The following is a 57,671-nucleotide window of genomic DNA, read 5'->3' as shown; positions in this document are numbered from 1 at the left end:
CCTATCGAGCCTGACGCCAGGGTTTGTCATTGTGGTTAGCATAGTGGTTCTCCTTTAACGGTACTAAAGTCCTCCTTTAACGGTACTAAAGTCCTCCTTTAACGATGGCTAATTTAAGCATTAAATGAGAATGATTCTCAATAAAATTTACAATCTTTGAGCAGTTAAACGCCTTTTCATTGCGCTTAATCTCGCCTCAGGTTACAGTTACTGTTAATTTATACAGTGATAAGAATCTGCATCGATGATCTTATATATTGCCGAGAAACCCAGTTTAGGTAGAGCCATTGCCGACGTATTGCCTAAACCACTAAAAAAGGGTGAAGGGTTTATACGCGCAGCTAATGGCGATTGTGTTTCTTGGTGCGTTGGGCATCTGTTGGAGCAAGCTGAGCCCGATGCATACTCGCCTGAGTATAAATCGTGGAAATTTGAACATCTGCCAATCGTGCCTGATGTGTGGAAGATGAAGCCAAAATATAAGATGCGTGGCCAGATCTCGGTGCTTAGAGGGTTAGTTAAAGAAGCGACACAATTGGTTAACGCGGGCGATCCCGATAGAGAGGGGCAGCTGCTAGTCGATGAGATCATTGCTCACCTAGGGGTTAAAGGTAATAAATTAACACAAGCTAAAAGACTGCTGATAAGTGATTTAAACCCGCAAGCAGTAAAGCGCGCCTTGGGGCAGTTACGGCTTAATCGTGAGTTTATTCCGCTATCAACTTCTGCATTAGCACGCTCACGCGCTGACTGGCTTTATGGCATGAATATGACGCGTGCTTATACTATTCAAGGCCGCAAAGTCGGTTATCAAGGTGTCCTTTCCGTTGGTCGAGTTCAAACTCCTATATTGGGTTTAGTGGTGCGCCGAGACGAAGAGATTGCTCATTTTGTCTCTAAGCCATTTTTCGAGGTCATTGCCCATTTAACTGCAGAGCCGCAGCAAACATTTACTGCTAAATGGCAACCTAGTGAGGCTTGCCAGCCCTATATGGATGAAGACGGGCGGGTATTGTCTAAAGGGCTGGCGCAAAATGTAGTCGGCCGTATTACAGGTCAGCCAGCAACAGTTGAAAAAGTGAATGCGCAAGACAAGAAACAAAATGCACCATTACCCTACAATTTATCAAGCTTGCAAATTGATGCCGCTAAACGCTTTGGCATGAGTGCAAAAACAGTATTAGATACTTGTCAGTCTTTATATGAGCGACACAAGCTAATCACTTACCCACGTTCAGATAGCCGTTATTTACCACAAGAGCAACATGGCATGGCGCCGAGTGTGATCAACACTGTTAATAAAGGCGCTCCCGAACTAACACAAGGCATTGACGCACCCAACGCCAAGCTTAAATCAAAAGCCTGGAATGATAAAAAAGTCGATGCTCACCATGCGATTATCCCAACGGAAAAAGTGGCTAACTTAAGCAGTTTGAGCCCAGCAGAGAAGCAAGTTTATCTGCTGGTGGCTCGGCAATATCTGATGCAGTTTTATAGTGCTTACCAATACAAAGAAACGCAGGTTGAAATCATTATTGCTGGCGGCTTATTTAAAACCAAAGCCAAACAGGAAATAGCTAAAGGTTGGAAGCTGCTGCTAAAACAGAGTAAAGCGAGCACCAGTTCAGACTCTAACGGGCAAGATGAGGATGAGTTAGCGACAATTCCGCCTTTAACTATAGGGCAAAAGCTCTTTTGTGATCGCGGCCAGCTGTTAGAGAAGCAAACTCAGCCGCCAAAGCATTTTACTGACGCGACGCTTTTAAGCGCAATGACAGGCATTAGCCGTTTTGTTACTGATGTTGAGATCCGAAAAATACTTAAAGATACCGACGGTCTGGGCACTGAAGCAACCCGTGCAGGCATAATTGAATTATTGTTTAAACGCAGCTTTCTAGTCAGGCAGGGCAAAACAATTGTTGCCACTGATGTAGGCAAGGGATTGATTAACAGCTTACCCCTTAGCGCCACAACCCCTGATATGACCGCACTTTGGGAAAACAACTTGGATTCAATGAGCCGAAAAGAAACTCAATATCAAGCCTTTATGCAGCCACTGATCAGCAAACTTGATGAACTCATCACTCAAGCAGGCTCAGTGCTACCTACCGCATTGCAAGGGGTGAAAAGCCCGACACCGTTTAAGAAAAAAAGCTATGCACGTAAAGGCGGAAAAGGTCAGTCAACGACTAAGAAAAATGTCGGAAAACCCCGCATGGCTAAAAGTTAGTTTAAATTAACCAAGAACTTGAAAAGTACTTTGCTAATCGATCTTGGTCATATTTCTCAAAACATTTTGTATCGAGGGCTATTTCGCTGAGATAAAAGCGGTTATCATCTGCAGTTGTTCGGTAGATGTCTATTTACGCTATTAGGAAGATGATTGTTTAATTCACAGATCTCAATGCAGATGTTCCAATCTAAATTGACACTAGTTTTGTTACTGGTGGTTTTTGTGTCGCAACTTTTTCCGACTTGTGTCGCTGCAGACATCCATAATGTGGAACTGGGCATGAGTGAAACCCATCACTTTGAAAACACTCTACCCCTTGAATTGCAACAAGCTTGTTGTGACAGCGCATTAAATGCATGTAGCCACATGGTTGATGTGAGTGAGCAAGATGAGCATAGCGATGATTTTCATACTGCTTGTCATCCACCCGTCGAATTAGGCACTGTGGCTAAATCGACAGGTGTAGAAGATCGTGCTTTGTTTGCAATTAGCTATCAAAATCGCAGTTACGCACCACCGATTCCCCCTCCTTATTGTTAATTCCTGTTCCATTCCATTTAATTATTTTTGAGTTTTTAGGTTAAGCCGTGCGTCGGAACTTTTGTTCTATTAGATCGGTTGCTGTTTTAGTCGGCACTGATTATCTGAGTAGATTACTGCTCAAAGTCTAATGCCACGCCTGTATAACCTAAGCTCGAGTCAAAGAGTCTAAGCACCGTTTGTGTCGCCTTTTACAGCGCCTTGAACAGGTAAAGACTTTATTAACAGGAGTTTCATCTCGTGATTAGAGATAAAAGTATCTTCTTGGTGGCGTGCCAGCGGGCATTGATCACCGTGGTTATCAGTATTGCTGGCATGTATTGCGCCAAGAGTATAGCCACAGAGCAGGGATCATCAAAACAACAGGCTTTAGCACCTAAAACTGATGCCGGCATCGAGCTGGCATGGGCGTTAGAGCAATCCCTGCTTAACAATATTGCGCTTAAGTCATTCCCCTATTCGCTGCGGGCAAGCGAAGCACTAAGCTTGCAAGCTGGAATAACCCCCAACCCAGAACTATCGGTTAGTGTGGAGAATATTCTGGGCACGGGTGATATGCAGGGCGTTGATAACGCAGAAATAACTTTAGCGCTTAGTCAACTTATAGAACTTGGTGACAAACGACAGCGCCGCATCGATTACGCCCAAGCCAGCCAAAGGCAACAGCTGAGTGATTATGAGTCCACACGGCTGCAAGTGTTGGCTCAAACCACAGAGCGCTACTATCAACTGCTGCGTTTACAGGCTCTGCAAACTTGGATTGAACGACGTATAGAGCTTGAGCAAGCCTCGTTAGCGGCAATTAAGGATCGCGCAAGTGCAGGGGCTGTGATCCAAGCTGATGTTAGTAAAATGCAGCTGCGATTAGTACGATCGAATGCTTTAAAACAGCGCATTGATGGTGACTTCAATGTCGCTAAGAAAAAGTTATCTGCAATGTGGTCAAGCGAGGTTAAATTCGCTCGAGCTAACGATGAACTGCAGCCGCTTAATGTGTTGCCCACGGCGGCAAGTGTGCTAAATGCGATTGAAACTGCGCCGCAATATCTGCAGTTACTGAGTGTTGAACGGCTACTTATCGCCAAGCGTCGTATGGAGGAGTCAAAAGCCACCTCTGATATTACCTTAGGTGTTGGCGTGAAGAGTTATGATGGCTTTGATGATGGGGCATTGATGCTCAATTTCTCAATGCCGCTGCAATTTTCTAATCCAAACGAAGGTAATATTCTCGCGGCCAAGGCCGAAGAGGATAAAGCCCATGAACAGCAAAGGTTTGCTCGTGAGCAGTTGAAGTTGACCTTGTTAGAGCTGCATCAATCAATGCTCAACAACGCTAAACAGGCACAAATGTTGAAAGCGCAGGTGTTACCACTTGCCAAAAAATTACAACAGCATACCCAATCTGCTTACCAAACAGGTCAAGTCAATGTGTTGCAACTTGCCGATGCACAATCAGAACTTTTTAGCGTTGAGCGCGAACTGATTGAAGCGAAAACGGCGGTATATATGGCACTGCTTGCCATCGAGCGCATTACTGGACAGTCAATGACTGTCGCTAACACTAACATGAAGCCTGTTGTGGCAATGGAAAACCGATAATGAAACTAAATTTTGATACTTTACCTGCACAGTTGGCTGCCACTCTTTTGTCTTTCTCTTTATTAACTGCAGGCACATTGGCGCCTATTGCCGTAGCAAATGCCAGTGGCGGTCATGGTCATGAAGAAGAGGAGGAGCACCAAGAGGAGGGACCCCACGGTGGACGACTTCTTGAGCAACAAGATTTTGCAATAGAGGTCACTATGGCCGAAGCGGGGATCCCGCCAGAAATGCGCATTTATGCTTTCTACAAAGGTGAGCCTGTTAACCCAACTGAAGTTGACTTATCCCTGACATTAGCGCGCTTAGGCGGCGTTATCGACAATGTCAGCTTTACTGCTGAAGAGCAGTATCTAGTTAGCGAGCATAGTGTACGCGAACCGCACTCTTTTGACGTTGAAGTACATGCGGGTTTTAAAGGCGTTGATTATGATTGGCACTATGAAAACCACATGGGCAGAGTGACGATTAATGATCGATTATTGGCACTCTCTGGGGTGGAAACTGAGAGTAGCAGCGCACAAACGTTGCACTTTGTGGACAGATTGTTTGGCGTTGTCAGTGCAATAACCGACAAGCAGTTTAGTGTTTCTGCACCCTATACCGGTGTTATTGAGCAGCTAAACGTTACTGTAGGCGACACTGTAGCAAAAGGGCAAGTGATTGCCACTGTTCGTAACTCATCGACTCTACAGCGTTACACAGTTAAAAGCCCGGCAAATGGCCAAGTGACTGAGCAGATGCTGTCTGTGGGCGATAGCACATTCAATAAAGCGTTGCTACGAGTCAGCGATCTCTCAAATGTGTGGATAGATATGTCGGCGTTTCCTAAAAATTTAGCCAGAGTCGCACTTGGTCAAAAGGTGACGATTGGTGATGATGAGCACGGTAATAGCGAAGAAACACACAGTGAAGGTAAAGCGGTGAGTACGATCAGCTATATTGCGCCAGTGATGACCGGTGGTCATATTGCCCGCGTACGTGCTGTTATCGCCAACCCTGATGGCCACTGGCGCCCTGGTATGCATGTACAGGCAAATATCGAAACGCGTTCAAAGGATGTTGCTCTCGCGGTTCGCGCGGATGCCCTGCAAACATTCAACGACAAGCCAGCGGTGTTTGTTAAACATGGCAACACTTTTGAAGTTCGTCCACTGACGCTTGGCGAATCAGATGGTGAGTTTGTTGAAGTGCTAGAAGGGTTAGAACCAAACGCTGAATACGTTACCAAAAACAGCTACTTGCTTAAAGCAGACATCATGAAAAATGCTGCTAAGCACGTACACTAAGGACGAAATAATATGGATACTATTATCTCATTCGCCCTTAAACGGCGATTATTGGTATTGGCGATTACACTGCTAATAGCACTATTAGGGGTTTATAACACCCTAAAACTGCCTATCGATGCTGTCCCCGATATTACCAACGTACAAGTACAGATCAACACCGCGATTGCAGGCTACTCACCGCTTGAGTCAGAGCAAAGGCTGACCTATGTGATTGAAAATGCTATGGCGGGGATCCCAAGTTTAGATTATACCCGCTCTATCTCGCGTTATGGTTTGTCACAAGTGACCGTCATTTTCGAAGAGGGCACCGATATCTACTGGGCTCGCCAGCAGATAAGTGAGCGCTTACAAGGTGTACGTAGCGAGCTGCCTCTGGAAGCAGAGCCGGCCCTTGGACCTGTGAGTAGTGGTTTGGGTGAGGTGTTTACTTACTCAATTCGCGCACTCGAGGGCGCAGTGAAAGAGGATGGCACGCCCTATAACGCAGAAGACTTGCGTACTATTCAAGACTGGATCATTCGTCCGCAGTTAGTAAAAGTTAAAGGTGTCACTGAAATCAATAGCTTGGGCGGCTATGAGCGTGAGTATCAAGTGGCGCCGGTACCAGCAAAGTTGCTGGCATTTAAAGTCACGGTCGATGATGTTATTACTGCGCTTGAGCGTAATAACCGCAATGCAGGTGCTGGTTATATCGAGCGTAGCGGCGAGCAATGGCTAGTTCGTTCGCCTGGGCAGCTAAAAGATCTAGAGTCTATTCGCCAAGTGGTCGTGACCAAACGTGATGACGCACCAGTTCGTATCGGTGATGTCGCCGATGTGTTTTATGGTAAGCAGTTACGTACTGGCGCGGCCAGTCAAAACGGTAAAGAGACAGTACTTGGCACCGCATTTATGTTGCTAGGTGAAAATAGCCGCGTGGTGGCAAAAGAGGTTGGTGAAAAGCTCAAGCTAGTGAATGCAAGCTTGCCAGAAGGTATCGTGGCTGAAGCGGTTTATGATCGCACCACCTTAGTCGATAAAGCGATTGAAACAGTACAGAAAAACCTTTTCGAAGGTGCAGTATTGGTTATCGTGGTGTTATTTGCACTATTGGGTAATTTCCGCGCAGCGCTTATTGCCGCGCTGGTTATTCCGCTGAGTATGCTATTTGCTATTACTGGAATGACGGCTAACCGCGTGTCGGGTAACTTGATGAGTCTCGGCGCAATTGATTTCGGTATTATTGTCGATGGTGCGGTGATCATCGTTGAAAATGCGCTACGTCGCCTAGGCATGGCGCAAAAGCAGTACGGTCGATTATTGGTGCTCGAAGAGCGCATTAAGGTCGTTGCAGAAGCGACTAAAGAGGTATTTCGTCCCGCGGTGTTTGGCGTGTTGATCATTATGTTGGTCTACCTGCCGATTTTTGCACTGAGTGGCGTCGAAGGCAAAATGTTCCACCCTATGGCCTTTACTGTTGTGGCTGCACTTATCGGTGCACTGCTGTTTTCTGTGACGTTTGTTCCAGCAGCCATCGCGCTGTTTGTAAAAGGTAAAGTCAACGAGAAAGAAAATTGGTTGATGGCAAATGCTCGCAAAGCCTATGAACCTGTGTTGTTTTTCTCTCTCAAGCGTCCTTTTATTATTATCGCAGGCGCGATTGTATTGATGGCAGTGACCAGTGTTCAACTAAGCCGCTTAGGTTCTGAATTTTTGCCAAAGCTCGATGAGGGTGATATTGCCATGCATGCCATGCGGATCACTGGCACCGGGCTTGAGCAATCGATAGAGATGCAAAAGAAGCTTGAATTGGTGATTAGTGAGCTTGATGAAGTTGAGCGGGTGTTCTCAAAAGTAGGAACGCCAGAGGTTGCAACCGATCCAATGCCACCAAGTGTTGCCGATACTATTTTGATCATCAAACCACGTTCACAGTGGGCAGATCCAAGTAAGACTAAAGCTGAGTTTATTGAGGAGCTGCGAGAGCATGTTGAACAGGTACCTGGTAACAACTATGAGTTTACCCAGCCTATCGAGATGCGCTTTAACGAGTTAATCGCTGGTGTGCGCGCCGATGTGGCATTAAGGATCTATGGCGATGACCTCGATACATTGAAAGATGCCGGCGATCGCGCCGTTGGGTTGTTCCAAGGGATTGATGGTGCAACCGATGTGCGCGTTGAGCAGATGTCGGGCCTACCCACATTGTCGGTAGAGCCAAACCGTGATCACCTAGCATTACTTGGCCTTACCATTGTCGATGTGCAACAAGCACTGCAAACCGCGGTGTCTGGCGTACCTGTTGGCCTAATCTATGAAGGTGATAGACGCTTTAAGTTAGTGGTGAGAATGGACGATGATATCAGCCAAGATCTCGACAAACTGGCTAATATTCCGATAGCGTTACCAGCGGAGCTTAACCCTGATCTAAGCTATGTACCTTTGGGCGAAGTCGCTGAATTGCACTTTAAAGTGGGGCCAAATCAGATCAATCGTCAAAGCGGTAAGCGCCACGTTGTGGTAACTGCCAATGTTGATGGACGTGATTTAGGCTCGTTTATCCAAGATACCAAACAGGTGATGGCGGATGAACTTGCGCTGCCAAGTGGTTACTGGAGTGAGTATGGCGGCACGTTTGAGCAATTAGAGTCTGCGTCAAATCGCTTAATGATTTTGGTGCCATTAACACTACTATTGATTTTTGGCTTGTTATATAGCGCCTTTGGCTCAGTGCGTGACTCACTCATTATCTTCAGCGGGGTACCGTTAGCACTTACGGGCGGGGTATTGGCCTTGGTGTTACGAGATATGCCACTATCGATATCTGCGGCGATTGGTTTTATCGCGCTATCGGGCATTGCGGTGCTAAATGGCGTGGTGATGCTGAGCTTTATTAAGGAGCTGAAACTGCAAGGGCTTGAGCTCATTGAGGCAATTAAGCAGGGCGCAAGCCAACGTTTGCGCCCGGTGATGATGACCGCACTGGTAGCCAGTTTAGGTTTTGTGCCTATGGCCCTCAATGTGGGCACCGGCGCTGAAGTGCAGCGACCACTGGCAACCGTAGTGATTGGCGGAATTATCTCGTCGACTTTGCTGACGCTAGTGATCTTACCTGTATTGTACTCTTTGGTTTATCGCTATAGTCGTCAGCAGAGTTCAGCAATGAGCTAAGCTATAGCTAGCAGCAACTCTGTTAACGTTAGGAAATATAAGAGACGGTAAAGCCAGTGGTTTTATCGTCTCTTAATTATTTAATGGGGTTATTCATACTCGCGCTGTTGCGGTAAGTCGTCTGCAATCTCGTGCCAAGGTGCTTTACTGCCGACAAAGATATGACGAGAGGGAGTAACTTTGGGATCGGTGTCTAATGTGCCTAAAGGAAAACCGAGGACGTTGGGTTTTGCATCAAACTTTGTATATAGATTGGAGCCACATTCAGAGCAAAAGCCTTTATGCTCACCTGGTGATGATTCATAGAATTTAATGAACTCCTTGCCTTCAATCGTGCGCCAATCAGTGCTATTAATTTGAGCGCGAGTTCTAAATGCTGCGCCATGCAGTTTACGGCACATACTGCAATGGCAATTTAATACATCTTTAAGTTCACCATCGATTTCATATTTAACTTTGTTGCACAAACAACTTCCTTTGTTTATCACAATACCCTCCTTGAAATATATTCATATTGCTGCGGTAACAACTTTTTCGTTTGCACAAATTACATGCTTTTTATAGTTGACTCAATCATAAAAACGATATGCAACAGGAACTATTTTCAACATTGAATTCAATACGCTACGCATAGTGAGCGTCTCTATCGTCTATTTTGGATTTTTGTATTGATTGCTGATTGCATCATAGTGATAACCGATGTCGCCAAGCTTTGACTCTAACAGCTGTTTATCAATATCGAGTTCATAGAAAAGAGCGGCTTGGGAGCTACAGGTTAATCTGAGCTTTTCGTTGACTATCCCAAGCAGTGTCTCCGAACTAAGTTGTTCAAGGTGAGTGATATCCATGAGTAGTAACCATAAGGTATAGGTCTTGTAAATATGGATTTTGAGGTAAAAAAAAGCAAGCCTAAAGTAGGCTTGCCAAAGGTGATACAGGTGAGGAACAGATTACATTATGTCTCGTGTAGCTTAAGTGTTTCTTAATTAACGCAACTTTTCCCCACGGTTAATTGCAATTAATCTATCTAAAATATGCTCGCCATCCATTCGAATACCGTTGTGTTCATATTCAGAGGTTAACCAGTACTTTAAATTGCCCACTTTTTCAGCGGTTTCTAGGCTATAGCGCATCTCAACAAACATATCTTCGCTATATATCGCAGCTGCAACAGGCACCTGGTTGCTAGCGAGTTTCGTTTGGTCATAAAGCATTGGCCAGTTGTCTTTTTCTGCCAACGTACTGGCTGTGCTTTTTAACGGCTTAAGATTATTGAACTGCTCAAACATCCACGGGTAGATCATCTCTCCGGTGAAAAGAAACGGCTTATCGGCACTGTAGTTAAACTGTGGGTACTGCTGCCTTACTCTATGGGCTGCCCAGTTTGACGCACTGTTCTGACAATAGATGGACTCATGCAGCAAGGCAAAAATAGGGTTGGTATTGTAATCAAGTAACTGACAGAAATGAGCTAAAAATAGTGGATTAACTATGGTGCCACTAGGCGTTGATATCAAGGCATGCTCAAGCAGATAGTAGACGCTTTCAGGGCCTTGCTCCATACCTATATTTATTCCCAGTAGTTGTAGCATCTCAACGGTAAGTTGTTCGCCGGTAGCCAGCCTTACCTCATTATCGCTGATATGTTGCGCTAGCGATTTAACTAAACCTTGAGCATCGCTAAAGCGAGTGAAAAAGTCGTTGTTTTTGGCGATAACCCGTTGATATGTCGCTTGATAGACTTCATCGGCACTGCGGCTTAGGGATGGAATACCGCCAGTTATGTAAGCTTCAGCAACGCCATGAGGCGCATCGTTGAGATATTTTAGAACACAAAAGCCACCAAAACTTTGGCCTAAAATCGACCATTTGTCATCAGCCACTAATTGCTGACGAATAGACTCAGCATCGCGAATGATGTTATCTGCGCGAAAGTGACTCAAATATTCACTTTGCTGGGCGGCGCTTAAATGGCTTAGGCTGGCAGAGCTCACAGGAGTCGACAAGCCTGTCCCACGTTGATCAAGTAGTAGCACTCTAAATTCTTGTAAAGCGCGTTTTATCCAGCCACCCGTTGCGGCTGGTCTCACTGCGCCAAAGCCTGGGCCTCCTTGAAAAAAAACAATAAAAGGCAGTTGTTTGTGTTGATTCTCAGGGCTGACTAATTCACGAGCGAAGACTTCAATGGTCTCACCATTAGGTTGCTGATAATCAAGGGGTAGGGTGAAACGATGTTTGTAGGCAAGCATGCCGGCAAAGCTGAGTTCTGGTGTCATGATTTTCGCCTTGTTTGTTGTTCACTATTTTTGGGCAATAAAACTGGAGATTGTATACCGAAATTGGGTCGTTGAGGAGAGTTGACAAATTATCGAGTGATAGAAGTTTTTGGCGCGTTGACAGTTTTTACAATAATAGGGCAGAGCTAAAGAAGAAAGTCTCGTTATCACACGTTTACTTATCAGTGGCTATTTATCAAAATGGCTAATGCTCCCTGGTTGATGGAGGCCTGCTGTGTGAATGTATGTTTGAGTTGTTTTAATCACTCTGAAGTCCAACATTTCTGGTAAAATTCTTATATCTGCACCACCCTTTAGTACGCTAGTCGCAATTGAATGTCTAAACGTATGGGCTGTGACTTCACCTGTACCAAGAATGATAATGCCAAACTCTGAGAGTAAGCGGTGAAGTCGATTAATCATGACCGTGCGGTCTTTGACCTGACCTTGTCTAATGTGGTGCAGGCATAAAACAGCTTGTTGCTCTTCACTTTTGATACTGAGGAAGCGTGTTTTAGCTCTGGTCACAGTTTCACATATTGCTTCGGCATCATTGACATCGTTCTTTTCATTTTGGCGATTGTCTCTAACAGCTTGTTTCTTATAACTGTTTACTTTAGTTTTACCGTATTCGTCGAAACCATGAATACCAACAACTAATTTGGCAGTTTTTGATTTAAAAAAGAGTGCCGCCAATTGGTAAGGGAAGTCCATTTCATTTGTTTGAAGTACTTCGCCCCCTGTAATCAAAGTTGATAAAGGTGTTATATGACAGTAGAGCAAGAGATCAGATCAACTTTAGAGGATTATGCCAAAGCATATTGTGCTAAAGATATTGATTCATTAATGCATATTTTTGAAGACAGCGATGATATTTCTATCATTGGTACTGGTGCTGATGAACTTTGCATAGGAAGAGATTCGGTTAAGGAGTTGTTTCTAAGAAACTTTGCTGAAGCCACCGCAAGTGAATTTGAATGGCAATGGTCGAAGATTAATATTTCAAATGATTATGCTGTAGTTGCCATTTCTTTAATCATTCACCTTGAATATCAAGGGAGTAAAATAGAAATACCAATTCGTTGGAGTGTGGCATTAAGAAAAACAGATAGGTGGGTATGGCTGCATAGACATGCTTCTTCACCAGCTTCAAACCAAGATGATGGGCAAGCATACCCTCAACAAGCATAGGTTTAGTACAGCTACTAATCACAAGCAATTAGAGAGGGAGTTTGCTCTTCCCCCAGTTTAGTAGACACCTCCTCATCACTTTGAGCAGGCTAGAATGCCTAGATATACCAACCAAGAAAGACTGCTCTTCCTCAGTTTAGTGGACACCTCCTCATCACTATGAGGGGGTTAATATGCCTAGATATACCAACCAAGAAAGACTGTTCTTCCTCAGTTTGGTGGCCACCACCTCATCGCTATGAGGGGGTAATATGCCTAGATATTCCCAACCAAGAAAGACGTGATTTTACCCTGTGGTATTCAGAGCTTAAGCTGTAGAGCTAAGCTAAAGAGATGATTTGAGCTTGAGCAAAAATCTCATTCGTTAAACAGTATTACTGACTGTTTTTAAGTTTATTCAACACAGAAGTAGCAAGCAAAAAACACTCCTTACTGGCGAGTTTTAGCGGCTTTGATGCTGGGTTAATGAACTTGCCTCAACACCGCTAAACTCTCACGAAGCGACCAAATATTTATACCGATCGGTATAACATGTATTTGACTACTTAGCTGATTAAACCGTTCTCGGTTTGACTGTGTTTTCGATTAATATCCAGTGTTTACCTATTACCCATTGCTGAATATATCTCAAGTTCTTGCCTTGGTTAGCGCTCGCCGTTGTTAATTAGTATGAGGATCGCTATGCTATTGATTAGGGGCTGTGATCTAATTAATAGATATGGAATTAATAGCCGTTAACAACTAAAGAAAAATCTGTTCCATTATAAGGAAAGTAACGTGCAGACTATCAGTGATTACCGCAGCAACTTTAACATGTTGTTGGCATTTATTTTTTCTCTCATTTTCGTGTCAGCTTGCAATAGCAACGATGATACGGAAATACAATCAGATTTTTTACTCGAAAAGGACTTTGCAGATAATAGTCGCTTGCGTGCCAACCCTGAACAAGGAGTCGTTGCATTATTTCTTGAGCCTGGCTCGGCAACTACAGCGGATGACTCCAATGGCGAATCAGGTACTGATCTTATACCTTACCAATATTCACGTACCCTTAATCATACGTTTTGCTACGAAGATGGTAACAGCGATTCAAATCACTCTATGGTGCTTAACAATAGCGATGGAGAAGAAGTGCTTAGCATGTCAGCCAATGACAAGTGTGTATCGGCAATAATGCCTGCTGGCGAATTTCAGTTGGTACTGACCCACGGTGAACACGTAGAAAGCACAGATCTAACCTTCTTAGTGACACAGCCTAATAGTGGTTCGTTGTCAGCAATAAATAGCACTCACTATTCCATTGTTTCCAGACTTCTCAGTCACATCGGTAATATCCTAATAAGCTCTGCTCATGCTGAGACTACAGATGACAATGTGACCACGCTTATTTCTACTAATGCCTGTAAGAATTGTGATTTGTCAGATGCTGACTTGGATAATGCAACACTCACATTTGCTGATCTTTCTGGCGCTGATTTAACCGATGCCATATTAACCAATGTCGACCTTTTCGAATCAACGCTCACCGGAACCAACTTTAGTGGCGCAGATATGAGCAAGGGTGACTTTCGTGGTTCGGAAATGACTTATGCTGATCTCAGTGACGCCAACCTAACTGGAGCTTATTTTTCCAGCGCGCAATTATCTCCAGCTGACCTTCATAATGCGACCGTCACAGATACGGATTTTGATAACGCCAATCTTGTGGGCGCTACCTGGACTGACGGAGGTATTTGCGATATCACCTCTGTTGGCTTTTGTAATTCAACAGCCGTTGCCGAGTCAGACCCGTGCGACTCCGTTAAGCAGGATGTTACCGATGATGGCAACACCGTTTATAAATGTTTATTGCCAGCGGTTGATAAGCAAGTGTGTACCACAGAGTATGGTGGGGTTGATGGTGGCACACCAATAACAAGTTGTGAAGCTATTGACTCTTCAGAATTGGTTACGTCTGTCAATCTTGTTGATATCTTCAGTCAGGTTAGCTCATCTTTTGATGCCACTCTGGACAACGACACTCCTATGGCCATTTTAGCTTGGGGGGGAGAAGGCGGCATAGGCTCTAGTGGCGGGCTTTGGACCTCTGGTGGTGATGGAGGTAAGGCTGGGTTTGCATCAACCGTCACCACTCTATCTCATTTCCTAGACAGTTATGGACAAACTTCATTCAATTTCTTCATCGGTGAAAATGGCACACTAAGTAATATTTATGGCGACGGTGGTTCCTCTACACTGGTCATGATTGCAGAAAGTAGTCCCAGTTCACTGGAAGATGATGTCATTCTTATTGCAGGCGGTGGCGGTGGCGGTGATTCATCTGGATGGATTAATGATGGCACTGATGGCGCCGATGGTGGCGTTGCGGCCTCATCGGTCATAGGTCAGGGAACCATTGGTGTAGGACAAAGCTTTGACAGTGGAGCCGATGGCGGCAGCACGGATGAATGGGGAGATGGAGGAAGTGGCGCTGATGACGGTAAAGACGGTATTGGTGGTCAAGGTGGACAAGGGTTTTTAGGGGTTAACAGTGAATGGGTTAATGGCGATCCTGGGGTCGGCTCAAACGGCAGGGGCGGCAATGCCGATGATAGCTTTAGCGGCGCTGGCGGTGGCGGCGGTGGTGGTGGTTATGGTGGCGGTGGTGCTGGCGATGATGCTGCTGGAGCTGGTGGTGGAAGCTGGTCGATTATTCCAGCCACTACCTGTAATAGCGCTCCGACTAAAGAGACTGCACCTTCAACGCCTGGATCATCAGGTGATGACTTTGGCAGTAAAAATGGCGCTGTTGAAGTTTGGATATTTCCAAAGGGCTGTTAATCACAGGTAAACTGGTTGAGAACGGGGTATTTATTCAGTTCTCAGCTTGCTTTGGGTGCAGCTAACTTGCTTTAACTAATGCCTGTATCTGTTTATTACCTATTTTAATCCGCGACTAGCGATTAGCCAACTTTAGTCTTGAACTTAAAAATAGCGACTTGATAACAGAATAAAGACTCATTTTTCTATTAGCTGCTTTTAATACCAATTGCATTAAAAGTTTGACCATTCAGCGTTTTGCCAATTTGTTTAACCTCAGCCGCACTACGTGAGCCCCTCAGTCTTTCCACTTCTGCTTTGCATTGGCTTAAAAGGGAATACCATTTCTTTACCAATGCGCTTTGAATTGAAAAGACTGAGGGGCTCTGAACTGCTCAAATACTTAATGCAATTGGTATAATATGCCGTTTTTGTGAGCGTTAGTTCATGTTCTACCAATTATTTATAGAGGAAATGCGTAAGTTGGCGTAATCTTTAACCATTGCACTGCTAAATAATCTTTAGGTGAGTTTCGATGAAGTATCAGTTAATACCAGTCACGCCATTTCAGCAAAATTGTAGTTTAATTTGGTGTGAGCAAAGCTTGAAAGGGGCTGTGGTTGATCCTGGTGGAAACCTTGAACGCATTTTGGAAGAAGCTGCTAAGAACCATGTCCAGATAGAGCAAGTGTTATTGACCCATGGCCATATTGACCATGTCGGTGCGGCGCAAACTCTTGCTGAGCAGCTAAATGTTCCTATTGTGGGCCCTCACTTAGCTGATAGTTTCTGGTTAGAAAGCTTACCTAAGCAGAGCCAACATTTTGGTTTTGTACATTGTGATCCGTTTACACCAAGCCGCTTTCTGCAAGAGGGTGATGAAGTGACTGTGGGGGAGCAGGTGTTATCAGTGTTGCACTGCCCTGGACACACGCCAGGTCACGTGGTGTTTTTTGCTAAAGAGGCTGCTATTGCCTGGGTCGGCGATGTGCTCTTTAGAGGCTCAATCGGCCGCACTGATTTTCCGCAGTCTAACCATCAAGATCTCATCGACTCCATCACTAAAAAGCTGTGGCCGCTGGGTAAAGAGGTACAATTTATTCCGGGCCATGGACCGCTGTCGACCTTTGGTGAAGAGCGCGCACAAAATCCATTTGTTGCTGATCAGCTGTTTGATTAACTCTGTCGCGACTTTAGTTATACGTTAATACTAAAAATCCGAGCCTATTACTAAACTCGGATTTTTTATGGCTGGTTGCTAACGTCGGTTATTTTGCCGTTAACTTTAGCTCGGCATTAAAGCGATCAAAGGCGGCGTCGAGATCGGCAATCAGGTCGTCGACGTTTTCAAGACCAATATGCAGTCTTATCAGCGGCTTACTGCTATCCCACTTAGTGGCTGTGCGCAGTTTATCAATGCCGAACACACCTAGGATTAGACTTTCAAAACCACCCCATGAGAAGCCCATTTTAAAGTGCTGCATGTTTTCCACAAAAGCGGTGACCGATTTTTGATTGCCTTGTTTTAATACAAATGAGAATAATCCATTTGATGCACTAAAGTCGCGTTTAAAGAACTCATGCCCAGGGCAGGTTTCAAAGGCTGGGTGACGCAGATGATCGACCTCTGGCCGACTATTGAGCCAGTTAGCCACTTTTAAGGCGTTTTGTTCGTGCTGGGCTAAACGAATACCCAGTGTACGCAACCCGCGGCTGGCAAGGTATACATCGTCTGGTGAGGTGCACTGCCCTAGCAGGTAGCTATTCTCTCTTAGTTGTTCCCAATGCTTTTCATTGGCGGTGGCGGTGCCCATCATGACATCGGAGTGACCGACAATGTATTTAGTTGCCGCTTGAATTGAGATATCGACGCCCATCTCAAACGGGCGTGAATTGATTGGCGACGCCCAAGTGTTATCTAGCATCACCACAATATCATGTTCATGGGCAATGCGGCTAAGGGTGGGGACATCTTGAATTTCCATGGTGATAGAGCCAGGAGATTCTAAAAATAACACCTTAGTATTGGGGCGAATCAGTTCTTCTATGCCTTCACCAACCATAGGATCGTAATAGGTGGTTTCGATACCGTATCCGGCCAGTAACTTATTACACAGATCGCGAGTAGGCTCATAGGCACTGTCAACCATTAATAGGTGATCGCCCGCTTTTAAAAATGACAGTAAGCTGTTGCTTATCGCCGCGCTACCCGATGGGTACAGCGCTGTGCCTACACCACCTTCAAGTTCAGCAATAGCGGCTTGAAAGGCGAAGTGAGTAGGGCCGCCACGACGACCATAAAACATCTCGCCATTGGCTTTGTTTTTTGCAGCAAAACGCAGATCTTCCATGGTATCAAACACCATGGTTGATGCCCGGTAAACCGGTGGATTGATCACTCCTTGAGTCCATTTTTTGTCACGGCCAAGACTAATTATCTGCGTTTCTTTTTTCATAGGGTTCTACTTCCACAATAAAGGCATACTTTTGTTTAGCCATCTTAACATCTAAACGGCTAAAGTGAAGCGTCAATATATTCAAGGTTGTCTTAAACGGGCTTTTCTTTACTAATAGGCAGCTGGATGACAATTTCAACGCCAGAAACAGCACCTTGATCATTGACTCTGTTCTGTGCACTAATTTTCCCTTTATGAAACAGGCTAATTAAACGAGCGATATATAGCCCTAGCCCTAAGTGCGGTTTATCTTGCGCCTTTTGCGCCCGAACAGAAACCATAGATTCAAATATCTGCTCTGACATATTTTCGGGTAACGGCGTGCCATAGTTGGCAACGGTTAGCAGCGCTGATTTACTTTGTACCACTAAACTCACCTCAATCGCGCTGTCTGCATGGCTAAACTCCAGAGCGTTAGCAATCAGCTTATCCATCAATTGGGCGATGTACTCAGGTACACCTTCAACGAGGATGGTTTGCGGCTCAATATCGGTATTGAAGCGCTGACTTGGGTAGGTCAACTGGTAGCCTTGCATACAGCCACTCACCACTTTATCTAACGGGAACAGGGATTTTTCTGCATGAGTGAGGCTCTCTTCCAGACGGGTGGCTTCGCTCATATTGCTGAGGATCATATTGAGGCGGTTAACTCCTTCCTGCGCCCGGTCAACATATTTGCGGCTATCTGGATTAAGGGTTTGCAGACTTAAATGCTCTAAGGAGGATCGCACCACAGCGACAGGAGTACGCAGTTCATGGGATAGACGCGATGACATGTTCTCTAAATAGTGAGTGTATTGCCCTAGGCGACTGACGATACTGGCAAAGCTACGGGAGAGGTCTCCAATTTCATCACGCACTTTTGAGCCTTGGATCGACTTTTTAATTCGGCCTTGGTTATCAATAGCTTCTTCTGCTTCATCACGCAGTTTACGGATCCTACTGGAGATATTAGAGGCAAAAAAGAATAGTGCTAATGTGCCCATACTCATGATGGTAAGGATCACATTAAACAGCTTCTCTAAGGCTTTATTGCGCAAGGTACGGATCCCGTGTGTGGTCTCTTCAGCAATCACCACCCCCATCACTTTATCGTCGATCCAAATTGGACTGGCTGCGGCTAACACGACAGCTTTACTGTCGGGAGTCAATCGCCAGGTAGAGCCTTGCTTGCCCTGCAACGCTTTACTGATATGACTCCCTTGTAGCACAGTGGAGTCTTGTAAGGAGTCGACAAAATCTTTCGGTGGCGTGGTTAGTATTTTGTAGTAAAGCGGGTACAGGTATTGCTGCTTAAATCTGTCCCAGCTGCTTTTACCCTCGTTTTCAATGGTAGAGCGCGACCACACGCTATTATCGGAGTGTATATCACCGGATTTTGCCAACACACGACCATGTTTATCGACCACCCAAATGCGCGAGCTATTGTGTGCCATACCTTTGATAATGCTTTCGATTTCGGGTGAGGGTACCAGTACTGTTCCAAGCTTGTTAACATCGTCAATGGCCGATGTGCCGACGATGGCATCTAACTGTCGAGTGTTACGGTTGTTAACATCATAGATGGCAAAGCCCAGCTTACTTCCGACCATGCTAAGTGGGATCCGTAATTCGACATTATAGCCTTTAGCAGTTTTCAGCCACTTACCTTGGATTTTTACTTCAGGGGTAACCGGAGTGGTTAGCGCAGGATCTTCAGGCAGCTCAAAGGCACTTATCCAACCATCTTTTGTGGTGGCGATGATATAGCGGCGAAACTGACCATCTGGCGCCAGTGTTGCAATAGCAATATGGTCGTTACGGTCGATGCTTAAACTGTTTTTTCCGCGGTAGATCACTTGAGGATCAGTAACCTCAAAAAAACCGTATAGGTAACCAGCGTATTTCCCCACCATGTGGGTAAAGTCGATAGCGAGTGGTGTTGCTTGGTCGCGTTTATAGATCTGATAATCTTCACCGTAGTGCAACGCACGGTGGCGATAGGGTTGCCAGTCGCCCAATTTACCATCAAGTTGAATTGGGCCTGCAAGAGGATAAGCATAGAGGTCACGACCTTGCTCAACTTGGGTTAGAAAACTGGCTTGGCTATCGAATAATCTGGGTCGTTCGTGCAGTGCAGTTGCTAGTGCTTGGGTGGTGCCTTCGAGGGTTTTCTCTTGCCCCAGCCTGAGATACTTTTCCATCTCCCACACATATTGGTACCCAAGCCAAGGCAGGCAAAGTAAAAACAGCGATAAAACCGCGACTTTTGCGCGCAGGCCAATTGGAAGATTAAACATTAACTCTGAGCATCCCAGCGGTAGCCCATGCCGTAAACGGTATCGATACAATCAAACTGTGGGTCTTGGGCGAGGAACTTCTTCCTGATCCGTTTAACGTGGGAGGTAATCGTAGAGTCATCGACGAATATCTTTGCCTCCTGCATCAGTTCTTGGCGCTGGCGTACGTGTCCTGGTCGTCTTGCTAGTGCGTGTACCATCCAAAACTCAGTCACGGTCAGTTCGATATGATGTTTGTTCCAGTAAACCTGCATTCGATTGATATCAATAGAAAGCAATCCATGTTCAATCAACGGGCTGTTATCATTGCTGGCATCTTTAAGTTCTGAGCGTCTAAATAGCGCGGCTAATCGAGCAATAAGATGGGGGAAACTCACCTCTTTACTAAGGTAATCATCTGCGCCCAAACGCAGGCCACATACGGTATCAAAATCGCTGTCTCTGGCGGTTAAAAAGATGATGGGCAGTGTGCTGGACATGGCTCTTAGTGACTGGCATAGCGTAAAGCCGCCGTCGATCTCATTTTCTAAGCCGATATCGATAATCGCTAAATCTGGCAAACGACTATTGAAAGCGCGCATCGCCTCTAATCGATTTGCATAAGCCTGCACGCTATAGCCTTGCTGTTGCAAAACGTCTTTGTAATTTTCTCTAATGGCGGCTTCATCTTCTACTATCGCGATTCGTTTCATGGTTGATTAATTTTAGCGTTATCTCGGTAATTGATTGTGACTATACAGGATTTTACCTGTGTTTAAAGGCGCTGACAGCGATTGCCATTTTGTTGCCACATTTGATATTTAAATTGCCACGTTTGCTCCCTTTTACAGCCATTTGGTTGAGGTTCAATAGCGTTATTGAAATGACGCCGGACTTCGGCAACTTAATCTAAGCCTCAAGCTGAGACTTAATTTAAATGAGTACTTAAAGGGAAATATTATGAAAAAGCATCTTATCGCGTCACTGGTTATCGCATCTATCACTCTTTCATCAAATGCCAGCGCTGCAGAAAATGTGGAGAATACGGAGCGTAGCCACAATGAGGAGTTAATTGGTTTGAGCTCAGGGATTGTTGTTGGCGCCGTTGTTGGTGGCCCTGTTGGCGCAATCATTGGTGCATTTGCAGGTAGCTTATTGGGTAAATCTGTTGGCGATGATGATGAGATTAAAACGCAGCAGGTAATGCTGGAGAGCAAGCAAAGTGAACTTGCAGCATTAAATGAAGAGAATCAGTCATTAATCGCACTTTCTAGCCAATATGAAGATGCACAGCAACAATTAACCAGTCTGAAAATGGCGCAAGAACAGAAGTTAACAGAGCTAGCGTTGGGGCTAAATGTTCAGTTCAAGACTGGCTCATCAACTATTGAGCCTCACTTTCAACAACAACTTGATGATGTTGCGTACGCGATGTCGCTTTCGCCTGAACTAACTTTGGACTTAACAGGCTATGCAGATAGACGTGGTGATGGTGATTATAACCAAGCATTATCTGAGCAGCGGGTTGCAGAAGTCACCAACTATCTAGTCGCACAGGGTGTCGCTAACGAACGCTTAAACTACCAAGCCTATGGCGCAAGCTCGCCTTTAACTGCAGAACAAAATTTTGAAAATGACTTTTTTGATCGCCGTGTGACCCTAAAGCTGCAATCTCACGACAGCGCACTTGCAGCAAATCCTGCGCAGTAATCCATCTATGACGGGTACCACTCAGCCTTGCGGTCTGCTGTTAGTCAGACCGCAAGTTGTTTATAAGGAGATAAAGATGGTGAGCCAACAAGATGCAGGCAAAGGTTTAATTAGGCATTGCTATAAAGCTGTGCTGCTGTTGAGTACAGCGTTCTTGCCAATGTATACCAGTGCTACCGCCGCAGTGCCAACATCAGCGACTAAAAGTGCGGAGAGTCGAGTTGAAATGGTTAATGCCATAGCACAAGGCAGTTTGATTACTTATGATTCAGCCGGCAAGGCTAGTGTGTCTTTGCCAATAAAAACCACTGTGAATATGCAAGTCTCAGGTTGGGTGAATAGGGTTTCATTGCGTCATGAGTTTAGTAACAATCAATTTGTTTGGGTTAATGGCGAGTATCTGTTTCCGCTGCCGAATGAAGCGGCCGTTGACGGCCTGAGAATGTATATTGGTGAGCGGGTCATAGAAGGGGAGATAAAGCCGAAAGCAAAAGCCAATGCGCTATTTAATGAAGCTAAGAAGCAGGGTAAAAAAGCGAGTTTACTGCAACAGAAAAGGCCCAATATATTTAGTGCTGAAGTGGCCAACTTAGCCCCCGGCGAAACCCTTATTGTAGAGCTTAATTATCAAGAACTAGTCCACTATGATAACGGTGAGTTTAGCTTACGATTCCCAATGGTGGTCGCGCCGCGATACAAGCCTAGAGGTGAAAAGTCAGCGCTATCTAATATGGCTGCAGAGGTTAATAGCTATGTGGCCTCCACTTTGGGTGATCTGCAAGGATCTGAATCAGAGCGCGTTAATTTAGTCGACATTGAGGTGACACTCGACGCTGGTATGCCTATTGGTGAAATTAACAGTCCTTACCATCAGATAGAAGTTAGCAGCAATGGCGATTCTCAAGCACAGATCCAGTTAACCGCTGCAAAGGCTAATAGCGACTTTGTACTTAACTGGCGGCCAATTGTTGGCAGTGCGCCGAAGGCAGCCATTTTTAGCCAGCAAGGAAAAACCCACGTTAGTGATCTCGAGAGCAAAGCCACTGCCGCGCAGCCACAATACTCATTAGTAATGTTGTTGCCACCGCAAGACAAAATGCGTTTGTCAGCACTAGCGCCAAGAGAGCTTATTTTGGTCATAGATACCTCTGGGTCTATGTCAGGTGAGGCAATTGAGCAGGCCAAAGCATCCATCATTTACGCATTGGCGGGTCTGTCTGCACAAGACAGTTTCAATATTTTGCAATTTAATTCCAACGTTTATGCATTGTCTGATACGCCATTAAACGCCAGTGCGAAAAACATCGGCAGAGCACAAGCTTATGTGCAGCGTTTGCAAGCAAACGGTGGCACTGAGATGTCGTTGGCTCTCGATAAAGCGCTGTCTCAGCAGGATGCGAATCGTGAGCGGTTACGGCAGGTACTATTTATCACCGATGGCGCAGTAGGCAATGAGCCACAGCTATTTACACAAATACGTAATCAGCTGCAACAAAGCAGGCTATTCACCATTGGCATTGGCGACGCCCCTAACGCGCACTTTATGCAAAGAGCAGCTGAACTTGGTCGTGGCACCTATACCTATATTGGTAAGCAATCTGAAGTCAAAAGTAAAATGGTAGCGATGCTAGATAAACTAGAGAAGCCCACGGTGACCGATGTCGAAGTTCACTTTGCCGATGGCAGTGTTCCAGACTATTGGCCTGCAAGTATTCCTGATCTCTATGCCCATGAGCCGATAATGGTGGCGATGAAACTGCCAAGCTTTAGTGACAAAGAGCTGGTGGTGAGCGGACAACTCGCTGGACAGTATTGGCAGCAATCGCTAGTGATTGAAAATAGCGCTGAAGCTAAAGGCTTAGATCTTATATGGGCCAGAAAACAGATTGCCGCGCTTGAGCTATCAAAAGAGCCTGCAAATCGCGACAGAATAGAGAAGCAAGTCACCGCTATTTCGCTCAATTACCATGTGATGAGTGCTTATACTAGCTTGGTTGCGATTGATAAAACCCCTGTTAGGCCTATTGGAGATAAATTGGTTAATGGTCGTGTGCTACCGCATACACCTAAAGGTTGGCAACGTTTACCGCAAACCGCGACGAGTAGTTATGCGATGCTGATTTTTGGCGGCATGTTAATACTATTATCGCTACTTTACTGGGGCTCATTTAGTGGCGTTGGCCGCAGAGCAAAAAAGGCCGCGCTATGAGCGTTATATGCTCAAAAATATCAACTGATAGTGTTAATGGAAAGACCGCGAGGCAGAATGGTCTACGACGTTTTCACCTTATGTTTACAACGTTACTGTTCATTGTTGGCTTATCTTTTGTCATTCAAGGAGGATATATGCAGGCTAAAGCGTATTTTGCACAGTTTTTGATACAGCAAGCGTGGCAAAAAACTTTAGATGATCAACAGGAGCATAAGCCTTGGTCATGGGCTGATACGCATCCTGTTGCCAAGTTGAAATTTATCAATGCAGAGCATGGAGCAGGCGATGTACCTGATAGAAAAATGATTAGCGCGAATAGCTCAGTTGAGAATCCAAGTTTATACGTGCTGGCTGGGGCTTCGGGTCGAAATTTAGCGTTTGGCCCTGCGCACGTAATGTCATCTGCTGTGGTTAATGGCAACGGAAACACAGTAATAGCCGGCCACAGAGACACCCATTTCTCACTGTTAAAAAGGGTTAAAGTGGGCCAGATGTTAACCTTGCAAAACAGCCAAGGGCTGGAGGTCCTTTATAAAGTGATTAACACTCAAGTGGTCCATGAAACCGATACTTCGGTGATGACGGATGGTGGTGAAAAGCAATTGACCTTGGTGACTTGCTATCCGTTTAATAGTCCTGTCGCAGGAGGGGCGCTGCGCTATATAGTGACCGCGGTGCCGATAGACAAAGTTGAAGCGATTTAACTGAAATTATTGAGCAGCAGAGACATCATAACTGCTGCTTTAAGTGCCCATTAAGTAATGGGCATTACTCGGTTACGACCCAGCCTTTTAGCTTCATAGAGTTGCTTGTCCGCCCGCTCGATTAATGTTGAATCACTGTCTTTATCTTGGTACTGAGCAACGCCAAAAGAGGCTCTCACATTATCGACCCGTTGATCTTTACGCTTATCTTTTAATACTAGTTTTTCGAGGCTTCGACGCATAGATTCTGCCAGTTGTCTCGCTCTTCCTAGTTGGCTTTTGGGGACTAAAAGTGCAAACTCCTCACCGCCAAAACGATACAGTTTACTCCCCTCATGACAGCTCTCGCCGAGTCTTCTAGCAACGGCTTTCAATACTTGATCGCCAAGCTGGTGGCCATAGGTATCGTTAAACAGTTTAAAGTGATCAATGTCGGTGATGATGAGGCATAAGCCCTGTGGATTTTGTTCCACTAATCCTTTGATATCTTTATTAAATGCTCTGCGGTTTAATGCGCCCGTTAACGCATCATAATGCATGTCATGTTCAGATTTTTTAAGCTGTACTTTTAACTGGTTAATCTCTGATTGTGCGTGAGCGAGCTGCTCGGTAAAGTGCAATGTGCTGTTTTTAATATCGGCAGCATCACTGACGAGGTTTTTTACCAATGACAATACCTCATCAATGGAAAACCCTTCATTTTCTATTTTGTTTAAGCGCTCAACATTGCTGTTAATTTTGCTCTGAAACTGGTTAGCATCAACGTTAGTATCTTTTAAAGACTGGGATAAATCGGTCACCATAGCGTCGAGATTCTGTCGTAATTCAATCACGTCTAGCTCGATGGGATCAGACAAATATGCTTGATAGAGTCGCTCTCCCTGACTCGGAGGGCAAGTGCTATATTGGTTCACGACTTCATCTAGCTGTCGATTAAGCTCTGGGCTGCTTTGACCTACGTACGCATACCATAAAGCGTAATTGGTAGGAGTGGTTGGTATTTGGTGTTTGAGCATTAAAGGTACCGCTTTTTTCAATTTAGCAGCAGCTTCCCGGAGCAATTCATTCGACATTTATTAGCCTTGGTTTTATCTATGGAGCCACTTTGTAATTTTTATGCAAATGAGTGGTGGCATCATTGTACATTTCACTACGCCATTCTATTATGATTTGCCTTTGTGAATACATCTGTTTAATGAAAATCAGCCACAAAGATGCCGAATAAATACAATAAAGAAAGAAAATATAACAATAAAGGACAGGCAGTGAACAAACTAATACTCGCAAGCGTGGTGTCGGCATTAGCATTCCCGGCATTTGCTCATTCAGAAAAAAGTGACATCAGTATCGATCTTGATAAATACCGTAGTCATGTAAAAACGCTGGCTAGTGATGAATACGGTGGACGTGCACCTTTGTCAGCTGGTGAAGGGCTGACTCTGGAATACATAGAGGCACAGTTCAAGAAGATTGGACTTAAGCCGGGTTTTGGCGATAAGTACTTGCAGCCGGTGCCATTAGCCAAGGTAACAGCGGATCAAAATATGTCGCTGACAATTGGAGAGTTAACACTTAAAAATGGCAGCGAGTTTACCGCTAGAACCCAGAGAATTAGTGATAGCGTCAAGCTTGAAAACAGTGAACTTGTGTTTGTTGGTTACGGTATTAATGCGCCAGAATATGACTGGAATGATTATCAAGGCATTGATGTTAAAGACAAGACTGTTATTGTGTTGGTCAATGATCCTGGCTTTGCAACTCAAGATCCTGCCGTATTTAAAGGCAACGCTATGACCTATTATGGGCGTTGGACTTATAAATATGAAGAGGCGGCAAGACAAGGCGCGAAAGCTGTTTTTATTGTGCATGAAACAGCACCTGCAGCTTATGGCTGGGGAGTAGTGCAAAACTCAAATACTGGCAGTAAATTCACTTTAGTTGATGACAATAATAATCGAGACCAATTGGGGGTGATGGGTTGGATCCAACATGACAACGCCAAACAAGTTTTTGCGGCTGCAGGGCTCGATTATGAAAAGCAAAAAGCGTTGGCTGCTAAATCTAGCTTTAAGCCAGTATCACTAAAAACATCAGCTACACTAGAGCTTAAAAATAGTATTGAACGCGCAGAGTCCTACAATGTCATGGCACTATTGCCTGGCAGTGATAGAGCTGATGAAATGGTGGTAATGCACGCGCATTGGGATCACCTTGGAACACGAGTTGACGAGAAGGGCGTAAAGCATATATACAATGGCGCAGTCGATAATGCTAGCGGTGTTGCTGGTGTGCTGGAGCTTGCGCGAATGTTTAGTTTACGTGCTAAAGAAAAGCCGTTTAAACGTTCTATTCTGTTTACCTCATTTACCGCTGAAGAAACCGGCTTAATCGGCGCACAGCATTTTGCCAAGCAGCCACCAATTCCAACCAAGCAGATTGTTTCCTTTTTAAATATCGACGGTATGAACGTTAACGACAGCGTTGATTACATATTGCGTTATGGAAAGGGCGTATCGGAGATGGAGTATTACCTTAACAATGCCGCTAAGCATCAGCAGCGTTATGTGAAAGGCGATCCATTACCACAAAATGGCCTTATGTTCCGTTCTGATCACTTTGCGTTAGCGCAAGAAGGCGTGCCGGGATTGTTGTTTATGAGTTTAGGTGACACAGACCCAGACTATATTGCTCATAAATATCATAAGGAAGCTGATGATTATGATCCAAGCTGGAGTTTAGGTGGTGTTAAACAGGACATCAGCCTTATTTCAGACATTCTGGCAACGCTGGCAAATAATGAAGATTGGCCTAAATGGCTCGAAGAATCAGACTTTAAAAGCCGCCGAGCACAAGATGGACGTTAGTTAGCCTGAGAGATAATAAAAAAGACACCGAGAGGTGTCTTTTTTATGTGGAGTAACGCCTTAATTTAACGCTTTAAAACTGATAGCTGACTGATAGCATGGGGCCTGTGAAGCTGTAGTACATATTGTAATCAGCAAGCTTTATGTCTGTATTCTTTAAGTTGGTGGTATATTCAACGTCAACTTCATAGTAATTAAATGCAGCGGTCATATGCCAGTTTTCGGTAATCGCAGCTTCAACACCTAATCTAATATCAACCAAACCACCTTTCAAGTCGTCTAATTTGATATAAAAGTATTGTGCATGGCCATTAAATCTAAAGCCTGGATAAAGCTCATAGCTACCATATACCCCTATATCTGGTAACGGTGCAGTTAGCTTTTCATCAACAACCTTAGGAATGGTAATGGTGTCTGGGCAGCGGGTTTCAATTTCGACTTCACAAATACCGATATCGCCTTTGAAGGCTGTTTTGATAAACATGGCATGCAGGCCTATTGAAAGACCCAGTTCATAATTGTCACCCTGCAAAATATCGTAGCCGTAACCAATGCGGGCGATATCGATATTGAGCGTAGTATCGAGTTCAATCCCTGCTTTTACATCGTAGGTTGTATTGTCCCAAGTGAATTGGAATGGCTTTTCAACGGATTGTACTAGGGCGCTACGGTGAAGTTGTTTCCAATCAATATAAATATTGTGTCTATCGTTAAATCGGTGGATAAACTCAAAGAAAGGCAAAAACTGGGAGTCTTCAAGTTTTAAGTCTTGTTCAAAGTCTAACGCGAAACTATTGCCTAGAAGAGGATCGTTTACATCGATATTTGAATCTGTATTAGCGTAAAAGCCGCCTACACGAATGACGGTGTCATTCGTGGCATAAGCGCTGTAGCTAGTCATCAAGGCCAATAACGTGGCAGTGATAAATGTGGAACTTTTAAGCATTAAAAGTAACTCCGCAATCTCTTATAATTTTTATTTTTTAGCTGTTGAATCGAGTCAACAGTCTATGGATATCAGCAACAGCATAACAGTATATGTAGAAATGTGAATAATATGTTTCAAAAAATGTCTGATTTGTTTGATCTAATGCAAGCAAGCTGTAGTTTTTGGCCATTATTGATGGCATTTGCTGTTGAGTTGGCGATTTAGGGGAGAGATTTATGCTAGCCAGTAGAGGGTATATAGTTCGTTATGGGTGTATATCCCCGTTCTACTTGAAGATACTCGTTTCAGAGGCATTGTGCCTGTTCAATTCTAGGCGCATTGACGTAGAAATGGTATTGCCTTTTAATACCAATTGCATTAAGTATTTGACCAATTCAGAGCCCCTCAGCCTTTTCAATTCAAAGCGCATTGGTAAAGAAATGGTTATTCCCTTTTAAGCCAATGCAAAGCAGAAGTGGAAAGACTGAAGGGCTCACGTAGTGCGGGTTTCAAAACGCTGTATGCTTCGCTATGGGATTTGGATATACGACTAAATGGTCTATTTTGTTCCATACAAAATAAGACATTCCGGCCCTCCTTGGCGGTCAGATTTAGGAGGTACGAGACCAAGGATGGTAGAAGGTAGAATAATGCAGGAGCAATTATCGAGAGCGAAGCAGGATGCCAGAGCCGAGAATAACTATTAGCTCAAATTCCACTACTTGCCTACAGCGTTTTGAATTCCCGCTGAATGGTCAAACTTTTAATGCAATTGGTATAAGTGAGTGCAACAACGAAGTAGGCGGCACAAAACCTGCGTTGATGGGCGTTTCTTATAGCAAAAACATGGAATTTACGCTGTGTTATTGATTTTACTATGGCAAGGACCATTAATGGCAATCAATGCCTCGCCTACATGGCCTAGTATGTTCCTGACATGCTCAAGGCATTCCCTCCATCCCTGGAGGTCAGATGTAGGTGCTTAGGTTTAGCATGGAGCAAAGAACCTGTGATTAAAGTCCATTAAGCTCCCACTGCCCCCTGCTTCTTTAAGTCGCACGGATATATGTTTGAAGTAGGGTGAATGTTATTGTTTTAGGTAATATCACCTGAACTGGCCGTCATATGAAAATTAAAGCGACGAGTTCAGATGAGTGGTGAAAGAGTGTTTAAGCAAAACTTAGACTAAATAAACTTAGGTACTAGGATAAGCAACCATGTTAAACCACAAAAGAACAGACTCATAAATACGGCTGCCGATGCGATATCTTTCGCCTGGCCACTGAGAGGGTGGATTTCGTCGCTAATTCTATCTACTACAGCTTCAATCGCTGAGTTTAACAGTTCAACAATAAGGACTACAAAAAGCCCTAGAATTAAAAGAATACGCTCAACAGTCGTCACGTCCACGAGTAAGGCGACAGGCAACATAATTGCAGCCAGAATGAGTTCTTGTCGGAATGCTGCTTCATGTTTCCAAGCAAGTTTAAGCCCTTGCATCGAAAATCCAGTTGCCCTGATGACGCGTTTAATACCGTGATTGTTAGCAGGTTTCATATATCCCCATCTTATGATTGATTATTGTTTTACTGCGGTTCTTCCCCAAAATAGCGGCCTAGTATAATCGTAATATTACTAAATATGTAGTCAATTGAAGGCAAGTTAAACAACAATCTTATTACATATCACGCTTTCGCTACTGAGTGGCTCAACGACAATTGACCAAGCGTATAATTTCAATAAGTCAGTCATTTAGCCGATGGCGAACTTCAAGCACAGAACTAGGCTTCAAAACGAACAATAGTCTTTTACTATTTATCGTCACCATCTTGGAGCAATATATGACAAAAGTTAGAAAGCGAAGTTCAAATAGAAAGCTGTTACGGTTTTTGAATTGGCAATTTCTACTGTTCATTAGCTTTATTTCTATATCCGCGAATTTAAAAGCGAGTGAAATATCAAAGCCACCCTTGCAACTTGCTACTGAATTTATAGCTGAGAGTACGGTTCAGTTAGATGACTTTTTAGTGAGTGAAAAACTTGATGGTGTAAGAGGTTATTGGGATGGTAGTAGCATGCGATCTCGATCGGGGCGAAAGATTAACCTGCCTGATTGGTTTACTAAAGGGTTTCCCGATTATCCAGTTGATGGTGAGTTATGGATAGGTCGTAATCAGTTTGAGCAGGTGTCTGCGATTATTCGAAAGACTCATGCCACCAAGGCGCAATGGCAGCAGGTTAGATTTATGGTGTTTGACTTGCCTGGGGAAACATCTCATTTTGCAAAAAGGTATCAAAAGGCGCTTGCTGAGCTGTCTGATATTAGTACTCATATTGAGGTTATCCCGCAGTTTTCAGTTAGAGATAAATTAACGTTAGATCGTCGACTCTCTGATATTATTGAAAATAATGGTGAAGGCTTGATGTTACATAGAAAAACTGCGCTTTATCAGGTTGGTCGCACCGGCGATATTGTAAAGTTAAAACCCTTCTATGACGCAGAAGCTAGAGTACTGGCTCATAAAGAGGGCAAGGGGAAATACATCGGTATGATGGGGGCTTTGTTGGTGGAAACTAAGCAGGGCAAACAATTTAGCATTGGCAGCGGCTTTAGTGATGAAGATCGCCGTAACCCGCCAAAAGTGGGTAGCACGATTACATTTAAGTATTATGGTGAAACACAAAAAGGCACGCCTCGATTTGCAAGTTTCCTGCGGGTAAGAGATCCCATTTAGCTTGCTTACCATCCTGTTGTTTTGTTTATTTATGTATATGTTGGCTTTATTTCAGTATGTTAGCTGCATTATTATTTAGCTGTTTTATCGCTTTTTTCAACAAAAATCATCAATGGCAAAGCAGAATACTTAGGAGTCGCTTTGATTAAATATAAGCAACGTAGGAGTTACAAATACAATCTACATTCAGAGTTAGTCTACGACACTGGGTTATCTGTTAAGGCACCCATTGCCAACTCCTTTCTTGAGATCAGCGCCGGTGGGCGCTTGGTTATAAAGCCTGGTTATGCCTGGGATGGCCCGAGCAGCCCTGCAATTGACAGTAAAAACTTTATGCAGGGCTCATTAATACATGATGCCTTGTATCAGCTTATGCGGGAGGAGGTTTTACCGCAATCGGCGAGAAAACGCGCTGATGAAATTCTTAAAGAGGTTTGTTTACAAGATGGCATGTCGTCATTTAGAGCTTGGTACGTATACCAAGGTGTAAGACTCGGTGGCGCTAATTCAGCCAAGCCAGACCTTTTAAGTGCGCCTTAGTGGTTGTGTTGATTGATTAACACTGAGATGGAGTACTTTAGTTGCAAGTACTTCAAGCAAAAGTACTTCATCTCAGGTTTTACAGGTCATTTATAATCTTTTAGCTGCCCCTTTTATCGCGCTAAGTTACCTCCAAGTTCGAGTTGCTGCGCTTTTGACTGTTCAGGAGTCTGTCTTTGATGCCAACGTTCACTCAGTAAAAAGACGGCAGGTGCAAAAATTAAAATTGTCGCCATTGAGAAGAAGGTTCCGAAGCTTAAGCTGATCACCATTGGAATTAAATATAGTGCTTGAGTTGATGTTTCAAATAACATAGGGGCTAAACCAAGAGTCGTGGTCATTGCAGTAATAACTACGGGTCTAAAGCGGCCTAGGCTGCTTTTGATTATTGCGGTTTCAATATCAAGACCTTGGCGTATGTGCTGCTTTATTTCGAGTAAGAGCACAAATGAGCCATTCAGCACTAAGCCTGACAAAGCTATCATCCCGAACAGACTCATCACACTAAAAGTTTGCCCTAGAATAATATGTCCAAGCATCGCAGCGGCTAAGCACAGCGGGATCACGCTAAGAATTAAAACTGCATCAATCACGTTTTTGAAGTAGATAGCAAGAAAAGAGAATACGATAAATAAAGCGAGCAGTATTCCTGTCATCAATTGGTTATTGACTTTGCGCTCAGTACGGGCACTGCCACCCAATTCAATTTCAACGGTCGGATATTTTTCCATTAAGTTAGGAATAATGGAGTCCGAAAGTTGCGCTGTTATTAACGCAACATTGGCAATACTACGAATAAAACTGCCACTGACTTCGACTTGTACAATACCATCGACTCGGTCAATTTGTGTTGCAGATAAAATTGGCGTGATGGTGGCAATTTGTTTAAGTAAAACCTGTTCGCCACTTGGAGAAGTGATGAGTAATTCTCCGAGTTGATTGGCTTTGAACTGCTCGTCACGGTGGCGCATAACGCGTATTTTTAGCTCCTCGCTGTTTAGGATCTGTCGTTTAACTTCATCACCATAAAAGCTATTGCGAACTAACGCCCCCAAACTTTCGCTATCAAAGCCTAACATGCTGCCACGGGTATTGATGTTCAAAGTATATTCACGTTGTGCATCAATTAGTCCACTATCAATATCGGTAACGCCTTCTATATGTCTCAGTTGTGACATTAACTCAAAGCTGGCTTTTTCTAATATTTCGCTGTCGCTGGCGCCCAATTCTATTGAAAGCTCTTTTCCACCGCCAGGGCCCACTTCAAAATCAAAGAATAGTGACTTTACACCGGCCAACTCACCAATCTCGCTGCGCCAAATATCTACTAACTCTCTTGCGGTATAGTTACGTTTGCTATCTTCAACAATCTGAAAAGTCGTTGATGCGGAGTTTGCTCTAATGCCGACCATGATATGTTTATAGCTGTCTGGGGCATTTAAGCGTGCAAAAGCACGTATTCCAGCTGCTTGTATAAGCGCCATGGTATTTTTCTTGTCAATCAGAGCTGAACCCGCTGGAAACTCAACTTCGGCATCAATACGCTGTGATTCAACCTTTGGGACAAAACCTGCATCAACTCGGCCAGAATTAACCCAACTAAAGGTCACTAAAGTGATTGAGATAAAAACAGCCAAAATGGTTAACGGCTGACGTAACGCGTAACCCAATACTTTACTGAAATGAATATCCCTTAGCGTTTCGAATGCTGTGAAACTCTTTTGTTGTATTTTATTGAGATAGTTGTGCTTTTGCGGTTTATTAAGTTGCTTTAAGTGATGAGGCAATATTAATAAGGCTTCAATGAGAGAGACGATGAAAATTGCAAAGATTAGCAATGTCATCGGTTTGTACATTACACCAAGCTCTCCGGGGACAAATAGTAATGGCACGAAGGCAATGATATTAGTGACAACGGAGAAACATACCGGGACGCTCATCTCTGAAGCGCCTTGTTTTAATGCAATGTCGATGTCGCAGCCTTGTTGGACTTTTTGATAAATATTCTCTGCAACAATCACCGCATCATCAACCAAAATCCCAAGTGTGATAATGAACGCAAAAAGCGTGACCATATTTAGTGGAATATTTAAGGCAGGCATGAACGCCAGAGAACCAATTATGGCTATCGGTACGCCCATACAGACCCAAAAAGCCAAGCGCATATCTAAAAATAACGACAATGCAATGATGACTAAAATCATCCCTATTAAGCCATTATCTAATAACAGATCAATACGAGTTTGAAATGAATGCGCTTGGTCATCGAGTACAGTGATTTTCGTATTTGCAGAAAGGGTTTGTTGATACTGACTAACAAAATTTTGTATTGCACCACTCAGCTCAATAGGCTTGGCATTTTTACTTTGGTAAATAACCAGCATAACGCCTTGTTTACCATTAATTAAGAACGGTGCTTCTTGCTGAGAATAGCTAAAGCTAACATCGGCAATTTGCCCCAGTTTTATCTCAGCTCCATCAGCTTGGGCTTTAATAGCTATCTGCTTAAATTGGCTAACTTGATCTTTCCTTCCCAGCGTACGAATGAGTACATCGCCGGCATCGGTGCTGATATTACCAGCGGAGATATCATTAACTTCAGTGGCAATTTTTTGGGTGATGTCGGCTAACGTTAGCTGATACTGGTATAGCTTATCTTGGGTGATCTCAATAATGATTTCTGGTTCTCTGACACCGACGATTGCGATTTTTGCTATATCGAACTGGGCTAACAAGGCATCTTTAAGTGTACTTCCCTGGCTACGTAATTCGGTCTCAGTAAGGTTGCCATAAATGCCAAACTCAATTAGGGAATCGAGCTCTTCAACCAAAGAGATTTGTAATGGCTCCATGCTGGCTGGAAAGCTGTTGATGGCATCAAGATCATTTTTAACATCAGCTATAACACTGTTAGCATCGACGCCATCGTTCAGTGTGAGTACCACTCTTGCTCCTCCCTCCATGGCGCTCGCAGAGAGTCGATCAATCTGGACGTTTTCTCTGAGGCTGTGCTCGATGGGCAGCACTATACCTTGTTCGATTTCTCGTGGTGTCGCTCCTGGAAAGCTGGCTGTAATTTCTATTTCATCTACTTTAAATGAAGGCGATGTTTCTTGTCTTATATCGCCAAAGCTGTAGATCCCTAATATGAGTATTGCCACTGTAAGCAAATTAACTGCGACGGGATTATCGATCATCCAGCAGATGAGTCGATTGATAAGTGAAGATGACATTTTTGGACCCAGGGCTTGTTCGGTGAGGGAAGGGTGACTCATTAGAGTACCTCCACAATGTTAACGCTCATGTTTGCTTGTGGGGCATGGAGCTTATTACTGATGATCTGTTCACTGTCGGCGAGAGTGTTGATGATCACGGCATTGTGTTTGTCTTGGTAAACAATGTTTACAGGCTCACGTTTGAGTGTACTTTTTGAGGTGACTAACCAAATATGCTTATTATCAATGGCTGATAGTGGTACGGTTAATGTGTTGGCAATAGGGGCAAAGAATAGCTTTGCCTCGACAAAGTCGCCAATAATGAGTGGGTTTATATCGTTTGTTGCTGGCTGATATTGTGCAAACACTTTTTGCAGTTGAACCTGATTATCCAGCATTGGGAAAATATGGCTGATATTGGCACTTACTGTGCGTTGAGTGTCAGGTTGGTAGAGTGAAATAGTTTGACCAATACTGACTTTTGCTGCTAACTCGCGAGGTAAATAAATTGGTACTCTCAGCTCACTGATATCGACTAACTTAGCAATTTCATCACCTTTGGCTAGGTAGTCACCAGAAGAGACACTTTTAGATTGAACAAAGTAACGCTTATCGCTGTGCCACTGACTGCGCTTTAGATCCCGCTCTGCAATCGTTAGTGCATTTTTCGCGATACTGAGCTGGGCTTTAGCTTGGGCGAGTTGTGGTTTTCTAAGCAGAAGCTCTAAGTCCAGTTGCCATTCATTTTCATCAAAGTCCTTTTGCATCATTTTATAGTCTTTCTCAGCGATACGTTGTTGTCCTAGCTCTAAAGATAGTTGCGCACTGGCAATTGCGACTTCTGCTTGTCGTTGTGCAAACTTTGCGGATAAGTCTGATTTATCTTGTTGGAATACACTCTCACCAATGTTAACAACGCCACCTGTAATAACATTGTGCGAAAGATGAGTGAGTAGGCCTTCAACTTGAGCGGTTAAATTGAGGGTGTTTTTCGCTATAATCGTTCCGTAAGCTGCATAGCTGGGGGTAAATTGCTGCTGTTTTATATCAATGACATTGACATTAATGATGGGGGCGCTCTCTGGCTTCACAGCTGCTACAGGAGAGGTGATTTGCAAAACATAGGCGACAATGACGGCAAAGGTAACCACCAAGAGAGGGAGATACTTTTTAACTATCACTTGGGAAGCGAGTTGTTGATTTTTTTTGCTATTGTTTTTGGTTGTCATTTTGCTACCTAGGTTAATCGCTATTATTTTTACAGACGCAATGAGTTCGATATATCTCATTATCCAATAACAGGTAAACTAACTAAGTTGGTGTGAATGGAATGTCAAAATAACAGGTCTGAAATGGCAGATTTAGGCAGAAGTTCAGTGTGGGCCGTTTAAGATTGATTTTGCTTTAACTACTCAATGTCTCTAATGAAAACTCAAGTGTCACAGTGATTTGTTTGGGAAAGGCGGGCCTAATTTGCACTTCTGCAGCAGGTAGGCGCAGGCGACTGAGTAACTTTCGGACGCTTTTATTGAGATATTTGCTGGGTGACTTTTTCAGTAGCTCTATATTTTCAATATCTCCGTCTGCAGTCAATGTGAAAGCCACGGTAATATTGCCTTGGTGGCGTCTGATTTTTGCCTGTTTAGGGTAGTGTTTACGTTTGAGTATTTCGCTTCTAACAAAGTTTATATATTGATTTGTTTTGTGTTCAATAGGGTCAACCCTATGTGCTTGAGTATTATAGGCATGAGAGGCGACGGCTTTTGCTACCTTTTTTGCTTGAGTCTCCGTAGATCGAGCAGCGGTTTGCATCGTTGCTGACCGCTCAATTGGCGTTGCTACTGCCGCCGATTTTATAGTGACTTGCTTTGTTTTATTTTCGACTGAGTTAGTCGGTTTATCTTTCAGTGTTTTTTTTATAGTGTCGTTAGATGGTTGTTTTTTAATTGCTTGCGCATCGATTGCTGGTGTTATTACTGCTGTTTTACTTACTTGCTGAGTTGGTTGACTATCAATAGACGTGGGCTGCTGATTGAAAGATATTCTTGCCACAGAATAGGCGGCAGGTTGATTAACGGCATAGGTAACACTAGGTGGGCAAACTAATTGCACATACACCAATAGGTGAATGATTAATGCTAAGACTACTGCTGCGATTGTTGTTTGACAGTTTTTCATTATTGGTGACTTTCTTCTAAGCGAGTAATCAAAGAGATATCAGCGATATCGAGCTGTTCTAGCTCGTCAATAATAGGCTGGAGATCACCCATTGGCAGTGAAGCATCAACCGCGACATATAAAGTCTGTTGCACGGGTAATACTTGACCAAATTCCACAGTCTTTAGCGGTTTATCATGGTAAAAACACTCACCATCAAGGTTGATGTAAAGCCAATCTTCACTGGGTTCGCTGAGCGACTTATGTTGATTTTCTGAGGCTAACATCTGTATTTCAATCTGCTGCTCAGTAGTGATATGGCCAACAACTAAAAAGAAAATTAGTAATAAAAAAACCACATTAATGAGCGATAGCATAGGTTCAATAACTGGGCGAGCACTAATGTCATTGTTAATTTTCACTAGGGGTAATCCATTCTTCTATATTGCTATAACCGTGGCGTAATAACGTCTCTTTTGCTGAAACGAACTGCTGTGTAGTTACTGCAAACTCGATTTTTAAATTCAATTTACTGACGCTGCTGTGCGGCACTAGTTGGCAAAAACTAGCTAAGCTATAACGCTGATTTTGATGGATAATTTCACCACTTGCCGTTAGCGTTATTGGCAGCTCTTTTTTATCCTTTTCCCCATGGTTCTCGCCAGCTAAAGGAGATAACGCTAGCGCTAAAGACTGATATGTTTCCATTTTAGTGACTAACATAAAAAAGATGAGCAAGATAAACACCACATCAATTAACGGCGTTAGGCCTATTTGCGGCCGAGTTCGGCTCGCTGTCTTCAACTTCATGAAAACGCCATACGTGTCGATGGCAGAGAAAAATAATCAGTTAGTAGATGTTCCATTGCTGCATTGTGTTGGCTAATGATAGTGTCGAAAAAGTGCCAGGCTGCAGTGGTTGGAATGGCGACAATGAGCCCTGCTGCAGTCGTGAGCAATGCTTGTGATATGCCTCCGGATAGCACTGCAGGGTCAACTTTTGTGCCTGCTTGTTGTAAGTTTTGAAATGCATCGATCATTCCCAGCACGGTGCCAAGTAAACCAATGAGTGGTGCTAATGCCGATATGACCTCTAGTGCTCGCATTCCCTGTTTGAGCTGTGCTATCTCTTGTTCAGCTTTAAGGGTGGCTTTGTCTTCTAATGCTTGTCGATCGAGTGCCTTAGGTAAGGCGTTAACACAGAACTGTATCAATCTGGTTGCAGGATGATTTAAACGGATATTATTGCCACGAAAAGTCATTTTGTCGATGGTAGGCAGTGACGCCAACCAAAACTGATATTCATTACGCTGATTGATCCCAAGTTTAAAGAAATTAATCAGTTTAAAAAATATGAGGCTTAAAGAGATCAGCGACAATGAGATTAGTAGCCACAGGCACCAACCGCCTTGAATGAGCCAGTCAGGAGTGTTCACAGCATGTCCTTGTTTATGTTTTAAAGTAATGGTGGATGAATTGGGTTGTTGAGCGTTATGTGAAAGTCACGATGACTCTGTATCTCTGCTCACTCTTCTCTATGGTTAACTTGCAGTGCAAGCATTCGGCAATTCGCGTCATAATTTCAGTTCCATAACCAAAACCAGACACTGAAGTGCTTTGGTTTTTAACGATGTCATTATCGATCAACAGTTGATTGTCGCTAAGAGTGAGCCGCACTAAACGGTTTGAGGAGGCCAGGGCATTACGCAGCAGGTTGTTGAGTAAGATGCCGAGTAATGCTTGATCTGATTGGACGATACTGTCGTGGCAAATAAGGATTTTTGTTGATGTCGCGTCACGGGCGTTTGTTGAGTCGATTTTGTCTAACTCGGTAAGTATAGCTTGGCGAAGATTGATGTTACTTAGGTTGTTGTTTTGGTGTTCTCTTCCCAGTAAAAGGAAGGTTTCAATCAATTGCGCCATATTGCCAGCGGCTCTTTCTATGCGAACAAGTGCTGTTGCCTTAGCGCCATCAGTGGCATGCTCAAGCTTCATTAAACTAACGCAATTACCAATAATCGCAAGCGGTGTACGTAACTCGTGGCTAACATGACGCGAGAACTGCTTTTCTCGATAGAGAAACTGTTTTGCTCGCGCTATAGAGGCTGTAAAGCTTCGGCTGAGCGTGCCTATTTCATCCGCACGGTTATGGCCAATTAGTGGCAGCTGCGGTTGTTCTTTGCTTACTTCCTGCGTCAATTTCTTCAACGGTTCAGCTATTTTTTTGCCTAAAGCAATTGAGACCATAATACCGAATAGACAAATCAGTATCGCCACCGTACTGAGTCCAGCAATTAAATTGGGGGTGTTTTCATCTAAATTTGAAGCATTGGTTTCGTCATAAACTAAATAGAGCTTGATATTACGTTCGGGCAATGCTGATACTAGAATCTGCGCATCTTCAGGCTGATACTCATGGAAGCCTATCGTTAGTGGTGAGAGATATTCTGGATTATTGGCCGTTATTGAACTGTAAATACGCAACTTTGGTCGACTTTGCTTGAAGTGCTCAATGAGTTTCTTGATTAGTTCGTCATCAGACACACTGGTTAAATCTTCGGCTAGGTTAGAGCTGAGTGGTAACTCAATCGTATTGAGTTCTTTGAGAACTTCCACTTGCGCATTCTGCAGATAGATCTGTGCCGCTTGATTCTCAATTTCATGGACGGCTTGAAAAAGCAAATAAGCATAAACTGCACATAAGAGACTAGTGTAGACCAAAAATGTTGCAGTTAACACGTGGTTAAATTTGTCAATTTTAAACAATTTGATAGCCTTTTGCATAGACCGTGCGGATGACCGTTTTTTGGAATGCGACTTCTAATGTCGCTCGTAAACGGTAAATATGGGTACGCAGTGGATCGCTATTAGGAGGAGAGCCTTCCCAAATGGCTTGCTCAAGCATCTGCCTTGAAACCACGTTAGGGTAGTGTTTCAACAAAATTGTTAATATATGCATTTGTAGGCTTAATAAGCGTACCTGTTTACCTTGGTAATTAACTAAAGACTGGTTATGGTCTATGGTTAAACCGGCAATTTGTTGAATGCCGATATCGCGCCTTGGCCCACGAGACAACAATGCTTGCAATCGCAAATGCAGTTCTTCTAATGCGAAAGGTTTTACAAGGTAATCATCAGCACCTGCTTGAAAACCCGCTTTTTTATCTTCGAGGGTGTCTCTTGCAGTTAAAAAGATAACCGGGATGGGGCTAAATAGTTCATGCCGTAGTTTGTGGCATAACTCTAGTCCACTCATTTTGGGCATCGCAACATCAAATATGACGATGTCATAGTTATTCTTTTCCAGTAATTGCAGGCCTGCTGCGCCATTAAAAGCAAAATCGACACCATAGCCAAGTGCGCTCAGATAATCGGCAACAGAACCTGCGAGTTCGTTATTATCTTCAACCAGAAGTACTTGCGATTTTTCAAACATATAGGCTGCTCCCTGAAGCGTTGATTGCCGGCAAACATGGGTAAAGCACTTTTAACTCTGTGACAAATGCCTTGCATTAAAAGAGAAGGTAGCAGCTTGCTTGTCAATGAAATGTCAACAGAAATGATATTTATTTGCATTAGAGCCGGTAACAAATAGCGGTTACCGGCGGAAGTTAATACGCGATTAAGGTAGAAGCTAAATCGCTTAGAATTGATAGCTTAGTTGTAGGTTGATTGAGCGGCCCTCTTCATAGTATTCATTGGGGCTTTTTTCTGCGCCATCACGTTCAAACTCCAATTGGTGGGCATAGGCGGTATCAAATAAGTTAGTAACAGATAATTTTGCTACCAGGCCTTCAATACTCTCCGGGCTATAACTTGCGTAGAGATCCAAGGTGAACCAAGCATCAAAACCTGCAGCAGGGATATCCTCGATAACCCCATTTTCACCCAGTTGTTGTGTTGGGACTTTGTCATGGGTTAATGCGTAAGTCGCACGAGTACCAACTAACAAGCTATCGCTGATATTTGTATCAAGGACAAGGTTGAATTTATCTGAAGGTATATCCGCTAAATACCAGCCTGTTGTCATATCTGTGCCACGAGTCTGGCCATAGCTTAAACTCATATTCCAATCATTAAGGCTATAGCTTGAAACAAATTCAAATCCCTCTAGTCTGGCTTCACCAATATTAACCTTTACCCCGTCTGGGTAGTTTTCATTGTCAGTGTACGCTGTACCTATATAGTCCTTAATGTCATTTCTGAAGAGGTTAACCCGAGTGGTAAAACTGTCTTGCTCGCTGAATAAGCCTTGTGTATCCCAAACTGCACCCACCTCCTTGTTATCTGCTCGCTCTGATTTTAAATAAGGATTAGGTTTAAAACCTCGTCCTGAAGTAAATAATTCGCCATTTCTAGGGGCGTTAAGCGCTTCTGCGTAAGAGGCAAATAAGGTGATGTCATCGCTCAAGTAGTAATTGAGGTTAATGGATTTTGATAAGCGACTTTCACTGCGACCATCGCGCAAAAGAGGCTGGCCGTCTGCATCAACGGCATTGGCAGATTCGATATAAAATTGGTCGTATCGTAAACCAGGGATAATCTCTAGTGACTCTGTGATTGGGATCTGATAATTGACCCAGCCAGCTAATTTTCGGCTGGTGGTAGTTGCTTCATCTGTGGCGCTATCGTCAATGATTTTGCCAGTATCATAATCTTTATCGTAGACAAGGCCGTCATGGTCGGTGAAATGACCTGAAACGCCGTAGTGCAGTAATGTGTCGGTAGCGGCAAAACTAAATATGCTGTCATTGCTGACGACAAAGCCAAGACTAGTATCTTTAATGTCTTGCACTCCTTCAGCGGAACGTCCTTGCTCTGCACTATAGGAATCGACGCCATTGAAGTAAATCGAGGTATTTAAATTCAGGTATGGATTATTAGAGCCGCTGTCTTGCCACACGAGTGATGCACCTGTGTACTGTTCGTCACGGTAACCAATGTCATTGCGGACTTGATGGCCGTGCGTATCGTCGAGGTTGAGTGTAAATTGTAAGCGTTGATCGTTTGAGAACTGATGCCCGACTTTAAATAATCCACTTTTTTGACGGCCAGATGTTTTGTAGTAGCTGCCACCACCGCCGATCTCATAAGGATCTTTATCGACATAGTTGCCTGACAATAGGTAGTCAGTTGCACCACTTTTACCAAATATTGTTAAGCCGCTATCCTTTTGTGCATTGTTGCTGCGATAACCTAAATCGATTTTTGCACCAAATTTCTCATTGTTTTTGAGTAAGTCTAATGCAGAGATTGTGCTGATACTGATTTTGCCCGCTGCGGCTCCAGAGCTGGGGCCTGCAGTGACTTGTATGTTGTTAACCAAGTTTGGGTTTAGGTACCAACTACCGCGTTTTGAGGCGTAGTTGCTTTGATAGATCCCATCAATCACGACATAGGCGTGTGATTGAGGTAAGCCACGAATGGTAATATTCTGATTACTTGATGACGGGCCGCCTTGGACATCAACATTAGGAATGATTTCAAGCGCATTGGGGATATTGGTTGGACTTAGATTCTGTATCGTTTCTCTTGATATAGCATTGACTGATTGGGTCATGGTTAACGGATCTTGTTGCTCTTCAGTTTGGCTAGAGACCGTGATGTTATCGAGACGATAGACCGTTTCTGCATTGTCCTGACTGTTTTGTGCTTGTGCCGATTGGCAAGAAATTGCTAAGGCGATGCAGCTGGCGATATGGGTGACTCTTAATGGTTTCATTGTTTGTTATACTCCCGCTAATGTAAATGATAATCGTTACCATTTTGAATTTTGCGTGAGTATAGTGTTGCAACTGTGAAGTAAACTTCATCTGCCTAACATAAAATGACCATTGCTTTGATGGTAATCTATAAGGGGGGTCAGCAGCCAAGCAGAGAGTGGAAAGCGCTATTAGACGACTGTTACTAATGAATTAAGGCGCCCCGGGAAGATGGCGCTTTAAATAAGCTTGGAGGCCTTGCGTTAATATTATTGCACTACATCGAAGCTTCTAAATAATTCTATCGAGCGCTGGTCTGCACCAGTGTCATTCTTTAACTCAATTGAATGTTCAACAGCGATAATATAACGGCCTGTACTTGAGGGGGTAAATGCGACCTTGCCGTTATCATCGGTGAAAAGTTCAATTTGCTCAAACTCGCTATCATAAATATTATTCAAGCTCTTAATTGAAAATTCGGCATTGTTCAATGGTTGGTTATTCAAGCTTATAGCAAAGCTAATTTCGTCACCGACCCGATACATATTAGGATGTTTCGAGCTGGTTAGAGTGATGCCTTCTTCTTGCTGAACGATTTTAGGATCTGAAAAACCGTTATAACTGATGTAAGTTTCAGTTATCATCTGTTTTTCTACTGTTTTCTCAATTTTCACATTTTCTGGGAGCTCGTTGTAGCGACTTTTTGGCAAGTTAACTTTATGTTTCTTACCGTCAGCATCTCGATAAAATGTGAGAAATACCTGCGTCATTGGGCTTCTGAAGTAATATGTTCCCTTTTCTGAAAAGTCTTGCTCAAATACCTCTTTGTTTTGACCACTAAAAGCAGCGTCGAGTTTAGCTTGTACTCCAGTTGGGGAAAGCACATTTAAGTATTTTACTTGGTGGTTTGCTTCGGCAATAAATGCATCTGCAGAGCGCGCTACGTCAAGGCTATACACAGTTTGCTCGTCAGAGTTGAGTTCAAAACTGCCGCTGTTGATCCAAACTTCATGTGCATTGGCTGCGCTACTTGCGCCAGTGATGAGGAGGGCGGTAATTAATACTTTTTTCATTTTAATTCCATAGAGTGATTAACCTCCTCAATTCTATGTTTAGGCTCGTGAACCAAATATCACTGAGTCTCCTTTTTAAGCTAAATTGGGTTTAAACAATGACGTTTAGTGATATTCGACGCAGAAGATGTTGACTTCTGTAGTGCCGTTCACACAGCTTTTGTTTTGTTGTTGGGGTGGCATGCTGATGTTAAGAAGTTCTCTTTTACCGTTTTCTCTCACGACTTCGAGCCAATATTGATGTACGTGAGTCATTGCTTTATCGGGTAGTTCAAAAACAAATTGGTGTAGGCCTGGTTTTACAGTTGCAGCGGTTATTCCATCGAGCTTTTCACGTTGGTAACGTGCGATAAAACGCCAGAAAGATTTGAGATCTCTTAACCATTTGCTATCTGCACGTAGTACTTTTAGCGGTGTGTATTGCTTATTGGGTAAACTGTACCAAAGGGCAAGGTAGGGCTTTTCAGTCAGGGTATTAAATTGGATTACATCGACTTGTATCGACAATTTATTATTTGTGCCATCGCTGAGACTGAGTCTATGAAACTGCTGTGGCTGTGCAGACAACGCCGCTGGGGACAGGAGCAAATAGAGCGTGCAGAGTATTTTTAGCGGTTTGATATTCATTAGTTTTAGGCCATAGTGATGAGTGCAACAGTGCTTGCTGCTAATAGATATAAATAACGTCTGCGTTGCGCTTTGTGTTTTAAACTCAACCAAGTCCCGCTGATACAGATAAGCATGATAATCGCTGCTATTACATCTGAAACTAGCGTCCATAATGCAGGGGTATGCCTATTTTGGTGTAACTCGTTGAGCATAGCGATTACCCCAAAATTTGTATGTATGACTTCTATGACACTATTTTCATTATCAATGTAAAGATCTGTTCGCTTACCTGGACTGGCGATCGTCAGCTCGCTATTAGCGAGTAATTGTTTCGCTTGTGATTGAGACAGTTCGATATTATTTGCAGTAAGCGCAATGATATAGGTACTTGGTTTATGTTCAGTGACTGAAATGTGCTGCTGCTTTACGCTTGCTTCAGTCGAAAACCATGTTGGGTGATTTAAGCTGATAGCGGTAAAGCAGAATAAGAATAGAAAGGAGAAACAGATGAGAGACAGATAGATGTGTATTTTTCGCAGTAACTTACTATTCATATTGGTTTGTAATGGCTTTGCGGCATTGCAGATAGGCTAATTCTACTTAGACAAGTTCAAGCAATGATCAATCTAATGCTAGATTTAAAACAATTATGATCAATTGGGCCTGAAAATATGAATACATGGCAGATTTAGGCCGTAATACTATTAGCCTGTTTATAAGCTCGCCGCTTTAGCACATAGCCCTCTAAACCAGCGATGACTGGGATCATTAGTGCGAGATGAGTGCCAAAACATCGCCACTTCAATAGGATCTGTTAAGAATGGGTTTTCAAGAGGCTTAAGGTTGTGGATCTGAGTGTATTGCGCGACTGCGGCTTTTGGTAACAAGCCGATATAATCGGTGCGCATAATCACCGGGAGCATCTCCATAATACTGCTGGCTTGCCATGCTACATTGCGCTGACCGAGTATGCCTTCACCTTGTATTCCGAATCGACCTTGAAGATATGGAACCAAGACTACTTAAAGCTAAGGCTTTGCGTGAGCTCGGCTATCGTGAGACAAACAACAACTGGCGTAATTAGTACCTTACTTCAGCTCAAGAACTTGACGGTACGATTGATTATTCGAAGAAAATTAACCTTCAAGCTCCGGATCTAATGGCTGAGTTCCAGCCAGCGCAGCTGGTTAATGCACTTCGTTTTGGTCTAAACGCTGATCGTAGCCAAGATAAGCACTTCACCGTAGCGTTTGAGTTTACAGATACAGAAGAAACGCACGCAGTTGAAATACGTCGCAGTGTTGCCCAGTTCCACAAAGACTTTGAAGGTGCAGCTAAAGCAACGGTTAGATTAACCAAAACTGTATTCTTAGGGATGCTAGTGGGTAAAGTTGACTTCACTAAAGCGGTTAAAGAGGGTTACATCAAACTAGATGGCGATGCGAACGCCGTGCCGGAGTTCTTCAGTTTGTTTGACAAGCCAACCGAAAATCCAAAGGTGACGTTACGCTAATCGTTAGATTGGATAATGCCACTCATTAAGAGTGGCATTATCTTTTTTAGGTATTTTAGTATTTATAGGGCAGCATTATGAGACAGGTTATCGTTTTAGTCATTACGCTTTTTATCAGCACTTTTACTTGGTCATGTGGTAATCACGTTGATTTTTCTACGCCACATATCCATGATCACGAAGCGTTACTGCTTGCGGCTGCACAGCCAAATCTGGAGGCGCCTAAAACCATTAACTTGAGTGATATTTTCGACGGTGTGTTAATAAAAACAGATAGTGTTGAGGAGACTGTTGAGCATCAACATTCGAAAGAGGATAAGCATCATCATTAGGCGTTAAAAACGCCTATTTTTACTGATGGTAACGCAATCCCTGGTATTTAATTCAGTGACACTTTAAACACTTAACAGCAGGTATCCACCAACAACTGCTATCACTCCGCCAGATGAACGAACAAAACGGTTTCGCGGATCTTTGTCCTGCATCGCAATACCAAGTATCACCCCAGCAACATGTATTGCTGACGTACCACAGATAAACCCCAGCAACATGTATTGCTGACGTACCACAGATAAACCCTAGAACATAAAGGGCTGGCTGTGCAAGTTGCGGCATTTCAACACCATGAGCATGACCATGAAATATGGCGAAAGTAGCGACAAATGCCATTACCAGCCACTGAGGTATTCTTTTATCGATTGCTAAAGCAAGACCTAAAAGTAAAACAGATGCTGCAATTCCAAACTCTACCAATGGAATAGGAAGTGAAAGCAGGCCTATGATCCCGCCACAAAGCATGAATAGCACAAATACTGCAGGTACCGCCCAGATGGCTCTGCCGCCAAGTTTAGTACTCAAGATCCCTACACATATCATTGCTAGCATGTGATCAAACCCGAGAACTGGATGATTAAATCCAGAGATAAAACCGCCGCCAGCATGAACCTCATGGGCTTGTGCAGGTAGAGCAAAGAAAAGTGCAAGGAAAAACAAAGTTATAAAACGCATTATCATAATAATCCTTTATATGATGGACTGAGAAAGACAGCTGCAATCTACACCACATTTATGATGTATAAATTGATATACATCAATAGCTTGGCAAACATATTACAAGCATTAATGGCATGTTAGGGAGTGTTACTAGCATTGATGGGTATGAGGTAAGCCCCCCATTTTTTGCGAGAGGCATAGTGGTTAGTATTGTCGGTACTAAATAATGGCTAATAAAAAAGCGCCAAGAGGGCGCTTTTTATAAATATAATAAACCATTTATTTATGGCGTTTACCAGCTCGCTTAAGCGCTTCATTTTCTTTACGCGCCTTCTTTTTCGCTTCTTTCTCAGCCATGATTTTAGCGACTTCGACTTTCTCAATCTCTGCCATCGCCGGGGTTTCAAGTGATAGTAAGCCCATTTTGCCTGAGCGGAACTCATGTAATACTAACTCTGATGCTTTGTGCAGATCGATACGTCCACCAGGACGCATTGCACCGCGTTGACGACCAATCGCTTCAAGCAGCTCGATATCAGTATCGGGCAGTTCTGTTAACTTATAACGCTCTTTAATCGCTTCTGGGTATGCTGCTAAGAAGTATTCAGCCGCAAAAATAGCGACATCTTCATAATCCATTGCGGTATCCTTGATAGCACCAGTAATAGCTAAGCGGTAACTGCTTTTATCGTTGTCGACCTTTGGCCATAAAATACCTGGGGTGTCAGAGAGCACGATACCGTTGCGCAAGTTAATACGCTGCTGGGTTTTCGTAACTGCTGGCTCATTACCGGTTTTTGCAATGGTACGACCGGCTAAGGTATTAATGATGGTCGACTTCCCTACGTTAGGGATCCCCATAATCATGGTGCGGATATCTTTTTCAATTTTGTCGCGACTAGGGACAAACTTGCGACAAAGATCTGGGATCTTCTTTACCTGAGCTGCTTGCAACGTGGTGATTGCCATGGCCTTTACCCCTTGCTCTTGCTCAAGGTATTCAATCCATTGTTGAGTGACGATAGGGTCAGCCAGATCAGATTTATTCAGTAGTTTAATACATGGTTTATCACCACGTAGTGAGGACACCATAGGATTTTCGCTACTGTATGGAATACGAGCATCTAGCACTTCAATGACCAGATCCACTTGAGGCATAACCTCTGCGATCTCTTTTTGTGCCTTATGCATGTGCCCGGGGTACCACTGAATTGCCATCTGCTTGCTCTTTGTTCGAATAACGATATGGAGGGGATTTTACCTTGTTGCGGTTAATTTTAACAAATAAAAAGCGCCCTAAAGCGCTTTATTAGCCGTTTAAGCGTTAAATAACACCTAATTCACGCAGACGTTCCATCAAATAACTATCGGCAGTGTAGTTTTCCGATAGTTTAACCTCAGGTTTAGGATGCAAAAACAACGGTAAAGAGACGCGTGCTTTGGTCATATCGCTGCCTTCAGGGTTTATCACTCGATGGCTGGTTGATGGGAAGTACCCGCCAGAGGCCTCTTGCAGCATATCGCCGATATTGATGATGATATTACCAAAATCACTAGGTACATCAATCCAAGAGCCATCCTTTAATTGTACTTGTAACCCAGGTTCATTTGCCGCCGGTAATACGGTCAATAAATTTATGTCTTCATGGGCTGCGGCGCGAATAGCACCGACTTCTTCATTGCCAGACATGGGCGGGTAATGCAGAACACGTAACAGTGTCTTATGACTGTCTTCTATCATCTTTGGCAATGCCATCGAAAACTTATCCTTTACCTCTTGTGGCGAGTGCTGCTCGACCCAATCGAGAAGCTCTGCAGCCAGGCTATTGGCACTGTCGTAGTACTTCAATATATTGGCTTTTAGCTGTTCTGGAATACGGCCCCAAGGGTAGACATGATAGTACTCTTTAATATCTTTGACCGTGTGGCCTTTGGCTGTTTCTGATATTTCAGCTGGGAAGAATCCATCTTGAGTTTCTGGCTTAAATAAAAAAGCTCTTTTCTCTTCAGTATTGAAGAAGGCTTGCCACTCGCTGTAGATATCTTCAACCAGTTGTTTGTCAATGGGGTGGTTGCTTAACACGCCGAACCCCGTGTCTCGCAGTGATTTTACAAATTTTTCAGCACTGTCTGCCGCTTTATAATCAATCGTCTCTAGTTTCATATTTTCTATTCTTATTTTTAGTTAACCCGAGGCAAGTTTAGCGGCGCTGCTATATCGACGCAATCACCTGTGAGCTAGATCACATTCGTTATTGTTTTTCACAGTGAAAAGTGAACCGTGGGAAAAGGTTATTGCAATAGATATTAATGCGTTAGCAATCAACACCCCCCGCTATTATACTGCCAAATAATTTGAAGTTTTTTTAATTAATGAAGAGTAATCACATTGTTTTTTAGCATTATTGACCGAAATAGTTCATCTTTATGTTATCTGCTCGCTGAAATTAATCGGGTTAATAAACTAATTTGGCAATAGATGAATGTAATTTGTTTTATCTAAGGTCTATATGATCAAGTCATTCGGTATAGATAGAGTAGTTCTCATGCGCAAACTTACAGATTTTGAAAAACAGGTAATAGAACAAAAGGGCACTGAAAGACCCTATAGCGGCGAGTATTATCAGCATGATGTAAAAGGGGTCTATTGTTGTAAAAAGTGTGATGCTCCTTTATATCGCTCTGAGAGCAAGTTCAATGCTCACTGTGGTTGGCCAGCCTTTGATGACGAGATTAGCGGCGCGGTAAAACGCAATATTGACGCAGATGGCCGCCGTGTTGAGATTGTGTGTGCTGAGTGTGAAGGGCACCTTGGCCACGTTTTTGAAGGAGAGTTTCTTACCCCTAAAAACGTAAGACACTGTGTTAATTCAGTATCGATGGTTTTTAAGTCTGCTTTAGAGGTAGTTGCACCGGTTAAAAAAACTGAACTGGCAACATTTGGTGGCGGATGTTTTTGGTGTACGGAAGCTATTTTTAGCACTCTAGAAGGTGTAAACAGTGTCGTTTCAGGTTATGCGGGTGGGAGCGCTACGGACGCTAATTACCGTGCCGTGTGCAGTGGTATGACAAGTCATGCTGAGGTGGTGCATATCGAATTCGACCCTGATGTTATTAGTTATGAAAGTCTACTGGCAGTATTTTGGCAAAGTCACGATCCCACCACCTTAAACAGACAAGGGAACGACAGCGGGCCGCAGTATCGTTCGGTTGTTTTTATTCACAGCGATAAGCAAGCTGAGAGTGTTAATGCGATGATTAATACATTGACCAAAGCTTGTGTCTGGCAAGATCCTATAGTCACTGAAGTCGCAGCTTTCGATGGTTTTTATCCAGCAGAAGATTATCACAATGACTATTTCGAACTTAACGGCGAGCAGCCTTATTGCAAAATAGTGGTAAAACCCAAAGTGGATAAAGTGAAGGCATTGTTTGCTGAGTTGCTTAAAAGTAATTAATCACGACAAATTTATAGATAAAAAAAGACGAGCCTTACGCTCGTCTTTTTTGTGTGATTAATATACTCGATTTTTACGAATCGAGCTTATCGTCCGCTACTTTGTAATGTGGATCTTCGATTAAGTTAACTTCAACTAAATCACCTGCTTTATGCAACAACTCTTTACAGTCGTTACTTAGGTGACGCAGGTGCAGTTTTTTACCCGCGCTTACATAACGCTCTGCAAGGGTATCAATAGCATCAAGTGCTGAGTGGTCACATACACGTGAGTTTTGGAAATCAACAATCACATCTTCAGGATCTGTCTTGGCGTGAAACAGCTCTAAAAACTCAGCGACTGAACCAAAGAATAGTGGGCCATTAAGTTTATATACTTTCCAGCCATTCTTGTCTTCACTGATCTCTACATTGATATGTTTTGCATGTTCCCATGCGAACACAAGTGCCGATACGATGACACCAACAAATACGGCGAACGCGAGATCGGTAAATACAGTTACGATTGTCACTAGGATAATCACAAAAGCATCGTGCTTAGGTACTTTGCGCATAACCTTAAAGCTAGCCCATTCAAACGTACCTAAAACCACCATAAACATTACGCCGACAAGTGCCGCGAGTGGGATCATTTCAATCAGTGATGAACCAAACAAAATAAACGCAAGCAGTGCCACTGCAGCGGTTATTCCTGATAAACGGCCACGTCCGCCAGAATTAATGTTAATCATTGACTGACCAATCATCGCACAACCACCCATAGCGCCAAAGAAGCCGCTCGTGATGTTACCGACGCCTTGACCAATACACTCTTTATTACCTCGGCCACGAGTACCTGTCATCTCATCAATAACAGTTAGCGTTAGTAGTGACTCAATAAGACCAACAGCAGCAAGGATTAGTGAGTAAGGCAAGATGATGTAAAGTGTTGCCAGGCTAAATTCTACCGCTGGAATAGAGAATGTTGGTAAGCTACCAGCAATGGTTGCGTGCTCATCACCACTCATTGATTTCAAGAAATCTAATACGGTACGCGTATCAAGATTCAAGAATGTGACTAATAAGGTTACCGTTAAAATAGCCGCTAAAGATGACGGTATTGTCGTGGTCAGTTTTGGTAAGAACTGAATAATCGCCATCGTCAGCGCAACAAGCCCTAACATCAGTAATAACTGATCCTGTGGTAGCCAGCTCATTACACCGTTTGCGTCAGGAGTTTGGAACTGTCCTAGCTGTGCTAAGAAGATGACAATAGCTAAACCGTTTACAAAGCCTATCATTACCGGGTAGGGCACTATTCGGATAAATTTACCGAGCTTTAGTACACCAGCCGAGACTTGTATAAGACCTGCTAGCACGACAGCAGCAAAAAGATACTGTACGCCATGTTCAGCAACTAGGGCGACCATCACCACTGCCATCGCGCCAGTAGCACCTGAAATCATGCCTGGGCGACCACCAATGAGTGCGGTAATTAATCCCATGATAAAGGCGGCATATAAGCCAACCATAGGTTCAACACCTGCAACGAATGCAAATGCAACAGCCTCTGGAACTAAAGCAAGGGCGACGGTTAAGCCTGAAAGTAAGTCAGCTCTTGAACTGGCAGTTTTGTGACGAATGAGATCGAACATTTAGCCTCTGTTAATTGTTTGTTGATTGATATATGTCTGGGCGCGCATACTACCAAAATTAAGCTAATTTTAACATAAAAAAAGCCATGCTCTTCAGCATGGCTTTTTCGATACTGCTTTACTCTAGATTAGGTACGAGACATATCTGAGTTAGCGCTATTTGCAACACGTGGTTTCACGTCGTTATTTTTTTCAGATGCTTCATATTGACGACCTGTAGGTGTTTCAATATTTTCTCTGACTTCAACAACAGGTTTAGTCATTTCTGACATCACCATAGAACCGAATCGACTCGCTGGTTTAGCTTTAGTGGCTGGTTTTGCTTCCGCAGCGGGTTCCGCAACAACCTTTTCGATAGTTTTTGCTTCGGTAGGCTTAATTGCAGCAGGTTTTGCCATCGGTGCCGATGCCGCCTTTGAGCTGGCCGCTGTTTCTACAGGCTTGGCTTTAACTGGCGCTTTAGCTTTTGCTGGCTTAGCCTTCACAGCTTCTGTTTTAACTGGCGCTTTAGCTTCTACTGGCTCAGCCTTCACAGCTTCTGTTTTAACTGGCGCTTTAGCTTCTGCTGGCTCAGTCTTCACTGCTTCTGTTTTAACTGGTGCTTCAGCTTCTGCTACTGGCTCAGCCTTCACAGCTTCAGCTTTAATAGGAGCTGCAGCTACTGGAGCCGGCGTCTCAACAATAACTTCTACAGCAGGCTCAGACACTACAGCGGCTTCAACAGCTTTAACTTCTGGGACATCTACTGGCTTAGGCTCAACGTTAACTGTTGGCTTAAAAGCTGGTGAAGTGTTCATCGCAGAAGAGCTTGCAACAGAGCTTGCTTTTGCTGGCTGTGGTTTTTCTACTTTAGCTTCAACAACTTCTACGTTATCAGCCTTAACAACTTCAGCTGTTGCAGTTGCTTCAACTTTAGCTTCAACGACTGGTGTTACCGGCGCTTCAACATGAGTTTCTATCGCTTGTATAGATTCAATGTCTTCGTTTGGTGTAAATACAGCTTCTGCGGCATTTTCATCACCTTGCTGAGTGTCTTCATCACGACGACGACGTTGACCAGCAGCGCGAAGATGACGAGGACTACGACGACTTCTACGTTGACCTTCACGAGGCTCACGAGACTTATCATCGGCAGGCGTTTGTTCAGCGTCAGCTGACTCAGTTGCTTCGACTGGCGTCGATACTGATTCTGCTTTAGGCGCTGCTTGTTTTACTGTACTTGCTTCTGTACTAGTTGCTTTATCATTTGCAACGGTTTCGACATTAGCTGAAACCTCTGCAGTGACTTCAGCGTTTTCAACTGCTTCAACCTTTGCTCTTGGCTTACGAGGCTGGCGCTTAGGGCGGGCTGGCTTATCGTCAGCTTTCACTTGTACAGGTGCTTCAGTATTCGCTACAACTTCTTTTACTTCTTCTTGCTCATTACTTACACGCACTTTACGACGCATGTTGCGACGTTGACGACGCTCTCGTGCAGCTTCTTGCTTAGGCTCAGCATTTTCGTTGTTAGCCTCTGCTTGCTTACGAGGCTTCTCATTGCGTTGTGGGCGTTTATTATCATCTTGAGCTTTTGAACGGTTGTCATTAGCGTCATTACGATTGCTCTTATTACGCTTGTCTTTATTTTGCTCGTTGCCATTACGATTCTCGTTGCGGCCTTCGTTGCGGCCTTCGCTGCGGTTGCGACGAGGGTCATTACGACGATTATTGTTACGACGGTTATTGTTACGAGACTGACCGTTACGGCTTCCTTTGTCTTGCTGTTTAGGCTCAACTTTAGGCTCTTCGTTGCTAGCAAATAGCGAACTGATTGCAGCAGCTATCTTAGCAAACAGACCTGGCTCGGCAGCTTTAGCTGGTGCTGGTTTTGTTTCGACTTCAACTGGAGCGACTTTCTTAGGTGAAGAGAAACCTTTAAGAGCTGGTTGCGGTGGTGCTGCGCGCTCGAGCTTACGAGGTTCGTATAGCTTAGCCTCTTCTTGCTCAAGTAGCTTATAGCTAGACTCGCTGATCTGATCATCTTTACGATGACGAACAACTCGATAATCTGGTGTTGTCATGTTTGGATCTGGGATCACATACACTTCAACATTGTGGCGCTCTTCGGTGATACGAATCGCTTTACGCTTTTCGTTCAGTAGGAAGGCTGCAACATCAACAGGTACAATCGCTTCAATTTGTGATGTGTTCTCTTTAATTGCTTCCTCTTCCATCAAGCGTAAGATGGAAAGTGCAAGTGACTCAGTACCACGAATAGTGCCTTGTCCATGACAGCGAGGACAAAGGTGAGCGGCAGACTCTTCTAAAGAAGGGCGTAGACGCTGACGTGACATCTCCATCAAACCAAAGCGTGAGATACGGCCTAGTTGAACACGAGCTCTGTCGTGGTGCACGGCATCTTGCATGCGCTTTTCAACTTCACGTTGATGGCGAACGGGCGTCATGTCAATGAAATCAATAACGACCAAACCACCTAGATCACGCAAACGTAATTGACGTGCAATCTCGTCAGCGGCTTCTAAGTTAGTGTTCAGTGCCGTCTCTTCAATATCTCCACCTTTAGTTGCTCGGGCAGAGTTAATATCGATAGAAGTTAGCGCTTCTGTTGGGTCGATAACAATTGAACCGCCAGAAGGTAAACGCACTTCACGTTGGAATGCTGATTCAATCTGCGTTTCAATTTGGAAGTGGGTAAATAGTGGAACTTCAGCATCATAACGCTTAATACGTTCAACAAAGTCTGGACGTACTAATGAAACGTGCTCCTTGGCTTGCTCATATATACGAGGGTGATCAATAAGGATCTCGCCAACATCACGACGTAAATAGTCGCGAATAGCGCGAACAATCACGTTACTTTCTTGGTGGATTAAGAATGGCGCTGGTGCACTTTCAGCCGCTTCTTTAATTGCAGCCCAGTGATGTTGTAGAACTTTTAAGTCCCATTTTAGCTCTGCTGGGTCTTTACCAACACCTGCAGTACGAACAATAAGGCCCATACCTTGTGGAATATCAAGCTCTGATAGTGCAGCTTTTAGCTCTGTGCGCTCATCACCTTCGATACGACGAGAAATCCCGCCTGCACGTGGGTTATTTGGCATTAAGACTAAGTAAGAACCAGCAAGGCTGATAAAGGTTGTTAGCGCAGCGCCTTTGTTGCCACGCTCTTCTTTATCAATTTGAATGATGACTTCTTGGCCTTCTTTAACCACTTCCTTAATGTTAGGACGGCCTTGGAAAGAGTAACCTTTTGGGAAATATTCGCGAGCGATCTCTTTAAGCGGTAGGAAGCCATGGCGATCAGCGCCATAGTCAACAAAAGCAGCTTCTAAAGACGGCTCAACACGAGTGATCGTTCCTTTATAGATGTTTGCTTTCTTTTGTTCGTGACCTGGGCTTTCAATATCTAGATCGTATAATTGTTGCCCATCAACAAGGGCTACGCGCAACTCTTCAGATTGAGTTGCATTGATTAACATCCGTTTCATGATGACTTAATTCTTCTTTATAAAGGTCATCAAACGATACTTCTTTCACTGCATTACGGGCCTAGGATTAAAAAACAGGACCTCACGGTCAGTCTCTAGGCAAGGTGCGCATTTGCTGTTAGACGCATTCGCTGCGTGTCGCATCCTATTTATGGCTTATTTTTTAATGTTTACAAAAACAAGGAATTCGTTGTAAAAACGTCAACCAACCCCATAAATTCTTAAAATACTTTCCAGTAATGCCAATTCGAAATGGTAGCGTCTGACGACGAGTTAAAATTATTCTTCGAAATTGGGACGTTTAGAGCAGAGAAACCAGTTGTAAGTTGGGTTTACGTTTTGATTTAGTCGTGAAGGTCCATTTATTGACCTTTTGATTAATACAACGACCTGTAAATCAATTATTTACTATCAAACAGTAAACATTTTTAGTCTCATGCTTTAACGTAATGCTTCGGGGACTTGTGAACACTTTATCCACTAATTATCCCAGTTAGCGGGAGAAATATAGCAATAATAGATAAAATCAGCAATTGAAAAGGCACAATTCTTTTCACTTGTTGTACAATACGTCGCAACGAAACACATAGCGGCGCAGCATGAATACTCCATCTCCAAAAGTAGAAGTTCGAATGGTTACCATTGATGAGGACCATACCGGACAGCGTATAGATAATTTTCTATTAACTAAGTTGAAAGGCGTCCCTAAAAGTATGATCTATCGGATTGTACGAAAAGGGGAGGTTAGGGTTAATAAAAAACGCATCAAACCTGAGTACAAATTACAAGATGGAGATGTCGTTCGAATCCCGCCTGTGCGAGTCTCTGAGTCTGAAGGTCGACCTGGACCGTCAGCAAAATTAACTAAGGTTTCTCAGCTTGAAAATCGAATTATCTACGAAGATAAATTCATTATCGTACTGAATAAACCATCAGGAATTGCGGTGCACGGTGGAAGTGGTGTTGATTTCGGTGTGATTGAAGCAATGCGCTCGCTACGAACCCAGCAAAAATTTTTAGAACTGGTACATCGCTTGGATAAAGATACATCTGGTCTTTTATTGATTGCCAAGAAACGCAGTGCACTTAAGCACCTGCATGACCAGCTTCGATATAAAAAAATGCAAAAGGATTACCTTGCACTTGTGAGAGGTGAATGGCAAAAGCATGACAAAGCCGTCAAAGCGCCACTATTAAAGTTAACGCTTAAGTCTGGTGAACGTATTGTTAGAGTGAATAAAGAGGGGAAAGAATCTGAAACCCGCTTTAAAATTATGCAGCGCTATAGTGATGCAACGCTGGTACAAGCAAGTCCAATTACCGGTCGTACTCACCAAATTCGTGTGCATTGCCAATATGCAGGCCATCCTATCGCTTGTGACGAGAAATACAGTGAGCAGAAATTCGATGATTCTATGCGCGCGCATGGATTAAATCGTTTGTTCTTACATGCAGCTCAGCTAAGGTTTATTCATCCTGACACTGATGAAGTTATGCAGGTAAAGGCACCTCTAGACCCTATCTTAGAATCAACCTTGAGTAAGCTTAAAAAAGTATGAAACCCTACGAGTTAGTTATTTTTGATTGGGACGGAACCCTAATGGATTCTGTCAGTAAAATTGTTACCTGCATGCAGCAAATGGCAGGCTCATTATCACTGAGTGTTCCTAGCGAGCAAGCGGTGCGTGACATTATTGGTTTGTCGATGGATGAAGCTCTTAAGACGCTTTACCCCTTGTTAGACAAAGCCGACTTTGTTCCAATGATTGCATCATACAAAGATCATTACTTAACGCTCAATACCACTCCGAGCCCACTATTTGATGGCAGCGAGAGACTGCTAACTGAATTGGCAGCAAGAAACTACCGCATGGCGGTGGCGACAGGCAAAGGCCGAAATGGCTTAAATCGTGTGCTAGCAGAAACTGGCTTGGGTCATCATTTTGAATCTAGTCGCTGTGCCGATGAATCAAAAAGCAAACCCAACCCAGATATGCTGCATGAGCTTTTAGAGCAACTGAAAGTAGCACCAGAGCGAGCGGTGATGGTCGGGGATTCGCTACATGACTTAAACATGGCTAATAATGCGGGCATAGATGCAGTAGGGGTAAGCTATGGAGCGCATAGCGTTGAAAAGCTAATCACTGCAAAGCCTAAAGCCATTATTACTGAACCGTTGGGACTGCTAACTCTACTGAAGTAGTGGTCTTATTATCTTAATGCTCATTTAAAGCTGTATATCGAAGCACTGGCTAGAAAACAGATGCTTCGACTGCAACATACTAAGTTTTAAAGCTTAGTATGTTGTATTACAGTACTGTAATACCTTGTCGCTGCAGCAGA

Annotated in this window: 49 protein-coding genes (2 of these 49 running past the window's edge); 19 read left to right on the top strand and 30 right to left on the bottom strand. The window is 43.6% G+C overall.

What is annotated here, in order from left to right:
* Positions 1-42: the beginning of a hypothetical protein gene (locus SWP_RS13920; protein WP_044555938.1), read on the bottom strand. Its footprint begins 231 nt before the window's first position; 42 of the gene's 273 nt are visible here — the first part of the coding sequence; its start codon is at positions 40-42; its stop codon lies beyond the left edge, outside the window.
* A 202-nt stretch (positions 43-244) separates the two neighbouring features.
* On the opposite strand from SWP_RS13920, the gene SWP_RS13915 reads away from it, so the two are divergent.
* The 5 genes from SWP_RS13915 (at position 245) to SWP_RS13895 (ending at position 8,814) form a co-directional block, all read left to right on the top strand.
* Positions 245-2,230, top strand: a complete 1,986-nt coding sequence (locus tag SWP_RS13915; protein ID WP_020913174.1) for a DNA topoisomerase III — start codon at positions 245-247, stop codon at positions 2,228-2,230.
* Between the two features lie 153 nt (positions 2,231-2,383).
* Entirely contained in the window at positions 2,384-2,773 is a 390-nt protein-coding gene (locus SWP_RS13910; RefSeq protein ID WP_020913173.1) for a hypothetical protein, read from the top strand.
* Positions 2,774-3,013: 240 nt separating this feature from the next.
* Positions 3,014-4,372, top strand: coding sequence for a TolC family protein (locus SWP_RS13905; RefSeq protein WP_020913172.1), 1,359 nt, complete (start codon positions 3,014-3,016; stop codon positions 4,370-4,372).
* Positions 4,372-5,661, top strand: a complete 1,290-nt coding sequence (locus SWP_RS13900; RefSeq protein ID WP_020913171.1) for an efflux RND transporter periplasmic adaptor subunit — start codon at positions 4,372-4,374, stop codon at positions 5,659-5,661. Before SWP_RS13905 ends, SWP_RS13900 begins: the two co-directional genes overlap by 1 nt.
* A 12-nt stretch (positions 5,662-5,673) precedes the next feature.
* The gene (locus SWP_RS13895) at positions 5,674-8,814 is read left to right on the top strand and encodes an efflux RND transporter permease subunit (protein WP_020913170.1); all 3,141 of its coding nucleotides are present in this window, start codon (positions 5,674-5,676) and stop codon (positions 8,812-8,814) included.
* An 89-nt stretch (positions 8,815-8,903) separates the two neighbouring features.
* On the opposite strand, the gene SWP_RS13890 is transcribed toward SWP_RS13895, so the two are convergent.
* The 4 genes from SWP_RS13890 to SWP_RS24480 all read right to left on the bottom strand — a co-directional run bounded on the left by SWP_RS13890 (position 8,904) and on the right by SWP_RS24480 (position 11,804).
* The gene (locus tag SWP_RS13890) at positions 8,904-9,302 is read right to left on the bottom strand and encodes a GFA family protein (RefSeq protein ID WP_020913169.1); all 399 of its coding nucleotides are present in this window, start codon (positions 9,300-9,302) and stop codon (positions 8,904-8,906) included.
* A gap of 162 nt (positions 9,303-9,464) precedes the next feature.
* Complete coding sequence (locus SWP_RS13885; RefSeq protein WP_020913168.1) at positions 9,465-9,662, bottom strand: DUF4250 domain-containing protein; 198 nt, start codon at positions 9,660-9,662, stop codon at positions 9,465-9,467.
* Between the two features lie 138 nt (positions 9,663-9,800).
* Entirely contained in the window at positions 9,801-11,090 is a 1,290-nt protein-coding gene (locus tag SWP_RS13880; RefSeq protein WP_020913167.1) for an alpha/beta fold hydrolase, read from the bottom strand.
* A gap of 189 nt (positions 11,091-11,279) precedes the next feature.
* Positions 11,280-11,804, bottom strand: coding sequence for an IS110 family transposase (locus tag SWP_RS24480; protein ID WP_020913166.1), 525 nt, complete (start codon positions 11,802-11,804; stop codon positions 11,280-11,282).
* Between the two features lie 54 nt (positions 11,805-11,858).
* On the opposite strand from SWP_RS24480, the gene SWP_RS13870 reads away from it, so the two are divergent.
* From SWP_RS13870 to SWP_RS13860, 3 genes are all read left to right on the top strand, one after another.
* Positions 11,859-12,281, top strand: a complete 423-nt coding sequence (locus tag SWP_RS13870) for a nuclear transport factor 2 family protein (RefSeq protein ID WP_020913165.1) — start codon at positions 11,859-11,861, stop codon at positions 12,279-12,281.
* 777 nt (positions 12,282-13,058) lie between these two features.
* The gene (locus SWP_RS24645; protein WP_044555936.1) at positions 13,059-15,101 is read left to right on the top strand and encodes a pentapeptide repeat-containing protein; all 2,043 of its coding nucleotides are present in this window, start codon (positions 13,059-13,061) and stop codon (positions 15,099-15,101) included.
* Positions 15,102-15,615: 514 nt separating this feature from the next.
* Positions 15,616-16,260 carry an MBL fold metallo-hydrolase gene (locus SWP_RS13860; protein WP_020913163.1) on the top strand — a complete coding sequence of 215 codons (645 nt, stop codon included), beginning with the start codon at positions 15,616-15,618 and terminating at the stop codon, positions 16,258-16,260.
* Positions 16,261-16,348: 88 nt separating this feature from the next.
* Here the strand turns inward: SWP_RS13860 and SWP_RS13855 are convergent, their stop codons facing one another.
* The 3 genes from SWP_RS13855 to pdsR all read right to left on the bottom strand — a co-directional run bounded on the left by SWP_RS13855 (position 16,349) and on the right by pdsR (position 20,507).
* Positions 16,349-17,536: a cystathionine beta-lyase gene (locus tag SWP_RS13855; RefSeq protein ID WP_020913162.1), complete on the bottom strand. Its 1,188-nt coding sequence runs from the start codon at positions 17,534-17,536 to the stop codon at positions 16,349-16,351.
* Between the two features lie 92 nt (positions 17,537-17,628).
* Entirely contained in the window at positions 17,629-19,815 is a 2,187-nt protein-coding gene (gene pdsS, locus SWP_RS13850) for a proteobacterial dedicated sortase system histidine kinase (protein WP_044555935.1), read from the bottom strand.
* Positions 19,815-20,507, bottom strand: a complete 693-nt coding sequence (gene pdsR, locus SWP_RS13845; RefSeq protein WP_020913160.1) for a proteobacterial dedicated sortase system response regulator — start codon at positions 20,505-20,507, stop codon at positions 19,815-19,817. The genes pdsS and pdsR overlap by 1 nt, the downstream gene beginning before the upstream one ends.
* A gap of 247 nt (positions 20,508-20,754) precedes the next feature.
* Between pdsR and pdsO the strand changes: the two genes are divergently transcribed.
* From pdsO to SWP_RS13830, 3 genes are all read left to right on the top strand, one after another.
* Positions 20,755-21,504, top strand: a complete 750-nt coding sequence (gene pdsO, locus SWP_RS13840) for a sortase-associated OmpA-like protein PdsO (RefSeq protein WP_020913159.1) — start codon at positions 20,755-20,757, stop codon at positions 21,502-21,504.
* A gap of 76 nt (positions 21,505-21,580) precedes the next feature.
* Positions 21,581-23,713, top strand: a complete 2,133-nt coding sequence (locus SWP_RS13835; RefSeq protein WP_020913158.1) for a marine proteobacterial sortase target protein — start codon at positions 21,581-21,583, stop codon at positions 23,711-23,713.
* Complete coding sequence (locus SWP_RS13830; RefSeq protein WP_052634186.1) at positions 23,710-24,420, top strand: class GN sortase; 711 nt, start codon at positions 23,710-23,712, stop codon at positions 24,418-24,420. The genes SWP_RS13835 and SWP_RS13830 overlap by 4 nt, the downstream gene beginning before the upstream one ends.
* 50 nt (positions 24,421-24,470) lie before the next feature.
* Here the strand turns inward: SWP_RS13830 and SWP_RS13825 are convergent, their stop codons facing one another.
* On the bottom strand, positions 24,471-25,493 hold the full coding sequence (locus SWP_RS13825) for a GGDEF domain-containing protein (RefSeq protein ID WP_044555933.1): 1,023 nt from the start codon (positions 25,491-25,493) through the stop codon (positions 24,471-24,473).
* A gap of 192 nt (positions 25,494-25,685) precedes the next feature.
* On the opposite strand from SWP_RS13825, the gene SWP_RS13820 reads away from it, so the two are divergent.
* Entirely contained in the window at positions 25,686-27,284 is a 1,599-nt protein-coding gene (locus SWP_RS13820; RefSeq protein WP_187148502.1) for a M28 family metallopeptidase, read from the top strand.
* Positions 27,285-27,357: 73 nt separating this feature from the next.
* On the opposite strand, the gene SWP_RS13815 is transcribed toward SWP_RS13820, so the two are convergent.
* Positions 27,358-28,230 carry a hypothetical protein gene (locus SWP_RS13815; RefSeq protein ID WP_020913154.1) on the bottom strand — a complete coding sequence of 291 codons (873 nt, stop codon included), beginning with the start codon at positions 28,228-28,230 and terminating at the stop codon, positions 27,358-27,360.
* Between the two features lie 1,167 nt (positions 28,231-29,397).
* Complete coding sequence (locus SWP_RS13810) at positions 29,398-29,769, bottom strand: diacylglycerol kinase (protein ID WP_020913152.1); 372 nt, start codon at positions 29,767-29,769, stop codon at positions 29,398-29,400.
* 284 nt (positions 29,770-30,053) lie between these two features.
* Here SWP_RS13810 and SWP_RS13805 point away from each other — a divergent pair, with 284 nt between their 5' ends.
* Positions 30,054-30,947: a DNA ligase gene (locus SWP_RS13805; RefSeq protein ID WP_020913151.1), complete on the top strand. Its 894-nt coding sequence runs from the start codon at positions 30,054-30,056 to the stop codon at positions 30,945-30,947.
* 141 nt (positions 30,948-31,088) lie between these two features.
* Positions 31,089-31,487, top strand: a complete 399-nt coding sequence (locus SWP_RS24470) for a DUF1353 domain-containing protein (RefSeq protein ID WP_020913149.1) — start codon at positions 31,089-31,091, stop codon at positions 31,485-31,487.
* 113 nt (positions 31,488-31,600) lie between these two features.
* On the opposite strand, the gene SWP_RS13795 is transcribed toward SWP_RS24470, so the two are convergent.
* The 13 genes from SWP_RS13795 to SWP_RS13735 all read right to left on the bottom strand — a co-directional run bounded on the left by SWP_RS13795 (position 31,601) and on the right by SWP_RS13735 (position 45,259).
* Positions 31,601-34,762 carry an efflux RND transporter permease subunit gene (locus SWP_RS13795; protein ID WP_020913148.1) on the bottom strand — a complete coding sequence of 1,054 codons (3,162 nt, stop codon included), beginning with the start codon at positions 34,760-34,762 and terminating at the stop codon, positions 31,601-31,603.
* Complete coding sequence (locus SWP_RS13790; protein WP_044555932.1) at positions 34,762-35,931, bottom strand: efflux RND transporter periplasmic adaptor subunit; 1,170 nt, start codon at positions 35,929-35,931, stop codon at positions 34,762-34,764. The genes SWP_RS13795 and SWP_RS13790 overlap by 1 nt, the downstream gene beginning before the upstream one ends.
* 175 nt (positions 35,932-36,106) lie before the next feature.
* Entirely contained in the window at positions 36,107-36,880 is a 774-nt protein-coding gene (locus SWP_RS13785) for an energy transducer TonB (RefSeq protein WP_020913146.1), read from the bottom strand.
* Positions 36,880-37,281: an ExbD/TolR family protein gene (locus SWP_RS23070; RefSeq protein WP_020913145.1), complete on the bottom strand. Its 402-nt coding sequence runs from the start codon at positions 37,279-37,281 to the stop codon at positions 36,880-36,882. The genes SWP_RS13785 and SWP_RS23070 overlap by 1 nt, the downstream gene beginning before the upstream one ends.
* Positions 37,271-37,669 (bottom strand): ExbD/TolR family protein, encoded by a 399-nt coding sequence (locus tag SWP_RS23065; RefSeq protein ID WP_020913144.1) that lies wholly within the window; start codon positions 37,667-37,669, stop codon positions 37,271-37,273. Before SWP_RS23065 ends, SWP_RS23070 begins: the two co-directional genes overlap by 11 nt.
* On the bottom strand, positions 37,666-38,295 hold the full coding sequence (locus tag SWP_RS13770; RefSeq protein WP_020913143.1) for a MotA/TolQ/ExbB proton channel family protein: 630 nt from the start codon (positions 38,293-38,295) through the stop codon (positions 37,666-37,668). The genes SWP_RS23065 and SWP_RS13770 overlap by 4 nt, the downstream gene beginning before the upstream one ends.
* A gap of 55 nt (positions 38,296-38,350) precedes the next feature.
* Positions 38,351-39,625 (bottom strand): histidine kinase dimerization/phospho-acceptor domain-containing protein, encoded by a 1,275-nt coding sequence (locus SWP_RS13765; protein ID WP_187148501.1) that lies wholly within the window; start codon positions 39,623-39,625, stop codon positions 38,351-38,353.
* Positions 39,618-40,295: a response regulator transcription factor gene (locus SWP_RS13760; protein ID WP_020913141.1), complete on the bottom strand. Its 678-nt coding sequence runs from the start codon at positions 40,293-40,295 to the stop codon at positions 39,618-39,620. The genes SWP_RS13765 and SWP_RS13760 overlap by 8 nt, the downstream gene beginning before the upstream one ends.
* 207 nt (positions 40,296-40,502) lie before the next feature.
* On the bottom strand, positions 40,503-42,581 hold the full coding sequence (locus SWP_RS13755; RefSeq protein WP_020913140.1) for a TonB-dependent receptor domain-containing protein: 2,079 nt from the start codon (positions 42,579-42,581) through the stop codon (positions 40,503-40,505).
* 249 nt (positions 42,582-42,830) lie between these two features.
* Positions 42,831-43,634, bottom strand: a complete 804-nt coding sequence (locus tag SWP_RS13750) for a DUF4198 domain-containing protein (protein ID WP_020913139.1) — start codon at positions 43,632-43,634, stop codon at positions 42,831-42,833.
* Positions 43,635-43,739: 105 nt separating this feature from the next.
* A complete protein-coding gene (locus SWP_RS13745) occupies positions 43,740-44,261 on the bottom strand; it encodes a DUF2271 domain-containing protein (protein ID WP_020913136.1) in 522 nt (173 codons plus the stop codon).
* A 5-nt stretch (positions 44,262-44,266) separates the two neighbouring features.
* Positions 44,267-44,797, bottom strand: coding sequence for a PepSY-associated TM helix domain-containing protein (locus tag SWP_RS13740; RefSeq protein WP_020913135.1), 531 nt, complete (start codon positions 44,795-44,797; stop codon positions 44,267-44,269).
* 159 nt (positions 44,798-44,956) lie between these two features.
* Positions 44,957-45,259 (bottom strand): LysR substrate-binding domain-containing protein, encoded by a 303-nt coding sequence (locus SWP_RS13735; protein WP_020913134.1) that lies wholly within the window; start codon positions 45,257-45,259, stop codon positions 44,957-44,959.
* Between the two features lie 101 nt (positions 45,260-45,360).
* Between SWP_RS13735 and SWP_RS24465 the strand changes: the two genes are divergently transcribed.
* The gene (locus SWP_RS24465) at positions 45,361-45,756 is read left to right on the top strand and encodes an alkyl sulfatase C-terminal domain-containing protein (RefSeq protein ID WP_338057175.1); all 396 of its coding nucleotides are present in this window, start codon (positions 45,361-45,363) and stop codon (positions 45,754-45,756) included.
* Between the two features lie 77 nt (positions 45,757-45,833).
* Positions 45,834-46,088 carry a hypothetical protein gene (locus SWP_RS13725; RefSeq protein WP_044555930.1) on the top strand — a complete coding sequence of 85 codons (255 nt, stop codon included), beginning with the start codon at positions 45,834-45,836 and terminating at the stop codon, positions 46,086-46,088.
* Positions 46,089-46,140: 52 nt separating this feature from the next.
* Here the strand turns inward: SWP_RS13725 and SWP_RS24870 are convergent, their stop codons facing one another.
* The 3 genes from SWP_RS24870 to SWP_RS13710 form a co-directional block, all read right to left on the bottom strand.
* Positions 46,141-46,764, bottom strand: a complete 624-nt coding sequence (locus tag SWP_RS24870; RefSeq protein ID WP_020913129.1) for a HupE/UreJ family protein — start codon at positions 46,762-46,764, stop codon at positions 46,141-46,143.
* A gap of 264 nt (positions 46,765-47,028) precedes the next feature.
* Positions 47,029-47,967 carry a ribosome biogenesis GTPase YlqF gene (ylqF, locus tag SWP_RS13715; RefSeq protein WP_020913128.1) on the bottom strand — a complete coding sequence of 313 codons (939 nt, stop codon included), beginning with the start codon at positions 47,965-47,967 and terminating at the stop codon, positions 47,029-47,031.
* A 106-nt stretch (positions 47,968-48,073) separates the two neighbouring features.
* Positions 48,074-48,913 carry an isopenicillin N synthase family dioxygenase gene (locus SWP_RS13710; RefSeq protein WP_020913127.1) on the bottom strand — a complete coding sequence of 280 codons (840 nt, stop codon included), beginning with the start codon at positions 48,911-48,913 and terminating at the stop codon, positions 48,074-48,076.
* Between the two features lie 382 nt (positions 48,914-49,295).
* On the opposite strand from SWP_RS13710, the gene SWP_RS13705 reads away from it, so the two are divergent.
* The gene (locus tag SWP_RS13705) at positions 49,296-50,207 is read left to right on the top strand and encodes a bifunctional methionine sulfoxide reductase B/A protein (RefSeq protein WP_020913126.1); all 912 of its coding nucleotides are present in this window, start codon (positions 49,296-49,298) and stop codon (positions 50,205-50,207) included.
* 73 nt (positions 50,208-50,280) lie between these two features.
* On the opposite strand, the gene SWP_RS13700 is transcribed toward SWP_RS13705, so the two are convergent.
* On the bottom strand, positions 50,281-51,840 hold the full coding sequence (locus tag SWP_RS13700; protein WP_044555929.1) for a SulP family inorganic anion transporter: 1,560 nt from the start codon (positions 51,838-51,840) through the stop codon (positions 50,281-50,283).
* Between the two features lie 128 nt (positions 51,841-51,968).
* The gene (rne, locus tag SWP_RS13695) at positions 51,969-55,328 is read right to left on the bottom strand and encodes a ribonuclease E (protein WP_020913124.1); all 3,360 of its coding nucleotides are present in this window, start codon (positions 55,326-55,328) and stop codon (positions 51,969-51,971) included.
* Between the two features lie 599 nt (positions 55,329-55,927).
* On the opposite strand from rne, the gene rluC reads away from it, so the two are divergent.
* Positions 55,928-56,887: a 23S rRNA pseudouridine(955/2504/2580) synthase RluC gene (gene rluC, locus SWP_RS13690; RefSeq protein WP_044555928.1), complete on the top strand. Its 960-nt coding sequence runs from the start codon at positions 55,928-55,930 to the stop codon at positions 56,885-56,887.
* Positions 56,884-57,531, top strand: a complete 648-nt coding sequence (locus tag SWP_RS13685; RefSeq protein ID WP_020913122.1) for an HAD-IA family hydrolase — start codon at positions 56,884-56,886, stop codon at positions 57,529-57,531. Before rluC ends, SWP_RS13685 begins: the two co-directional genes overlap by 4 nt.
* 106 nt (positions 57,532-57,637) lie before the next feature.
* Here SWP_RS13685 and SWP_RS13680 read toward each other — a convergent pair whose 3' ends face one another.
* Positions 57,638-57,671: the 3' end of a Maf family protein gene (locus SWP_RS13680; protein ID WP_020913121.1), read on the bottom strand. Its footprint extends 548 nt past the window's final position; the window shows 34 of its 582 coding nt (coding positions 549-582); its start codon lies beyond the right edge, outside the window; the stop codon is at positions 57,638-57,640.

Source organism: Shewanella piezotolerans WP3, assembly GCF_000014885.1.
Lineage (GTDB): Bacteria > Pseudomonadota > Gammaproteobacteria > Enterobacterales > Shewanellaceae > Shewanella > Shewanella piezotolerans.
This window is presented reverse-complemented; position numbering and strand designations above follow the sequence as displayed.

Bases quoted from the DNA above. Each gene is read 5' to 3' on its own strand.
- SWP_RS13915 (WP_020913174.1), top strand. From the start codon at position 245: ATGATCTTATATATTGCCGAGAAACCCAGTTTAGGTAGAGCCATTGCC.
- SWP_RS13900 (WP_020913171.1), top strand. From the start codon at position 4,372: ATGAAACTAAATTTTGATACTTTACCTGCACAGTTGGCTGCCACTCTT.
- SWP_RS13895 (WP_020913170.1), top strand. From the start codon at position 5,674: ATGGATACTATTATCTCATTCGCCCTTAAACGGCGATTATTGGTATTG.
- SWP_RS13885 (WP_020913168.1), bottom strand. From the start codon at position 9,662: ATGGATATCACTCACCTTGAACAACTTAGTTCGGAGACACTGCTTGGG.
- SWP_RS13880 (WP_020913167.1), bottom strand. From the start codon at position 11,090: ATGACACCAGAACTCAGCTTTGCCGGCATGCTTGCCTACAAACATCGT.
- SWP_RS24480 (WP_020913166.1), bottom strand. From the start codon at position 11,804: ATGGACTTCCCTTACCAATTGGCGGCACTCTTTTTTAAATCAAAAACT.
- SWP_RS13870 (WP_020913165.1), top strand. From the start codon at position 11,859: ATGACAGTAGAGCAAGAGATCAGATCAACTTTAGAGGATTATGCCAAA.
- SWP_RS13860 (WP_020913163.1), top strand. From the start codon at position 15,616: ATGAAGTATCAGTTAATACCAGTCACGCCATTTCAGCAAAATTGTAGT.
- SWP_RS13855 (WP_020913162.1), bottom strand. From the start codon at position 17,536: ATGAAAAAAGAAACGCAGATAATTAGTCTTGGCCGTGACAAAAAATGG.
- pdsS (WP_044555935.1), bottom strand. From the start codon at position 19,815: ATGTTTAATCTTCCAATTGGCCTGCGCGCAAAAGTCGCGGTTTTATCG.
- pdsR (WP_020913160.1), bottom strand. From the start codon at position 20,507: ATGAAACGAATCGCGATAGTAGAAGATGAAGCCGCCATTAGAGAAAAT.
- pdsO (WP_020913159.1), top strand. From the start codon at position 20,755: ATGAAAAAGCATCTTATCGCGTCACTGGTTATCGCATCTATCACTCTT.
- SWP_RS13835 (WP_020913158.1), top strand. From the start codon at position 21,581: ATGGTGAGCCAACAAGATGCAGGCAAAGGTTTAATTAGGCATTGCTAT.
- SWP_RS13830 (WP_052634186.1), top strand. From the start codon at position 23,710: ATGAGCGTTATATGCTCAAAAATATCAACTGATAGTGTTAATGGAAAG.
- SWP_RS13825 (WP_044555933.1), bottom strand. From the start codon at position 25,493: ATGTCGAATGAATTGCTCCGGGAAGCTGCTGCTAAATTGAAAAAAGCG.
- SWP_RS13815 (WP_020913154.1), bottom strand. From the start codon at position 28,230: ATGCTTAAAAGTTCCACATTTATCACTGCCACGTTATTGGCCTTGATG.
- SWP_RS13810 (WP_020913152.1), bottom strand. From the start codon at position 29,769: ATGAAACCTGCTAACAATCACGGTATTAAACGCGTCATCAGGGCAACT.
- SWP_RS13805 (WP_020913151.1), top strand. From the start codon at position 30,054: ATGACAAAAGTTAGAAAGCGAAGTTCAAATAGAAAGCTGTTACGGTTT.
- SWP_RS13795 (WP_020913148.1), bottom strand. From the start codon at position 34,762: ATGAGTCACCCTTCCCTCACCGAACAAGCCCTGGGTCCAAAAATGTCA.
- SWP_RS13790 (WP_044555932.1), bottom strand. From the start codon at position 35,931: ATGACAACCAAAAACAATAGCAAAAAAAATCAACAACTCGCTTCCCAA.
- SWP_RS13785 (WP_020913146.1), bottom strand. From the start codon at position 36,880: ATGAAAAACTGTCAAACAACAATCGCAGCAGTAGTCTTAGCATTAATC.
- SWP_RS23065 (WP_020913144.1), bottom strand. From the start codon at position 37,669: ATGAAGTTGAAGACAGCGAGCCGAACTCGGCCGCAAATAGGCCTAACG.
- SWP_RS13760 (WP_020913141.1), bottom strand. From the start codon at position 40,295: ATGTTTGAAAAATCGCAAGTACTTCTGGTTGAAGATAATAACGAACTC.
- SWP_RS13755 (WP_020913140.1), bottom strand. From the start codon at position 42,581: ATGAAACCATTAAGAGTCACCCATATCGCCAGCTGCATCGCCTTAGCA.
- SWP_RS13750 (WP_020913139.1), bottom strand. From the start codon at position 43,634: ATGAAAAAAGTATTAATTACCGCCCTCCTCATCACTGGCGCAAGTAGC.
- SWP_RS13745 (WP_020913136.1), bottom strand. From the start codon at position 44,261: ATGAATATCAAACCGCTAAAAATACTCTGCACGCTCTATTTGCTCCTG.
- SWP_RS13740 (WP_020913135.1), bottom strand. From the start codon at position 44,797: ATGAATAGTAAGTTACTGCGAAAAATACACATCTATCTGTCTCTCATC.
- SWP_RS13725 (WP_044555930.1), top strand. From the start codon at position 45,834: ATGAGACAGGTTATCGTTTTAGTCATTACGCTTTTTATCAGCACTTTT.
- SWP_RS24870 (WP_020913129.1), bottom strand. From the start codon at position 46,764: ATGCGTTTTATAACTTTGTTTTTCCTTGCACTTTTCTTTGCTCTACCT.
- ylqF (WP_020913128.1), bottom strand. From the start codon at position 47,967: ATGGCAATTCAGTGGTACCCCGGGCACATGCATAAGGCACAAAAAGAG.
- SWP_RS13710 (WP_020913127.1), bottom strand. From the start codon at position 48,913: ATGAAACTAGAGACGATTGATTATAAAGCGGCAGACAGTGCTGAAAAA.
- SWP_RS13705 (WP_020913126.1), top strand. From the start codon at position 49,296: ATGCGCAAACTTACAGATTTTGAAAAACAGGTAATAGAACAAAAGGGC.
- SWP_RS13700 (WP_044555929.1), bottom strand. From the start codon at position 51,840: ATGTTCGATCTCATTCGTCACAAAACTGCCAGTTCAAGAGCTGACTTA.
- rne (WP_020913124.1), bottom strand. From the start codon at position 55,328: ATGAAACGGATGTTAATCAATGCAACTCAATCTGAAGAGTTGCGCGTA.
- rluC (WP_044555928.1), top strand. From the start codon at position 55,928: ATGAATACTCCATCTCCAAAAGTAGAAGTTCGAATGGTTACCATTGAT.
- SWP_RS13685 (WP_020913122.1), top strand. From the start codon at position 56,884: ATGAAACCCTACGAGTTAGTTATTTTTGATTGGGACGGAACCCTAATG.